Source organism: Priestia iocasae (assembly GCF_016909075.1).
Classification (GTDB): Bacteria; Bacillota; Bacilli; order Bacillales; family Bacillaceae_H; genus Priestia; species Priestia iocasae.
On the sequence record NZ_JAFBFC010000008.1, the window covers coordinates 1 to 57,671 of the forward strand.

Below are 57,671 nucleotides of genomic sequence, written 5' to 3' on the forward strand. Positions count from 1 at the left end.
GAACGTAGTGATCCGATGTTGCCTTATCGTAAGGAGGAGCAGGAAGTTTGCTAGTCGCTGGCCCCTGTAGCTAGACATACCAGAAAAGCGTAAGGGGCCTGATTAGCGACGAACAAACTGGACGGCTCCGCATGAGATAAAGAAAACACGGAGAACGTAGTGATCCGATGTTGCCTTATCGTAAGGAGGAGCAGGAAGTTTGCTAGTCGCTGGCCCCTGTAGCTAGACATACCAGAAAAGCGTAAGGCGCGTGGTCAGCGACGGACAAACTGGACGGAAGAAGATACGCACCTTACACGTTGTTTTTTGGCTAAAGAATCAAACTTTTCTCATATAGATTTGATTTGTAGATTAAAAAGGGAATTGATTTAACCACTGTCCTCCATCCATTGTGATGCACTCGCCATTGATATAGGATGCTTCTTTTGAAAATAAAAAGGCAGCTAGAGCAGCAATTTCTTCAGGTGTACCAAGTCTCTGTAATGGAACTGAATGAAGTGTACGCTCCTTTGCTTTTTCAGACTCAAATAACTTTTCCGCTCCGCCTGTACGCTCAATTGGTCCTGGGGCAATGGCGTTTACGCGAATTCCATATTTTCGTCCCCACTCTACAGCAAGTGTTCGTGTCATCGTTAGTACACCGGATTTTGCACAAGCAGAATGAATAACACCCGCTCCTGCATTCCATGCATACGTTGCAACAATGTTTGTAATAGCCCCTTTTATATGGTGTTCCATCCAATACTTACCTACTTCTTGGCTACAATAAAATGTCCCATTTAACACAATATCAATCACACTATTCCATCCATTTGTTGATAGCTTCTCTGCTGGACAAATGAAATTTCCTGCCGCATTATTCACAAGGAAATCAATACGCTTAAAAGCCTTATCTGTCTCTGCAACCATTCTTGCTACATCTTCTGGGTTACGCACATCCATCGTAACAGGTAATACTTGTCCTTCAAAAGTTTCAATTTCAGCTTTTGTTTCTAGTAATCTCTCTTCATTTCTACCTGTAATGACAACGTAAGCGCCATCATCAGCAAATCGCTTTGCCATATATTTCCCCATCCCACTTGAACCACCTGTAACAATAACTACTTTTTCTTTCATTCTCTCATACCCCTTTGAATTTTTTTGACTATTACAACTATTATTTTACCTCTTTTTCTCTAATCTTCAAATTGTTATCGGTAAAAAAACAATGATATAATAAAAAAAGATTCACAAAATAAATAATAGGTTGGTTTTTACAATGGAAAAGACGTACACTAGGCGATCTTTTTTGAAGCGTTTTTTATCACTTTCTTTTGGTAGTATTTTAGCAGCAAGCGGTGGCTATGCGTACGCAAAGTACGTTGAACCAAAGCGATTGGATATCGTTCGTAAAACAATTAGCGCATCAAATCTCCCTGCAAGCTTTGATGGGATAAACGTTTTACAATTTAGCGACACACATCTTGGCTTGTCTTATCACTTACCTCAACTACAAAATCTAGTTGAAAAAATGAATGCACTACGTCCTGACATCGTTTTATTCACAGGTGATTTAATTGATATTCCAAATGAATATCCTTACACAAATAAAGTAGCCCCTATTTTAAAGCAAATACAAGCACCTCTCGGAAAATATTCCATATATGGAAATCACGATCACGGCGGATATGGTACGGAATTGTATAAGGAAATTATGCACCAAGCAGATTTCAAACTCCTAACGAATGAAGTCCATAAAATTGAACTGGTCGATCAAACGTTTATTCATATTTGTGGTTTAGATGACGTCATGCTTGGTAAACCCGAATACTCTAAAACGCTCAATCAATTACAGCATAATGTGTTTTCAATTGCGATGGTTCATGAACCAGATGTAGCTGTTAAAGTAGCAAACTATGAAGTGGATTTACAACTTTCTGGACATAGTCATGGAGGACAAATACAAATTCCTTTTTACGGCCCACTCATTACACCACCATTCGGAACCGTCTACTCAGAGGGATCTTATGAAGTGGGACAATCAAACATGCAACTTTATGTAAATCGTGGACTTGGCACTACTCGCCTACCGTTTCGCTTTTTAGCCACCCCAGAAGTAACAATATTCACATTAAGAAAAGCATAACAACAAAAAAGGCTTTCTCAAATCATGCGATTTGAGAAAGCCTGTACACTCTCTATTATTTGTTTAATCAGGCTTCCTAAACAAATGATAGAGCTTTTTTATTGTTGAAAGAATTTCTCCACTTCGTGAGCAGGAAGTGGCCGACTAAAATAGTATCCTTGCGCTTTTTCACAATTAATTTCTTTTAAAAATTGAGCCTGCTCTTGTTCTTCTACTCCTTCGGCAATAACAGTTAAATTCAACTTTTGCGCAAGGTGAATAATCGTTGTCGTAATGGCTTCGTCTGTTGGATTTGTTAATAACTCCGCAATAAACGACTGATCAATTTTTAAGCAATCAAGTGGAAATCGCTTCAAATAACTTAGCGAGGAATAACCTGTTCCGAAGTCATCCACCGAGATTTGAACACCAATCTCTTTTAATCTTTTTAACACGCTAATGGTCTCTCTTGCATCTTTCAACGCACCTTCTGTAATTTCAATTTCTAAACAATGTGGAGGAATATTAAATTTCTTTAATATTCCTTCAATCGTTTCAACTAAGGTTGATTGTTGAAATTGCTTCGTTGACAAATTGACAGCAACCGTTTTATACCCATAACCCTTTTCATACCATTCTTTTATTTGGCGACAAACTTCTTCAAAAACCCACGTACCAATTGGTAAAATAAGACCTGTATCTTCAGCAAGTGGTATAAACTCGTTTGGTGCAACAAAGCCTAACGTTGGACTATTCCAGCGCAGTAACGCTTCAAAGCTGTTAATGGTCTCATCGCACAAATCTACTTGCGGCTGATAAAATACAACAAATTCATTTTGATTAATCGCTTTTCTTAAGCCTGTCTCAATAAGCATCATATACGGCGTTGATTGCAGCATGCTGTGGTGATAAAACTGATAATGAGCTCTTCCTTGCTCCTTCACACGATATAGCGCAATATCTGCACACTTTACAAGCATTGCTCGCTCCTGACCATCATTAGGGAACATACTAATTCCCATGCTAGGTGTTACATAATATTCTTGATTTAAGTTAAGTGAAAATGGAACAGAAAATAAGGAGAGAATTTGTTTTGCAAGCCTTTCAGCTTGTTCAATCGTTGTATCTTCAATTAAAACAACAAATTCATCGCCACCTTGCCTAAATACAGATACGTAATCATTTGATAATGAATCTAATCTTCTTGCTACACTCTTTAATAATTGATCTCCTGCATCGTGACCTAATGTATCATTTAAAAATTTAAATCGATCTAAATCCATATAGATGAGCGCTAACTGTTCATGACGCTTAGATGCATTGGTGATGGCTTCTGTAAGCCTTTCATTCAATGAATTTCGATTAGGAAGTTTCGTTAAGTAATCATAAAAGGCCATCTTCTTCATTAATCTCTCATTCTCTAACTGCTCTGTGATATCACGAACAATCACATATACACCGGTAATATGATCATGAACCACAATAGGTACCGTCTTTACTTGTGTCCAAATAATATATCCTTTTTTATGAATCATTTTGCACGTGAGTGTTTTCCTCTCACTACCTTTAATTGTTTTACTTAACACTTCTTTAAAGTAATGAACCTCACCTTCTTGTAAAAGAGATAAAACTGAACGCCCCACTACCTCTTTCTCTTTATACCCAAATGTCTCAAAAGCAGCTGGATTGGCATGTAATAGATTGCCTTTTAGGTCTAGTACAAATACAGCATCTAAATTGTGATCAACTAGTGACTTATACCTTTGTTGACTTTCAATTAATCGATTTTTCTCATCTACAACAGTTGTAACATCTCTTGTAATACATACAATAAACCTACATACTCCCTCTTCATCGATGATAGGTGTTAACACTGATTCTCCATTAATTTTTTGACCATCTTTTAAAATGACCTCGTCTTGAAAAATAACTTTTCGCTTTTTCGTTTGCGCTAGCGCATAGTAGAACTGTAAATGAGTAGCGATATGAGAAGGCAAAACATCTTGAAGAGTTTTCCCTTTATATTCTTCTTCTAAGCTGGCATGTGTTTTACCAGCTTCATTCACAAAGAAATAGCGAAGCACACCCTCTTCATCTATTTTCATAATATAAACAAGGTCATGTGTATGCTTCAATATAATCTGCACAATCATTTCTTCAAGTTTATTAATATCATTTAATATACGACTGTTCTCGTTGTACATAATTCCCAACCTATTAGTAGTTTTTTTTTTCTTAATAGTAGCACATTTACACATATCAATGTAGAGAAAATACCCATTCAATAAAAAGCCAGGCTCACAACTATAAGAATTTCCATACACTATCTAGACAAAGTCTTAGGAGGTTAAACGATGTATCATTACCCTTATCAAGCATATCGTAATGTTCCTTACGGGGATCAACGTTTTTTTGGATTTCCTTTCGTAGCAGGGTTAGCCGGTGGGCTATTAGGAGGACTTGCGGTTGGTGGCTTCGGCGGTGGTTTTGGTAGACCAGGATGCTGTCCTCCATTCCCAGCACCTTATCCATATCCACTTCCAACTCCTTATCCATATCCTTACCCTTTACCTACACCTGTTGGCGGTGGCGGATATCCAGGTGCATTTGGTTCTCAAGCATCCACACCTGGTTATCCTTATCAATCGTACACGCCAAGATAAAAAAACAGCCGGAAATGACCCGGCTGTTTTTTTATTCTTCGTCATCCATGATATGATAAGCCATCTCATATAATAGCCTTTGACTATCAATAACGGGATCATTTTCATTTCTTTTCACATAATGGTAACTTCCGTCTGAATGCTGTTCTCGTGCCTTTACATTATCCGACAACATAATTGTTAGCCACTTTTGCACGCGCTTTTTTAATCGACCATCAAAAATCGGGAATAAGATTTCTACTCGCTTAATCATATTTCTTGTCATCATATCGGCTGATGAAAAGAATATTTTTTCTTCTCCATTATGATGAAAATAGTAAATTCGACTATGCTCTAAAAATCGTCCTACAATACTAGTAACGTTAATATTTTCACTAATCCCTTTAATTCCTGGACGTAAACAACAAATTCCACGGACAATTAAATCAATTTTCACACCTGCATTAGATGCTTCGTATAGTTTCATAATAATCGGTTTATCAGTCAGGGAATTCATTTTTGCGATAATGCGACCGTTCCCATGCTTTTTATGAAACTCGATTTCTTGATCAATAAGACGAATATAATTTGCACGAATATCAAACGGTGCAACAGATAAGTGATGATATTGAGGTTTTTCTGTATATCCACTTAAATAATTGAAGAAGTTCGTCGCATCAATTCCAATTTTTCGATTTGCTGTTATTAAGCCTGTATCTGTATATAACTTTGCTGTTGCATCGTTATAATTTCCTGTTCCTAAGTGAACAAATCGTTCAATTCTACCTTGTTTACGACGAACAACAAGCGTGATTTTGCTATGAGTTTTTAAATACGTCATTCCATAAATAACATGACAGCCTGCTTTTTCAAGCTCCTTCGCCCATTGAACGTTGTTTTCCTCATCAAAACGAGCTTTTAACTCTACCAGTACCGTCACTTGCTTTCCATTTTCAGCTGCGCGTTGCAGTGCTTTGATAACAGGGGAATCACCACTTACACGATAGAGTGTTTGCTTAATCGCTAATACATCTGGGTCATCTGCAGCATCGGAAACAAAATCAATCACTGGCTCAAATGACTCATATGGGTGATGCAATAAAATATCTTGCTCAAGTGCTTTTTCGAAAATGTCCTCATCTGAAGCAATATCTTTTGGAGGTTGAGGAATAAATACTTCCTCTACTAAATGTTCATGCGTTAGCTTCACTTCTTTATAAAACGAAAATAAAAATGTAAAGTCAAGAGGTCCTTCTACCATGTAGACATCTTTATCATGAATCTCTAACTCCTCTTTTAAATAGGCTAGCACATTATTATCAAAGTTCTTTCCTCTTACTTCTAATCGAACAGCAGCTCCCCATTTGCGTTTCTTTAGCTCTTTTTCAATTTCCCGCAATAAGTCTCTTGCACCTTCTTCATGAATGGTCATATCTGCATTTCGCGTAATGCGAAACTGAGTAACAGACTTTACTTGATACCCTGTAAATACTTTATGAATAAAATAAGCAATTACATCTTCAAGTAACACAAAGTGTCGTTTCTCATCTTGATTTGGCAATTCAACAAAACGGTCTAAAACTGCTGGAACTTGAACAAGAGCTAACTTACCATTGAGTTGCATAATGCTACCTTCTTGTTCTGTTTTTTCCTCTAATATAATGGCTAAGTTTAAGCTTTTGTTTAAAAGCATCGGAAACGGTCGGTATGCATCAACAGCCATTGGAGTTAATACCGGAAAGATTTGTTCGTCAAAATAAGTTTCTAAAAAGGAAAGTTGATTATCTTGTACATCATTCATGGGTACAATTTTAATTCCTTCTTTTTCAATTGCAGAAATTAATTGCTCATTAAATACCTCATATTGTCGATGCACTAATTGATGATTCTTTTTTGAAATGGCAGAAAGTTGTTGTTTAGGGGTTAATCCAGCTTTATTTTCTGGTTTATTAAAATTCGCTTTTACTTGATCTTTTAGTCCCGCTACGCGAACCATAAAAAATTCATCTAAGTTCGAGCTAAAAATAGCAAGAAATTTAAACCTTTCAAGTAACGCATTCCGTTTATCAAATGCTTCTTCTAATACACGTTGATTAAAAGCTAACCAACTTAATTCGCGGTTATTATAATACACCGGATCTGCTAATATCTTTCTTTCTATTATGTTCCCTGTTGTATTAACCATTGTAACTTGTCCCACCTTCAATAAAATATCTGTTTGAAGTTTTTTCTTCTTTCAAGTTATCACTATTATATTAAAATTTCGTAAATTTTAGGTTGTTTTTTAGTTAAATTAGGAATTTCTTCCTCTCTTTCCGTTATAATTATCTATTGCAACAATTTTCATTATCTTTATAAAAAAGCAATATAGGAGTGGTTGACTCCTATATTGCTTTTTTAATTTGACGGGAACTTTAGAGAGTAAGGCTAAACTGAAGATCTACAGGTACTTTCAACACTTTCTCTAAATGCTTTTTTTGCTTTTCTGCCTGATATTCCTCTGCACGGTAATCACTATTACACATAATGCTCATGCACAATTCTCCATCTCTTACCGTTATTTTTAAATGATCTACAACATCGCGTTTTGTTGCATTCAAACTATGAGTAAATTTTAAGATTGCACCTAGCATTAATAGCTTTTTATACTCTTCTTTGTGGAACCAACCTTTAAAGGGTTCAATATATTGCTTAAAAGCTGATTTTCCCTTATAAGAAGCCACAAGCGCTAGTTTTAACCGTTCTTTATGATTGAGTCCATCAATGGTTCGATTAGCCAATAAATAAAACGTATGCTGACTACTAGACTCCGAGTCAATATATTCACCAAGGTGAAATACTTTAGCAGCTCGTTCTAATAACTTCACATCTTCTTCATGTAGACACGTTGAGTAGTGCTCACGTATTTGTTGAAATACAATCTGAGAAAGCTTATGTATTTGCTTTACATGTTCACTATTAATCTCAAAATCCTCCATCAATTCACGTAAGCTTTTTTCTAGCACATCTGACCGTAAAGTTTCTGGATGTCGCTTAATAATCTCCCCGAAAAAGACACCTTCTCTTAATCCTTTTCTGCTTAAAATAAATTGTTTGGAATCTGTTACTTGGCAAAGTGTATTAAACACTTGAATAGCAGGAACAATGGTATCCGCTCGATCCTTTGATAAGCCTTCTAGCTTTTGAATCTCTTGATAAGTCAACGCTTCCACCTTTTCTTGTACATAACAGATATCCTCATAGGACATTTCATATTGATGCACACCAGCGAGTGGATATTGTGTAAAGCTTTGATGGAGTTGAACCATATTACGAGCACTACCACCAATTGCTACAATCGGAACATTAATATGTTTCAACCAAGGAAGAGACTGAAATTGCGAAAGAATGAATGCTTTAATTTGTTCTCTTTCTTTAAGAGTTGGAATATTATCTTTAACAAATTGTAGTTTTAACGATAGTGCACCAAAAGGAAAGCTATGATACTCTACTAGCTCTCTATTGCGAAAATACGTCACTTCAGTGCTACCTCCACCAATATCGATTGTAATACCTTCTTGAATAGAAGTAGAGTGAATGACCGCTAAGAATCCATAATAAGCTTCTTCGTATTCGGAGAACACATTCATCGTAAAATCTGTTTCTTTTGCAACTATATCCATAATGGTTTGCTTATTTTTTGCCTGACGAATAGTAGCAGTAGCCATACAATTCACTTTTTCGAGCGTGTGATGTCTTGTGATGACTTGAAAGCTCTTCAATGTATTGACTAGCACTTCAATACCTTCATCCGTTAACATGTTATGGTGATCAAGGTAATTACGCAGTCTAGCTACTACTTTTACATTTTCAATTTGGCGAATGCTTTTCTCGTTTTTCAATTCATAAATCACGAGTCTCATTGTATTTGATCCAATATCAATCATGCCATATTTTTGTTTCAATCTACTTCAAACACCCTTTTCGTTTACAAGCTTTTTAACACTATTTTATACATTTTGAATAAAAAAACAATACAATTATTCTGCTTTTTAAGTACACTCATTGCAAGGATAACAAACATGAAGCATGCTAAACGCAAATGAAGCTACTTTATGATGATATTAAAAAGGAGGTCCATTAAATGAAGCATTTTGTAAAACCCGGCGAATCCTTAGCATCTATTGCAATTGATTATCGAATACCACTTTCCACTCTTTTAGCCGCGAATCCATTGCCAAATCCAAATGTCATTTCTCCAGGTCAAGTGATTGTGATTCCTAATCTTCCCGACAAAGAATCAATCCCTTACAGCATCCATGTATTTTTAACAGAGCGTCAATTAGAGCTACGAGACAAAGGAGATGTCGTGAAAACATACCCCATTGCTGTTGGGAAGATGCTAAGTGCTACTCCCATTGGAAACTTCGTTATCGTGAATCGAGAACCAAATCCAGGTGGCCCATTTGGTACAATGTGGCTAAGTTTATCAAAAATTTCTTATGGCATTCATGGCACAAATAATCCAAGCTCAATTGGCAAGGCTGTCTCTAAAGGCTGCATTCGTATGTATAACAAAGATGTGAATGAATTAGCTTCTATTGTTCCAAACGGAACTGGGGTTTATATTCGACCTTCACGCCTTCTTTCTTAACCTTTGCCCGCTTGGAAGCTCGGATATAAAGTCATACCGCCATCTGCATAAAGCGTAATACCTGTTACATACTTTGATTCATTTGAAGCTAGCCAAGCTGCTACTGAAGCAATTTCTTCCGCTTCGGCGATGTATCCCATTGGAATTAATTTTTCAACACCTGCTTTCACTCCTGGATCAGAAAACTTTTCTGCATTAATAGGGGTATTAATGGCACCAGGACCAATGGCATTAACTCGTATACCTTTAGGTGCATACTCTAACGCAAGCGTTTCGGTCATCATCTTTATTCCCCCTTTGCTTGATGCATAGTGAACAAAATGTGGCCAGGGAATAATGTCATGAACACTTGACATATTGATAATAGATCCTTTTACTCCGTGTTTGAGCATGTAAGAAATGGCTTCACGACAGCATAAAAAGGTTCCCGATAAATTAACAGAGATCACTTTATTCCATTCATCTAAAGACATTTCATGAGACGACACTTCACTTTGAATACCTGCATTGTTTACCATCACATCTAATGTACCAAAGGAGGTATGAGCTGCTTCAACAAGACGCTTTACATCTTCTTCCTTTGAGATATCAGCTTGAATAGCAATCGCTTCTCCACCATGTTCTTGAATTTTCTTCACAACTTTTGATGCATCTTCTTGCTTTGAGCGATAGTTAACGACTACTTTCATTTTTTCTTGACCAAAGCGAACCGCTACCGATTCACCTATTCCACTTGCTGACCCTGTTACAATAGCAACTTTTTCTTTTAAATGTTCATACATGTCATTCACTCCTTTATTTCTTTGTAAATCCTAATAAAACTCCACCTGCAATGATTAATAAACAGCCAATAATGACAAATACAATTTGACGTTTGGATTTCTTTTCACCTAATAAAAAAATACCGCCTAGGGTTGAAATAATAATACCCATCTGTGAAAAAGAAAAACTTGTAGCGACTCCTACTCTTGGGACCGCTAATAAAAGTCCAATATTTCCTGTAGCCCATACAAATCCTGTAATTGTATTGCGAATTGCATATTTGTCGAATGGTTTATGACGGATAGTTAAAATAATAGCTCCTACAATCATGCCAACTGATTGAGGTAAAATAGCCGTCCAGCCATCTATTTCAAACCAACGAATAATGACAACATACGCAACATAACCAACTGTCGAAACAAGTAAGATAATCATACCCTTTGTGAAGCTTTTCTTTCCTTCTTCACCTTTTTCATCTTTATCTTTTAACGATGTAAAAAGAACACCAATAATGATACAAATTAAAGCAGCAATCCCTATCATTAACTGTGTTCTTGTGGACCATTCTCCAAATACAAACACCCCAAACAATGAGGTGCCAAGCAATTGCATGCCAGTCGAGATAGGTAATGCTTTTGATACTCCAAGTTGATCAGCTGCTGAGAACTGATTTTTTTGCCCTAATGTCCAAAAAACCCCCGATATAAAGCTCACAATGACTGCTTTTGTTGATAGCTCTGGTTGGACAATAAAATAAGCTCCAATTGAAAACAGCAAAGCTCCAATCGTTAGACCTAATGTTTGACTATAGGGAGAGCCACCTAGTTTTGCACTGACTAGAAGAATGCTTCCCCACATTACCGCAGGAATAAGGGCAATTAAAATATCTGTCATGTTTTTTACACCTTCTTACTTTGTAAATAGCGTTTCATGTATTATCTGTATAACCTGTTATTTTTAAACAAAACTAAAAATGTTTATTTTTCTTATAGGAAACACGGATTCTTTGTGAATTTGCTCCTTCATTTGCAAATTTTAAAAGACGAGCTATAATAAGGACAATAGCGATAATTTAGATAAAAGGAGTGACGTTATGTCTGACGTAAACGGTCGTGAACCGATTGCACCGTCTTTACCAGAGATTGCACAAGCCATCTTCACTGTAAACCGACATGCTAAATCTGCTCCTGATCCAAAGGAATTGTATAATCTAAAAAAAGTTGCACTCGAACAGTTAATTTTAGAGGGAAAAGCAAAAAAAGAAGGGCTTCATTTTTCATCTAACCCTGGTAATAGTAGACAGAGATCTGACGTACTTGTAAAAGTTGATAATTACTACTTCCATATGCCACCAAAAAAAGAAGACTTCAAGCTATTACCACACCTCGGTCACTTAAATCATTCTTATCGAAATCCCAAAACACACATGTCTTTATCACAAGCAAAACGAGTGTTAACTAAGTATATAGGGCATTTGCTCGTACTACCGCCACAACAGCCTATGAATAAACCAAAACAAAGACAAGCACCTGTGTTTAAGCCTCTTGGCAAAAGCTATTTCTAGATTATAAAGTTCTTTTAAGAAGCAGAGAGACAAAAAAACGGCGGAAAAAGCGTTACGCTTTTTCCGCCGTTTTTTTATACATGCTTTTTCTTACGTTTGATTTAAAGTACAAGTCGATCAATTAAATCAACAAGCTCAACAATTTCTGGCTTGCTTACTTGAGCATTCGCCCCTACCAATTTTCCTTTATGACGTAAATCCTCTGTAATCAGAGAGGAGAAAATAATGACTGGTAATATAGTTAGACGTGCATCATCTTTAATTTTCTTTGTTAGATAATGGCCGTCCATTTGTGGCATTTCAATATCTGTGATCACTAACTGTACTTCATCTTCAATTGCTTTACCTGCATCTACAATGCTTTCTAGATAAGCCCAGGCTTCTTGGCCGTTTTCAAAGAAATCAGTGAAAATGTATCCTGCTTGTTCAAGCGTGTCACTAATCATCTGACGAAGGAGTGGTGAATCTTCAGCAATAACAAGACGTTTATTGGAGCGATCACGTTGACCAAGCTTTTTAATTTTACTCATGTTAATGCCTGATTCAGGATTCACATCTGTAAGAAGCTTTTCAAAGTCTAGGAGAAGAAGCATTTCACCTTCCATTTTAATGACGCCTGTTATTTGCGTTTCAAGACCTTGATAAATATCAGATGGCTTCTCAATGTCTTTCCAAGAAAAACGATGAATTTGTGTCACTGTATGTACATGAAATACAATTTTTTGCTTATTAAATTCCGTTACAATAAATTTATCCTTTTCTGGATTCTCTGAGGGAGCTAGCTTTAATGCTTTTTCAACATTAACAATAGGTAAAACTTCTCCTCTAAGTTCAATAATTCCTTCTACATAATGGTGTGAATTTGGTACAGGAGTAATGGGTACTGGATTAATAATTTCACGTACTTTTATTACATTAATTCCAAAACGAATCGGTCCAATTCCAAATTCAACAATTTCCAGTTCATTCGTCCCACTTTCGAGTAAAATACCTTTATCGTTAAACATCCATTTTCGCCCTTCCATGTTAAAGTCTTCTAATCTACTTCTATTATATAGCGCTATAACAATTTGGCAAATCAAATTGTATATTGATGTTTTCATAGGTTATTGATTCTCTAGATATATTTAACTACGATTTGTCACTTCATAAGAAGCTCTCAGGTGAATGACTAAGCCGATAACAGCCAAGACAAGTAACGAACCTAAAGCCATCCGACTTGCTATACTGCCAAGATTGGCGAAAAGCAATGTAATCGTTCCGTATAATAAAGGACCTATGATGGCAGAGACTTTGCCTGAAAAAGCAAATAACCCAAAAAATTGACCTCTTCGTTCCGGCGGTGTTAGTTCGATAATAAGCGTTCTAGTTGTGACCCACATGGCTCCTAAAGCAACGCCAAACAAACTGCCACTTATCCAAAACATCCAACTAGAGATTGCCCCTACAGCCATAACTAATGCCATAATTAGAATGATTGCTACGAGTGTTATCGCACGCTTTGCTCCAATCTTTTTCGTAATATAACCAAAAATAAAGGAGCCAATAATACTTGTCACAGTCGAAACTAGATATAACAAGATAAACATACTTGTTGTAAATCCAACAACCACCTTTGCGTAAATAGCCATCATTGCAATGGTTGTTGCAATTGCATCATTTATAAAAAAATACACAATCATAAACGTAAAAATTGGCTTATACAACTTCATTTCACGAAATGTTTGATAAATCTCTAAATATCCACTTACAAAAGACGGCTTCTTTGTATTGAGCTGTGGTTGCTGCTTTTTTTCTTTCACAAATAAGAAAAGTGGTAAAGAAAAAACAAAGAACATGATGCCTGTTGGAATAAAAGCATGATGAAAGTTTGGTTCCTTAATAAATGGATAAATCGTTAAACCAACTAATGTTCCTACATACCCAACCGCTACTCCAAATCCTGAAATAAGCGGCAAATGCTCTCTTGTCCCTAAATCACTCATCATGCTATCGTAAAAAATTAAGCTAGAATGGTAGAAGAATTTTGCAACTACAAACAAAGAAATGATAATGATTAATGTAATAGGAAGGCCTGCTATCGTTTGTTCACTAGACATGAAGCTAAACAACCCCATTGCAATTGTGCAGCCTACTGTAATCATTGTAAAGATAAATAAAGGCTTCTTCCTCTGTGAACTTTTGTCAATCATCACACCAAATAGAGGTGAGAAAATGACTAGAAAGAAGCTAGCTAACGCATTAGCATACGAAATAAAGGTGCTGGCTATTTGCTCCATCCTCGCGTTGTTTCCAATCGCTTCCTGCAAGTAAAAGGGAAAGAAAATCGTTGTAATATTAGATGAAAAGATTGTATTGGCAAAATCATATAATGCCCATGACAAGATGGGTAAAGATAAATAAATAGAAAATACATGATCAAATCTACGTTTAGATGGTTTTGACACTCTAGGCTCTATATTCATATTACTCCTCCTTATTGAATCAACAATTCCATCTGCACCCTTTTTTTCCCTGCTCTTTTACAAATTATTAATATGACTTTTATAAATCATTACCATTACCTCGGTTTCAGTAGAGTGCTATAATCAAGATGGGATAAAAGTTACAAAAGAAGAGAGAAAATGGAGTGGGGAAAATGAAGCGTACAATACAAAAAGAACAAACGAAACAAAAGCTTCAACAAGTAGCAATTCGCCTTTTTCAACAACAAGGATATCAAAAAACAACCGTATCCCAAATTACAGATGAAGCCGGGGTAGCAAAAGGAACGTTTTTTAATTACTTTAAGTCAAAAGAAGAAGTTCTACATACATTAGGAGAAAAACAATTATTACTTTTTGAACAGCACACAAAAGAGTTATTACAATCTGAACAACCTATTACTTCTTCTATTCATCAATTATTTCAACTGCTAGTTAGATCCTATGAAGAAGCAAATCCTCAACTCGTTCGATCTCTTTTTCATATTTCTATTACAAATGAAACTTTTCATCGCTCTGAAGTTTTACAAATTGAACAAATGAAACATTCTGTTATTTTACTCATCGATGAGGGAAAAAGACGAGGTGAATTCAAAGAAAACATTTCATCAGAGGAAGTAGGTTCATCAGCCATTTTGCATTTTTACGGAATTCTTTTATATTGGTGCACAAATCCTCATCAACTAGACATTTCATTACAGCAAAAAATCAGTCACTCTCTTTCTATTTTATTAAGTGGCATTCAACATTCGTAACAAAAACCTTCTTGTTTTAAAAACAATTGTTCGGCTTTGAAAATTCTTTTAACACCTTGTGATTAACTTACATATATATGGGTATATACCTAGTAAGTTGAAAACGTGCTATTTAAAAACAGGGAGGTATTAAAATGAATTATCATGGAAGACGTGCAAATGAATATTACAAAGAAAAACAATCGATTGTAAGGCCAACACGCTTTGAGGAAGAAGCTAGTGCTTTTTTGAATCATATTAGTTACTCTTTTAATAAAAAACATTTACTGTCCCTGATTGACCAATCACTAGATCGTAAAGATAAAAATTCATTCATTCAATTAACAACAGAATATAACAATTTGGTTCAATTACAACAAAAATAAAAGCGATGGGAGCTCCCATCGTTTTTATTTTTGTTCCATGATGTTACCGCAGCAATGTGTTAAAATAAATTGAATCGTAGAGAAAGGATGAAACAAATGGAGCATCTCATTAATGATCGTGTTAAGAACATTCAAATTTCGGGTATCCGCACATTTTTTAATATGGTTTCACAATATGAAGACGTACTTTCACTAACAATTGGACAACCGGACTTTTTAACACCTGATTCAGTAAAAACAGCTGCTAAACAGGCTATTGATCAAAATAAAACGTCTTATACTCATAACGCAGGAATTTTAGAATTACGACAAGCCGCTTCACAATTTGTACGCACAAACTACAATCAACAGTATGACCCTGAAACAGAAGTGATCGTGACCATTGGAGCTAGTCAAGCCATTGACATTGCGATGCGTACTATTTTAGAGGAAGGGTCTGAAGTGATTTTGCCTGGCCCTGTTTATCCTGGTTATGAACCGCTTATCCGACTAGCTGGTGCTATTCCAGTTCATGTTGATACAACAAACACAGGATTTCGCCTAACAGCAGATTTAATTAACCAACACATAACAGAAAAAACAAGATGTATCATTTTACCTTATCCATCTAATCCAACAGGGGTTACATTATCCAAAACAGAGCTAGAGGATATTGCGACCTTATTGCATGATAAAGACATTTTTGTTTTATCAGACGAAATTTATAGCGAACTCGTTTTTGATGGAAAACATGAATCAATTGCGACAATCCCATCTATGCGAGATAAAACGATTGTTGTAAATGGGGTATCTAAGTCTCATTCGATGACTGGATGGCGTATTGGGCTGTTATTTGCTCCTGCATACATAAGTAAACATATGTTAAAAGTCCATCAATACAATGTAAGCTGCGCTTCTTCAATTTCACAAATAGCTGCACTTGAAGCATTAACAACAGCTAAAGACGAATCCATCCTAATGAAACAAGAATATGAAAAAAGAAGAAACTATGTTTACGAGCGATTAGTAGCAATGGGATTTGAAGTAGAAAAGCCTTCTGGTGCGTTCTATCTATTTCCTTCAATTCAAAAATTCCACAAAAGCTCTTTTGACTTTGCATTAAGTCTTGTAAAAGATGCTGGCGTGGCACTTGTTCCAGGAAATGCTTTCTCTACCTTAGGTGAAGGATATGTACGTCTTTCCTATGCCTACTCAATGGATACACTTACAGAAGCATTAAACCGCCTTGAACACCATCTAAATAAAAACTAAAAAGAATGGCTGGACTAAAAACTCACCTTTAGTTCAGCCATTCTTCTTTATAAACCGCCTTTGTATTTCCCATCGTTTTTAGAGGCTTTTTCTTCTTTTGCTTTATCTTTATGCTTTTGATTCGCTTGTGCGCTACCAAATTCGTGGCTAAATTCAGCATTTAGCTTTGCAGCATCGAAGCCTTTTTTATTTTTTTGATCAGCATCATTCTTTTTTGTGCGCTTTGCCATTTTTCAACACTCCTTTAATCAAGCCTATTACTAGTGTAAACGGAATGTTGAAAGATATAGCTGTTAGTACCTTCTACTCTATCCTTATTTATACAGCTTGTATAAAGCTTGTGTCCCACTATTTTCTTCACCTTGCTCAGCAAGCTCTTCATACAATTTTTTAGCTAACGCTAATCCATGTGCATGTATCCCTAATGCTTTTGCTTCTTCTACCGCGATGCTCATATCTTTAATAAAGTGTTTAATATAAAAACCAGGCTCAAAATTCTGCGCAATCATACGAGGGGCTAAATTATCTAAAGACCAACTACCGGCTGCCCCTGTAGAAATTGATAATAATACTGTTTGTGGGTCTAATCCAGCTTTCTCAGCATAAACCATCGCCTCACTTACTCCCATCATCGTGGAGGCAATCGTAATCTGATTACACATTTTTGTATGTTGCCCTGCTCCCGCTTTTCCTTGAAGAATAATGTTTGTTCCGAGCTTTTCAAAGAGTGGCTTACACGCTTCAAATACTTGTTCCTCTCCACCAACCATAATGGTTAGCTTAGCATCTCTTGCCCCAATATCTCCACCAGAAACAGGTGCATCCAACACATGAATGTTTTTCTTTTTTCCCTCTTCATAAATTCGAATCGCTAAAGATGGTTCAGAAGTGGTCATATCGATTAAATAACTACCTTGCTTTGCGTACTGCAATAAGCCTTCTTCACCTAAATACGTTTCTTCTACATCTTTAGGATAACCAACCATCGTGAATACAACATCACACTCTTTTGCAAGATCGGCTATACTTTCTTTCCATATCGCTCCACTCTCAAGTAAACGTTGTGCCTTTTCTTTTGTTCTTGTATAGATATATAAAGGAAATCCTGCATGTAAAAGATGGGAAGCCATGCTTTTTCCCATTACACCGATGCCAACAAAGCCAACCTTCGTTTCTTTTTTCATCTTCTTTCTCCCCTTTTCATGTACATCTATCATCATCTTACACAATTAGAACAAGGGAAAAAAGAACAATCTTTTACGGAAATTTATTTAAACAGAATAACGTGTGATGGGGATTGAAAAACAAGAGGATGTTTAGAGAAGAAAGTGATTGTGATTGTGTTCATATTCTTCAAACTGTTCATCAGTTTTTAACAAATAAGACAGTCCTTCTATAATACCTATTACTTGTGGGATTCCTGTCCAACAGAAAAGAAGATAACAAATTCCTGCAAAGATTCGTTTAATATAAAACTTATGCATACCGAAACCACCTAAAAAAATGGCTAGGATTGCAGCTTTGACTCTTCTCGTCACCCACCTCACCCCCCTTACGTATTTGCTCTTTTTTACACTATATGAATAAGAAAGGAGAAAATGTACGGTTATTGTAGGCAAGGGTAGGAATAGAAAACAGCAAGTACTCAAAGACTTTCAGTGTAGATGACTTGCTCACACTTTTCCTGGGAAAGCGAGCAACCTTGAACAAGAAATAACCAATTACCACTATGGATGACATAAAAACAAAGATAAATTATAAAAACGTGGTTTCATGCAAGAAATGTTGAAAACTGCACATGCTAAGCTATATTGTTTGACAAGAAAGAACCACTACTGTAGAATTCTCCTTACTTACAAATAGTAAGCAACTGACTTTAATTACCATTATACATACTACGAATGACGGAGGTTTTATTTATGAGCAAAGATTTTTTTGAAGTTGTAAATGAGCGTACATCAGTGCGTGACTATGACTCATCTGTTAAATTAAGTAAAGAAGAAGTAACAGACCTTTTAGAAACAACAATTAAGTCTCCATCAGCATGGAACTTACAACAATGGCATTTTATGGCTTTCACAAGCGATGAAGTAAAAGAACGCTTATTACCGATTGCCTATAATCAAAAACAAGTTGTTGAAGCCGGGGCTGTTGTTGCGATTCTAGGTGACTTAGAAGCCCATAAAAACATAGATGATGTATACAATCCTCTTGTAGAAGCGGGATATATGAAAGCAGAAGTAAAAGATATTTTAGCAGGCCAAATTGAAGGAGCATACAGTAACCCTGTATACGCTCGAGATGCAGCTTTTACGAACTCTTCTCTTGCTGCGATGACATTAATGCTTGCAGCCAAAGCGAAAGGCTATGATACATGTTCAATGGGTGGATTTAATGTTCAACAGTTCATTGAAGAGTTTAAAGTAGATGATCGCTATATTCCTGTGATGCTTATCTCAATTGGTAAAGCAGCTAAGCCTGCTCATAATAGTGCTCGTTTTCCAGTAGAGCGTGTTACAACATGGCTATAAAAAGAAGCTGAGACAAAAGGGTAAAGAATACTCCTGTTTGACTCAGCCCGTAAAATCCCTTGCCCGAAAAGTCCAGAAACATTAATGGATAGAACGGCAAGGGATTTTGCATATAAATCTTCTCTTCTTCGTTTTACTCACTTATGTCCCAGCTTTTTTAAATAGATTTAACCATACCACCATCGATTAGGAACGATTGACCCGTCATATATGTATTTCCGCTAGACAATAAGAACGTTACGACTTTTGCAAACTCTTCTGGCTCTCCATATCTGCCTAATGGAATTTTTGTCTTCACTTGCTTCTCAATTTCTTCTTTGGCAATCCCTTGCTTCTCGGCATTCAATTGATCAAGTTTAGCCGTACGATCTGTTGCGATTCTTCCTGGTGCTACTGTGTTAATTAGAACATTATACTCCGCTAATTCCTGTGCTAACGTTTTGGTTAAGCCGACAATACCTGTTCGAAATGTATTAGATAACAAAAGTCCAGGAATTGGCTCCTTTATAGATGAAGAAGCAATATTAACGATTTTGCCTCCTTCTTTCTTCATATGAGGAAGAACTTCGCGAATCGTACGAATGTAACTTAGTAAATTAAGCTCAAAAGCTTGTTGCCAATCTTCATCGCTTAATGTAAGAAATCCTCCTGCTTTTGGTCCTCCAGCGTTATTGACTAAAATATCAATCGTTCCAAACGAATCCACTGTCGCTTGAACAAGATTTTCAATGGATTCTTTGCTTGTTACATCGACAACGTGATAAAGGACTTTGCTGTCTGACTCTGCTGACATTTCATCTGCAACCTTTGCTAATTTTTCTTCAGAGCGACTAGCAATCATCACATTTGCACCTTCTTGGACGAGTTGTTTAGCAATCGCTTTCCCTAACCCTTGACTAGATGCTAAAACTAACGCATTTTTACCTTTTAACTGTAAGTCCATCACATATCCCCCTTTATGTTTATGACATTATGTTACAGTAATTATTCAAATTACTCAATTAATTCACACTTTACTACGTTTTTTATAAGCGAGGGATACACACATCTCTTCATATAATAAAAAAACCGCTATACTCAACGAGAATAGCGGTCTTGATTATTCAACTAAGGTCCATTCTAATTCTTTTTTATTTAAAACGAGAGACGCCTGTAACTTGCTTTGCTTTTTATATTCATGGCGATCATTGTAGAATTCATCCATGTCTATCCCTTTACCAATTGTATAGATAGGAATTTGAATATCCTTACGTGTTTGGACCATTCCTTCAAAATCTAGAAGTAGCCCATCACTCATTAAGGTTAATAATGTATTAGCTAACACAAGTGGTATTGGAGGATAGTCTACTTTTTTACGTCTTAGAGAAAACCTCTTTTGCTTTAATAACGTAATCTTCAAAGGAACTAAACGGCTAATCATATGCTTAACGTCGTACACATCTCGGTAATACGTTTTATTACTAAAGCCATCATCATGAGCTAAGTAAGCAAATTGATTGCTCAGCTTATTACTAAAAGATGCAACTAAAGGCTTTTTATAATGTCCTAAGTATAGAAGCGCTGCAAGTTCTGTTGGCTCAAGTAAATCGAGTGAAGACAGGTCGTCAAAATCCACCCAGCAAAAGTCTCCGTAATCATAAACATTATCTTCTGCAAGAGACCAAATTTGTTGACCTTCCACATAATCTAATTGTGTAGAAAAATGATAATCACTCTCTTCAAATTTATGCTTCAGCAATAACATATTAGAAATAGGTCTAGGAAGTGAATGAACAAACTCCTTAAACTCAATTCCATATGCAACATAATACCGTTCACTCAAATGATTATGTATGTACACAACATCTTTAATCTCATCTGCTTTACTCAACCGTTCTAACCACCTTATATCATCATTCTACATCTCGCATACAAGTGTGTATTCAATTTATATATTATATATCTAATACAAGTTGAAATCTACATAAATTCTGTTAGAAAATTTTATATCATCATTTCATCATCGATCGATTCGTAAATGTTTCTTATGCATGAAGAATACGTTATGATAAGAAGAGAAAATGCCGAATTGTATTTAAAAATGAAAGGTGAATTACATGGATGTACGTCATTTACACTATTTTAGCGAAGTAGCCAAGAATGGTAGCTTTACAAGAGCCTCTGAAGAATTACATATCTCTCAGCCTTCATTAAGTAAAATGGTTAAAGCACTAGAAAGTGAATTAGGTGTTATGCTCATTGACCGCTCTGGCAAACGACTTCAACTAACAGATGCGGGGAAAATTGTTTACCAACAAGCAGACAGCATTTTATCATCTTTACGTGATTTATCAAATTCACTTTATGATTTAATGCATTTACAAAAGGGAACGATAAAAATTGGTCTCCCTCCTCTTATTGGCACACTCTTTTTCCCTCGAATTATTAAGTCGTTTCATGATCGTTATCCTGAGATTCAGCTTGAATTAATTGAGTACGGTGCAAAAAAAATGCAAAAGATTTTAGAAACTGGAGAAATAGATATTGGTATAGCTTTACTGCCTGTTGATAAACAGAAGTTTTCCACCATTCCCTTTGTGAAAGAACGATTACAGCTTGTGGTTCATCACTCACATCCTTTTGCACGTAAAAACGGAATGTCATTACAGGAATTAAAAGATGAATCCTTTATTTTATTTCATGAGGATTTTACGATGCACGAGCTCATTTACAATGAGTGCATTAAATGTGGATTCACCCCAAAGATTGCATACACCAGCTCTCAGTGGGACTTGATTGGAGAGATGGTAGCAGCTAACTTAGGTATTACGCTTTTTCCATACTCCATTTGCCAAAAGTTAAACAAAAATCACATTTCCATTATTGAATTAGAAACCGAAATTCCATGGGACCTAGCCTTGATTGTCAAAAAGGACCGCTACATCTCGTTTGCTACCCAAGCATTCATTGATCATATGAAGTCAATAACCGACCTTAAAAATGGCTGATTGACGGCCTACTATTTAAGCCTCGTGCATTCTTCTTTAAAGTTAGGGATGGTCACATGCTTAGGTCGAGGGAACGCGTTAAAACACGCCGTCTTTCACATGTTCTAAATCAATCTATATTGGGTATAACTTATGTGCATGGTAACTATAACTAATAGATATTTTACGGATAATCAATTATCCAGTACACTTTAGTTGTAGCATTCATTTTCTCAATTTGTATCCCCATTTGCATAATTTAAAAAGTTTCTCTTTTCCCAATGATTGAGTCGCCGAACGTTAGGCGACTCTTTTGTTTTATACACTGTTTTTAAAAAGAAACAGTCGGTTGATAAGAGCGGAAGATGCGTAGGTCTGTTTGGATTAGGCATCAACCACTATTTATGTAAATAAAAAGAAGCTCAGGAGAACCTGAGCTTCTTTTTTACGCTAAATTGAATGTTGATTTAACAAATTCAATAACTTCTTCAGTTGAAGACATTGAAAGAATTGTTTCAATGTGTGGCTCAATTTCTGCTTTTGAAAGCTGACGGATTTGTGAGCGAGCTTTTAGAATTGATGTTGCACTCATTGAGAACTCATCTAATCCTAGGGCTAATAAGATTGGAATCGCAATCTCATCTCCAGCCATCTCACCGCACATACCTACCCATTTACCTTCTTTGTGAGCTGCTAAGATAACCATATGAATTAAGCGAAGAATCGCCGGGTTATACGGTTGGTATAAGTATGATACACGTTCGTTCATGCGATCTGCTGCTAGCGTGTATTGAATTAAATCATTTGTTCCAATGGAGAAGAAATCCACTTCCTTCGCAAATAAATCTGCCATTACTGCAGATGAAGGAATTTCAACCATCATACCAACTTCGATGTTATCTGACACACTTACTCCTTCAGCTTGAAGCTTTTCTTTTTCTTCTAAAAGAATGGCTTTTGCTTGACGGAATTCATCTAATGTTGCAATCATTGGGAACATAACTTTTAAGTTACCATATACACTTGCACGTAGTAACGCACGAAGTTGTGTGCGGAACATATCTTGCATTTCAAGACATAAACGAATAGCACGGAAACCTAAGAATGGGTTCATTTCTTTTGGTAGATTTAAATATGGAAGTTCTTTATCTCCACCAATATCAAGTGTACGAACCACAACAGGCTTGCCTTCCATACGCTCTAATACTGTTTTATAAGATGTAAATTGCTCTTCTTCTGTTGGAAGATCTTCACGACCCATGTATAAGAATTCCGTACGGTAAAGACCAACAGCTTCACCACCGTTTTCTAATACACCTTTTACATCTTCTGGTGTTCCAATATTTGCTGCTAACTCTACATGATGGTTATCAGCAGATACTGTTTTTTCATTAACAAGCTTCGCCCACTCTGCTTTTTGTGCTTCATAAGCTGCTGCTTTGTCTTCATATTGCTTCACAACTTCTTCACTTGGATTAACAAGCACTTTGCCATCTAATCCATCAATAATTACTAATGCACCATTCTCAATGTCATGCATGACAGTTTTTGTACCCACAACTGCTGGAATTTCCATTGAACGAGCCATAATTGCTGAGTGAGAAGTACGTCCACCAATATCCGTGGTAAAACCTTTTACATATTGACGGTTAAGCTGTGCTGTATCAGAAGGTGTTAAATCTTCTGCGATAATGACAACCTCTTCTGAAATCATGCTTGGATTTGAAATGTTTACACCTAGAAGATGAGCTAACACACGTTTTGTTACATCGCGAATATCAGCAGCACGTTCTTTCATGTATTCATTATCCATTGATTCAAACATTGAAATGAACATAGAAGCTACTTCATCTAATGCAACCTCTGCATTGACATTTTCAGTTTGAATCTTTTCTTTAATTGGGTTGATAAGTTCTGGATCACTTAGAACTAGTAAGTGAGCTGAGAAGATCTCCGCCTTATCTTGACCAAGTTCTTTTAACGCATGTTCTTTAATTTTTTCAAGTTCTGATGTAGATGTCGCAAGGGCTTTTTCTAAGCGTGCAATCTCACTGTCAATGTCTGTAACAGTTTTCTTTTCTACTTTTAATTCCGGATTTTCAAGACGAAATGCTTTAGCAATAGCAATGCCGCTAGAAGCGGCAATGCCTAGGATTTCTTGTGTCATTATTCCCCTAATCCTTCTTTTTTGATTGTTTCTTCGATTGCTGCAATTGCATCTGCTTCGTCAGAACCTTCAGCTGTTACTTTAATAGTAGCATCTTTCGGAATCCCTAGAGACATAACACCCATGATTGACTTTAAGTTTACAGTTTTACCGTTAAACTCTAAGTTTACATCTGAATCAAATTTGCTAGCCGCTTGTACTAATGTAGTTGCTGGACGTGCATGAATTCCTGAGTCTGCTGTTACTGTAAATGTTTTTTCTGCCATGATAATCAATCTCCTTTTGCCTATTTAGAAATAGTAATAATCTGTTCTTCTTTTAAGTTAACCGTTCCTTGTTTTAGAATGTTAACTTTTTCATCTGCTTGTAGGTTTGTGAAAATAATTGGCGTGATAACTGAAGGTGCGTTTTCTTTCACAAAGTCTAAATCAACTTCTAGTAAAGGTTGACCTTGTTTTACCTCATCACCTTGTGAAACTAGAGCTTTAAATCCTTCACCTTTTAAGTTAACTGTGTCAATTCCAAAGTGAATTAATACTTCACGACCTGTATTAGATTCAATTCCTAAAGCATGTTTCGTCGGGAATAAGTTTACTATTTTTCCGTCTACTGGTGCAACTACTGTGCCTTTTGATGGAATAATTGCAAAGCCATCACCCATTAATTTTTGTGAAAACACTTGGTCTGGCACTTCTGATAACGGAACGATTTCCCCTTCAATTGGAGAAATAATCTCTGCTCCGTTTTCACTTGTAGCAGCTGGTGTAATCACTTCGTTTTTAACTGGTTTTGGTTGTTCTTTTGAAACAACTGGTGTTTTACCATCCATAATGTCTTTAATCTGACCTTTTAACGTGTCTGATTTTGGACCAAAGATAGCTTGAATATTGTTACCTACTTCAAGAACACCTGAAGCTCCTAATTTTTTAAGGCGGTTCTTATCTACGTTCTTTACATCATCTACTGATACACGAAGACGAGTAATACAAGCATCTAAATGTGTGATGTTCTCTTTTCCACCTAATGCTGCTAATACATTGCTTGGTAATTCTCCAGCTTCCACTTTACCTTCTTCTTCGTCTTCTTGCTTCTCTTCACGACCTGGCGTACCTAAGTTAAACTTACGAATCGCAAATCGGAAACCGAAGTAATAGATGACTGCAAGAACTAAACCGACCGGAATAACAAGCCACCAATCAGTACGGTTTGGTAAGATTCCGAATAACACGTAATCAATAACCCCACCAGAGAATGTCATTCCAATTTTCACATTCAATAATTGCATAATCATAAATGATAGTCCAGCAAAAACTGCATGGATTGCGAATAAAACAGGTGCTACGAATAAGAATGAGAACTCAAGAGGTTCTGTAATCCCTGTTAAGAAAGATGTTAATGCAGCTGATCCCATAATACCTGCTACATATTTTTTGTTTTCAGGACGTGCTTCATGATAAATAGCTAATGCTGCTGCTGGTAGACCAAACATCATGAATGGGAATTTACCTGTCATAAATGTACCTGCTGTAAACTCAGCTCCATCTCGTAACTGAGCCATAAAGATACGTTGATCTCCACGGAACACTTCACCTGCTTGGTTTACATATGAACCAAATTCAAACCAGAACGGTGAGTAGAAAATATGATGAAGACCAAATGGAATTAACGAACGTTCAATTAAACCGAATACAAATGCTGCAACTGTTGGGTTTGCATCTAGCATTGTTTGAGAAAATGCGTTTAAGCCATTTTGTACTGGTGGCCATACAAACACCATGATTAAACCTAAGATTAATGTTGAAACAGCTGTAATAATTGGAACAAAACGCTTTCCAGCAAAGAAACCTAAGTATTGAGGTAATTCAATTGTATAGAAGCGATTATACATAGATGCAGCAATAACACCGACGATAATCCCTCCGAATACCCCTGTTTGTAGAGTTGGAATTCCAAGTACCATTGCTAGGGTTGGATCTTGTCCAATTAGGCTAGGATTTTCTAGCATTTCTGGTGTTAATACACCTGTTCCCTCTAAAATTGTACTCATTGTTACATTCATAATTAAATAACCAACAATGGCTGCAATACCTGCTACACCATCACCGCCAGCGAGTCCAACTGCTACACCAACTGCGAAGAGTAACGGTAAGTTTGCAAATACAATGTCACCAGATTGAGCCATAACATTTGCGACTAATTGAAACCACTCTGCTTCAAGAGCAGGAATACGAGCTAATAAGTCTGGATTTTGAAACGCAGTACCAAAAGCTAGTAATAAACCTGCTGCTGGTAGAATGGCAACTGGTAACATAAGCGCTTTACCTACTTTTTGTAATACACCAAAAAGTTTTTTAAACATTGCGCCTACCTCCTTTTCTATATTTGTTAGTGTGCAACAAGCAACATAATTGATACGCTTACATTCATTACCTTTTTATAAAAGGTAATTGTTTAAAGAAAACAAAAAAGGCATGATGAAAAAGAAACGAAAAAGGGTATACTAATCCCTTGTATAAAATCCGTTTCATTTCTCACTCATGCCTGATCGAATCAGTAACACGTACCGAAATGGTTTATAATTCAGTTTTGCTGACTAGACGCTGCAAATGCATCGTTAAATAGACAGCTTCTGCTTCATATACAGGTAAGTGTAACGCTTGTTGCATAACTTTTACCACTTTCCAAGCAACATTGTAGCACACAGGGTATTCTTCTTTCAACAGTAAAGCTAATTTTTTTGGTTCTTCAATTTCTTCACCTGTTTTTACACGGTCGATTGCAAAGTGAAGATGCCGTATTAACCGCATATAATTAACAGACTCTTTGTCCAATGTCACTTTAAATGAATCTTGAATCACTTGAATAATGGTTTGGATAAGAGTTGAGTGCTCATTTACTTCAGAAATATTTTTTTGCGTAATGGCGCTATGAATATGCAACGCAATAAAGCCTATTTCCCCTTCTGGAAGCTCAACACCCATTTCTTTTTTAATCATCCTAATCACTTCTGTTGCAATGACATATTCTTTTGGATAAAGAGCTTTCGTTTCAATTAAAAAAGGATTTCTAAAATCAAGCCCTTGTTGAAAACGCTTAATAGCAAACGCAATATGATCAGTTAACGCAATATGAATATGTTCATTTAGTGAGGTTTGGACATGCTTTTGAATATAAGAAATAATATCATTCATCAATTCTACAAATGACTCATCAATTTGTGTAAGTAGTTGCTTATACTGCTCTTGTTCTTGTTCATTTTTTAACAAAAACATCTTTTCAACATCAGCTGAATCGATACAATCATCTTTTTTCTTATTAAACCCAATGCCTTTACCAATGAGAACGACTTCATTATAAATTGGATGTGTTGCAATCAGTACATTATTATTCAATACCTTTTTTATAAAAAAGGACTCCTTCACGAATCCTCCACTCCCCTGTTTACTTTCGAATATTCGTCTTTCCATATTACAAAATAATTTGATTTATCGTCAATTCATTTTTAAAAATTCCTTTTATTGTTCAATTAAATAAGAGCGTTACACATCTTTGTAATACTTTTGAAAGCTTATCTCCTTTAACGGATTTGTCCCATAGCAGCTTTTAATGATAAAACGATGTAAAACAGCTGTGATTAGTAGCACAAAAATATCTAGCAATACAATGACAAAGAATGAATTCCAAGGTGCTAAGGATAAAACGCCTACTTGAATTAACATCCAATCGAATATTCTTATTAAAACAATCACACTACCTATCCATAGAATGGATGCTTGCTTCAGGATAAGACACACATAAATAGCTGTTAACAGAAAAACATACAGCGTATTTAAATTAATATGATCCCTTGTACTGTTTTGAAAGAAATCCAATTGTAGCCAATGAGTTTGAAACGTAGCCACAATGACAAACATAATCGTTGCATTAATACTAATCATTGAAAAATAAAGCGTCAATGTATGAATGAACATACTAAATCGTTCATGTAACCATTCGTACCATATTTTTGATATTAAAAACCCAATTGTCATAAAAACCCCCGTGTAAGGAGTTTTCCACCAATTGTGTGTATACACATCCCAACTTAAAAATAACTCTTCAATTCCCATGAACATGATAGAGATGATAACAATGTAAGGTAACCTTAATTGATAAGCCGCAATTACCACGGCCATAATGGGAAATGCAAAGGCTTGAGATGTTACTGACCCTAAAATATTATCGAAATAATCCTCTTTCATCAAATCAGGGTTGTAACGATAACTATTAAATAAAATTAAAATAATGTATTCCAAAAAATAAGCTAGTCCTGTCATAAAAAGAAATAATATAAACAATGTAGAATCTCGCTTTAGCCATAGTACGATACCAAATATCATCATACTTATAATGACCAATACTAGAAAAGGAACATAATGAGGCATGTCATTCTTCCTCTCGTAAATGCAAATGATACTACATAGGTTTAGATGTTTAATTGAAATTATGCACCTGTGCATAAAGAAGTGGTGAACAAGCCACGTTGTTCACCACTTCTTTTATCTTTATCTAATCTTCTTATTCAATTCCTCGTAGTAAGTTAGCCATTTCAATTGCCGCTGCAGCTGCTTCCCAGCCTTTATTTCCAGCTTTTGTTCCCGCACGCTCAATGGCTTGCTCAATCGTTTCAGTCGTTAATACACCGAAAATAATTGGAATTCCCGATTGCAAACTTTGTGACGCCACTCCTTTTGACACTTCGCTACATACATAGTCAAAGTGAGGCGTTGCTCCACGGATGACCGTTCCAAGCGTAATAACCGCATCATATTTCTTTGAATCTGCTAGCTTTTTAGCTACTAATGGAATTTCAAATGCACCTGGTACCCAAGCGATATCAACATTCTCTTCTTCTACACCGTGACGCTTTAACGCATCTTGTGCGCCACCTAATAACTTACTTGTAATAAATTCATTAAAACGACCTACAACAATCGCAACTTTCAACCCTGTTCCTACTAAATTCCCTTCAAATACATGACCCATTTTTAACTTCCTCCTCAACAATGTTTCTTTTTAAGTGATAGTCTAATCTAGCTTTAGCGCTCTACTAACAAGCATCAACGCTTGTATAACGCTTCGTTTAATTAATGTTTAGAGTGGGCCAAATTTAATAAATGACCCAATTTTTCTACTTTTGTATTTAAATATTTCTCATTGTCTTTTACCGCGGGCATTTGAATAGGCACACGCTCAACAACTTCTAGGTCATACCCTTTTAAGCCTGTAATTTTACGTGGGTTATTTGTTAATAGTTTCATTTTACGCACACCTAAATCTTTTAGCATTTGTGCGCCGATACCATATTCACGTAAATCTGCCCCAAATCCAAGCTTTTCATTTGCTTCAACCGTGTCGTATCCTTCTTCTTGTAGCTTGTATGCACGTAGTTTATTTAACAAGCCAATCCCACGGCCTTCTTGACGCATATAAAGTAAAATTCCTTTACCTGCATCTTCAATTTGCGCAAGTGCTGCATGAAGCTGCGGGCCACAATCACAACGAAAAGAGCCAAAAACATCACCTGTTAAGCATTCTGAATGTACACGTACTAACACAGGTTCATTAGGCGAAACATCACCCTTTACAATAGCAATGTGCTCTTTTTCATCCACTTTATTTGTATAACCGACTACTTTAAATTCACCAAATGACGTTGGTAAGTTAATTTCTACTTCACGCTTTATTAACTGCTCATGCTTACGACGATATGCAATGAGATCTTTAATTGTAATCATTTTTAAGTCGAATTTTTCTGCAACATGAACTAAATCCGGCACACGTGCCATCGTTCCATCTTCTTTCATGATTTCACAAATAACACCTGCAGGTTGACTTCCTGCTAAAACAGCTAAATCAATTGCTGCTTCTGTATGACCTGCTCGCTGCAATACGCCACCTTTTTTACCAACTAACGGAAAAACGTGACCTGGTCGACGAAAATCTGCTGCAACTGCATAATCATCTAATAATGCTTTAATAGTAGTAGAACGCTCATATGCGCTAATTCCTGTTGTTGTTGATTTATGATCAATGCTTACAGTAAACGCTGTTCCATGCATATCTGTATTGGTTGTTACCATTGGTTTTAACTCTAGTTTTTCTGCTAACTCTTCTATAATTGGCGTGCAAATAAGACCTCGTCCATGAGTTGCCATAAAATTAATGACTTCTGGTGTAGCACGATCTGCTAATGCTACAAAATCCCCTTCATTTTCTCGATCCTCATCATCACATACAATGACAACTTTACCGTTTTTCAATTCTTCAATTGCTTCTTCAATTGTATGAAACATATCGTTCACCTCATCATTCATCTGTATATCCATGCCTTTGTAAGAGGTCATACATGTTCCCTTTACTTGATGGCACTTCTTTTTTGGTCATCATTTCTTTTATATATTTTGCAAGCATGTCGCATTCAATATTGACAGAATCACCACGTTGTTTGTAGCCAATCACGGTATGTGCGACAGTATGAGGGATAAGGGAAATCGTAAAGCTGTTAGCAGTTAAGCCAAAGATAGTTAAGCTTGTACCATCAACTGAAACAGAGCCTTTTAGCATCATAAATTCTCTTAACTCTGAGCTCACTTCAATTTCGTAATAAACGGCGTTTCCTTTTGGCGTTTTGCGGATAATGGTTCCTACCCCATCAATATGCCCACTTACGAAATGTCCGCCGAATCGACCATTTGCCGCCATCGCTCTCTCAAGGTTTACCTTTGAACCCGCTGTCAGTTCTTTGAGCGTCGTGGCTTTAATCGTTTCAGGCATTACATCCACAGTGAATTCATGCTTCGAGAAAGATGTAACAGTTAAGCAAACCCCATTAACTGCAATGCTATCTCCTAAATGCACATCTTCTAACACCTTATCTGCACGAATAGAAATAACAATTGCATCGCTTCCTTTTTGAATACGTTTCACGTCACCTATTTCTTCAATAATCCCTGTAAACATTCGTTTCACCTTCTTTTGGAACGGCTACAATTTTAAGATCTTGACCTAGCTGTTGAACCAATGTAATTTCCAAATCAACGACTTCACTCATAGAAGCAATCCCTTCGCCCCCAAATGACGTTGGCGCTTTGCTTCCACCAATCAACTTTGGAGCAATATATGTGATCATTTGATTAAACAACTTTTCTTTTAAGAATGTACCGTGAACAGTAGATCCTCCTTCAACAAATAAAGAAGTAATTCCGTTCTCACCTAAAATGCGTAGAACATCTTTTAATAAAAGTTGTTCTGTTGGTAGTTTGATGACTCGGACAAACTCATTTGTAATTGCTTCGATCTTTTTACTTTGTGCAGCTTGTCCTACTATAATCCATGTTGGTGCTTGTTGATCATGAAGAATAGTGGCTTGTTCATCAATGTTTAAATGTGTATCTAAAATGACTCGAACAGGATTTTTACCTCCACCGGGCAGTCTCGTTGTTAAACTTGGGTTATCAATGTTCACTGTGTTGATGCCGACTAAAATTGCATCATGTTGATGACGCAATTGATGAACGTCTAACCGCGCTTGTTCACCTGTAATCCATTTACTTTCTCCTGTGTATGTGGCTGTTTTCCCATCTAAGCTCGTTGCTGTTTTTAGTGTGACAAATGGAAGCTTTGTTTGAATGAAATGAAAGAACGGGTCATTTAAAGCCGTCGCTTCTTTTTCTAATACACCTACTTCAATTTCAATTCCAGCTTCCTTCATTATCGCAATGCCTTTTCCAGCTACTAATGGATTTGGATCGGTGGATGCAATGACGACTCGTTTCATTTTCTTTTCCACCACTAAGTTCGCACAAGGTGGTGTTTTCCCGTAGTGCGCGCAAGGCTCAAGCGTCACATACAACGTTGCACCGTTTGCTTGTTCTCCGGCCATTGCTAATGCATGTACTTCAGCATGAGCTTGTCCTGCCTTTAAGTGTGCACCCATTCCAACAACGGCTCCATCTTTCACCACAACGGCTCCTACAACTGGATTGGGACTTGTTTGTCCTTGTGTAGCTTTTGCTAATTCAATTGCTAACTTCATAAAGTGCTCATCGTTCAATGTATCTCCTCCCAACCAGCTAGAAACATAAAAACCCCTAGTATAAAACCTAGGGGTTGGTTGAGTTGAATCAGTGTTAATCGTATACGTTTAGGCATACTCAAATAAACAGTCGTTACCTTATTTAAAAACAGCGGCTTTATGTTATTTGTGTAACACAAATACACCTTTTGCTGTTCGTAAAAAGAAATAACAAAAACTGTGTCCTGATCCTTCTCCCATCCAGACTATACTGTCGGCTCTAGATTTTAACTAGATCCACCGCTTGTTCAATGAACAAACGGGTCACGGGCTTAAAGATATGATATCTTATCACCGCCGGTTGGGACTTTCACCCGACCCCGAAGGATAAACTATTCTATTGTTCATTCTTACAATAAAGTGAACAGTCTTATTTTGTCAACACATTAACTCTATAAGCGTTCCTCTAAGATTATTATACCAAATTCACTTAAAATTGTCATAATCTTTTATTTATTTTACTTTTTTTATACATAACATGGCAATAAACGCTAACCCCATATAACCAAACAGCGGGTAAAGAACTTCAAGTAATTTTCCATATCCAATCTGACCCACCGTAAAGCACAACAGCAAAATAATCATAAATGCTTTATGCTCCGAAATGCGCAACACACTCTTCACCTGTCTAGCCATCCCAAAAACATTTCCAATTAAAGTAGTAAAGATTTCCCCAAAAATCACTAGCAAAAACAACCAGTTAACCCATACTGCAACATCTTTAATCACTTCGCTCATTGGAATCTCAAGCTGAAATGTATAAGGAACATTTGAGAGTGCCAAATGGGTAGCAATCATCATAAACGTAAGACCGATTCCACCTAACAGAGCCCCACGTTTAATAACGGTTTCGTCTTTTATTTCACTACCAAGTGGAACAAGAACGGCTTGAGACATCGCTAAGTTGAATGCAATATATAAAAACGGACTTAGTGCCCAACTATAATCTGTTGTAACAAGATGAATAGAAGAAACATGTAAGAATGGAATGTGTTGAAGATAAGGAAAAATAATAATGACAGAAAACGTCAACATCATTGGAACAACGAGAGAGTTCACAATCATTATCCCTTCAATGCCCTTCATGATTGAAATGTAGGCTAACAGCATTGTAAGCACCATGCCAAGTTGTGGCCACAACCCTAATTGTTCATGCGCAATGGCTCCTGTACTTGCTAACATAACGGATGTAATACCAAATAGAATAATCATTGTAAAGACGTTCACTACTTTTCCAACCATTGACCCAAACAAATAGTTATTAAGCTCTTGATACGAGTCAGCTTTAATCTCATTAGCCATTAACATCATCTTAGAACCAAGCCATATAAAGAAAAATCCACTTATTAAAATGCCAACTAAACCGACGCTCCCATATTTCGTAAAAAATTGCACAATTTCTTTCCCAGTAGCAAATCCAGCTCCAACGACCGTTCCTATATAGGTCGCAGCAACTTGTAGTGTAAGTTTCCACTTTTTCATGTAACCACCCTTTTCTAGCGCGATAATACACTATATGTGGTTGTTCAAAAAAAAAGACGAGCCTTTTAGATAGCTTTTATTTTCTATTACCGCTTACGTTCATATCACTCGCTTAATTCTCTGTTCCTCTGCTATAATAAGCAAGAAATACACATATACATATGAGGTGACTTTTATGCAAACCGTTAAGTTAACAGATGATTTACAGTTTTCACGTATCATCCACGGATTATGGCGCTTATCTGATTGGGGACTCACCAATGAGCAAACGCTTGCATTAACAGAGCAATGCTTAGAACTTGGTATTACTACATTTGATCATGCTGATATTTATGGAGATTACACATGTGAAGAGCGATTCGGAGAAGCATTAGCATTAAAACCTTCTTTACGTGACTCTATGCAAATTGTGACGAAAACAGGTATTAAATTAAAGTCTAGTAAATTCCCTGATCGTAAAATCAATTTTTACGATACAAGTAAAGAACATATTGTAAAAAGCGCAGAACAATCATTACGCAACTTACGTACAGACTATGTAGATGTACTTCTTATCCATCGTCCAGATCCATTTATGAATCCAGAAGAAGTAGCTGAAGCATTTATTCAATTAAAAGAACAAGGAAAAGTTCGTCATTTTGGTGTTTCAAATTTTAAGCGTTCACAATTTGATATGCTACAGGCACATTTACCATTTTCACTTGTTACAAACCAAATTGAAGTTTCACCAACTTATTTAGATCATTTTGATTTAGGAACCATCGAACAATGTCAGCAACATAAAATTGCGCCAATGGCGTGGTCACCACTAGGTGGCGGTAGCATCTTTACAGCTGACGATGAGCGCTCGGTTCGCGTTCGAGCTAAACTTGAAGAAGTCGGAGCTGAGCTTGGTGCAGCATCACTTGATCAAGTAGCATATGCTTGGTTACTTGCCCACCCTGCAATGATTATGCCAATTGTTGGTTCAGGTAAGATTGAACGCATTCAATCTGCAGTCGATGCATTAGATTTGAACATGAACCGCATGCAATGGTTCCAAATTCTTGAAAGCTCAAAAGGTCGTCCTGTTGATTAATAAAAAAAGAGAGATATCCTTGGATATCTCTCTTTTTCTGTTATTTACTTAAGTGATACATTACTTTTGCTGCTTGTGCACGGCTTGATTCATGTTTAGGATTAAATGTTGTACCTTGACCTGTCATAAATTTCAATTCATACGCTGCATTCACATATTCTTTTGCCCAATCTTGAACATAGTGTTGATCTTGATAAGGGGCAGATTGTTTCGCTTTGTACTCTGCACCTGTTTTGTAGTTGTAAGCACGCACAATCATGGCTGCCATTTGCTCACGAGTAATAGGTGCAAACGGTGCAAATGTTTCATTTGTTCTTCCCGTTGTAATTCCCGCTTCGTGTGCAGCTGCTACATCAGCTTGTAAGTAACTTGGGACATCCTTAAATGTAACAGGATTTTTCGCTGTTAATTCTAAAGAGCGAACAAGTAGTGACGCGAATTGACCACGGGTAATCTTTCCTTCTGGATTAAACAGCTCGTCTGTTTGACCTTTAATAATTCCAGACTCTTGTAAAGAATAGATATAATCAAATGCCCAATGATTTGCTGGTACATCTTTAAATGGCTTTTTCTCTACTTGCTTAGGTGCTAAATTCAATGAATATTTGGCAAATCCTGTTGGTAGTGTTTCAATATATTGAATATACTTATTGTTCTCTACGTACTTTTGTGCATTTGATGAGGATTCAAATGTAACGTTTACATCCTCTTTAATTGGTGCTAGCTTCCAATTTTGATCCGCTGTTGGATTGATTGTTTTTGTTTCTGTAATATAGTCAATAATTGTTTGTCTATTCTCATCTGGTGCTGCTAGAATTGTATTTTTACCTTTAGGATTCACAAGGGTGCTTGTTCCTGCACGGTAGTTGTTTGTGACAACCACAAACTCTTGGTCCTCTTTTAATGCTTTTCCTTCAAATTGAATGTTCTTCACACGATTTGCGTTCTCATTAATAACAGCAGCATAACGATCATATTTTGCTGGCTCTGTTACATCAATTTCATACGTAAGTCCATCAATAATATCAAAGTTATACGTCGGAAAATTACTGTTTACAAGCGGCTGCTCTTCTGTTTTCTTCGGATCGATTTGGTTAAATTGGCCAGCTGACCATTCTAACCATTCTTTAATCTCTTTACCTGTTAATTTTAGCGCATAAACAGTGTTTGGATATAAATATAAGTCTGCTACGTTTTTAATTGCGATCGTTCCTGATGGAATATCTGTATAATAACTTGACCCATTGCGTCCACCTGCTTTAAATGGCGCAGCTGACGACAAAATTGGTAAACTTTCATAATCCGTACCCTTTAATGCTTTCTCTACATACCATTTTTGAGCTTGGTTTACGATTTGAACAGAAGAATCGTCTTGTACTAAAGCAAAGTAGCTATTAATTGGAGCAGTCGTTGTTCCAACAGGACTGTTCACATATTTAATTGTGCCTTCATGTCGCTCTTTCACAGCATCTTCAATCTCTTTATTCGATTCGACTAAAGGTTTACCATCCGTACCAACGATTGGCTTGATTGTTCCTGCAGACTCTTTTACCGTCCACTTACCTTCTACCTTTTCAATTGTTAAGTCGATTTGAGCTAAGTGATCTCCCCAAGCACCTGGCATTGTCACAGGTACACCGTTAATCGTACCTGTTGTATTATTAATCTTTTTCTCTGTGCTATCAGGGAAGTCTTGCTTCGCACCATTAATTGCTGGGAATTTGTTATGTTGATGCCCGGTAATAATAGCGTCAATGTCCTCTACTTCTGTTAAATAGTAAGCCGCATTTTCCATTCCTTTTGTATATCCTGAATAGTCAATACCTGAATGGGATAACACAACAATGACATCCGCACCTTCTTCTTTCATTTTCGGTACGATTTCTTTTGCTGATTCAACAATATCTTTTACAACTACTTCACCTTGTAAATGAGAGCTATCCCAATTTAAAATCTGAGGAGGGACAAACCCTGTAACCCCTACTTTAATTTTGTGCTCTTCACCATCTTCATCTTTTACAGTACGTTCTAATATTTCGTAAGGGTCAAAATAAAATGTATCGTTCGTTGGATCATTATCTTTATCATCGTGGAACACGTTTGCACTTACATAAGGGAATTGAGCATCTTTTGAACTTTGCTCAAGAAAATCTAATCCATAGTTGAATTCATGGTTACCTGGTGTTGCAGCGTCATATTTCAATAGATTCATAACATCAAAAACAGGATGGACTTCGCCTTTTTTTAGCGGTTCAACTCTTGCTATGTAGTCACCAAGTGGATTTCCTTGAATGATATCTCCATTATCAAAAAGCAATGTATTGGACTGTTCTTCACGAGCTTGTTTAATAAGTGACGCTGTTTTAGATAAACCGAAATTCTCTACTTGTTTGTCTTGATAATAATCATAGTTCACTAGGTTCGTATGAATATCACTTGTGCCCAGAATTCTTAATTTAACGATGTCTTCATTGAAATTTGCATAAGAAACCGTCGGCCCTACTTGCGGAATGATGAATCCAAGTGCAAGTGCAGCGCTCGCTAACGTTCTTTTTTTAAACTTTTTCACTCAAATGTCCCCCTAAAAGTAGAAATAGCTCACTCAAACACCCATTATTTTACTGGAACATTCGACAAAAAGATACATCTCCTATGTAAATTTACAAAAAAATTACTCTTCTTCTATTATTCTGATTAAGTTCACTATTTTTACAACCAGTTCCCGCTTTGAATTCAGCCATTTTGTTCCATACTAGGCGGCTCTGTTGTCATCACGCATGCCGTGAAGTCTTACTTCTTCCCCTTCAATTCACTTCTTTACTAATCGTTTACTTTTCACACAATCATAAACAACATTCTTAGATAAAATCCCCTTCAAATAAATTGAATTTTTCAAAAAAAATATAGATAATCTATTGTATAATTTATAAAAATCAGATAAATTAGAACGTACATATTCTTTTTCGTACTTACGTACATAAGTTTATAAGCAAACAATCTTATCCAGAGAGGTGGAGGGACTGGCCCTTTGAAACCTCAGCAACCAGTCATAAAGACATGGTGCTAAATCCAGCGAAGCAATCAATATTGCTTGGAAGATAAGGAGAGAGCATTCATTCAAGCCTTCTTCTATAAGAAGGCTTTTTATTTTATATCAAGCTAAAGGAGGCTTTTTGAGGTGGGATTACTAGAAGATTTACAATCAAAAATTTTAATCGGTGATGGTGCAACAGGGACTCTGTTATATACACATGGAATCGATAGTTGCTTTGAAGAACTCAATCTCACAAAAAGCGAAGAGATTTATGGTATTCATCAAGCATACTTACAAGCTGGTGCAAATGTGATTCAAACAAACACCTATGCCGCAAATTACCAAAAGCTTGCTCGACACGGATTAGAAGACTCTGTTAAAGACATTAATGTAGCAGGTGTGAAGATAGCAAAGCAAGCGGTGCGTGACAATGGATACGTAGTCGGAACAATTGGAGGCACACGATCTTTTCAAAAAAGTTCCATGAGTATTGAAGAAATTAAGCGAAGCTTTCGTGAACAACTCTTTTGGCTCTTACATGAAGATGTAGATGGACTATTACTTGAAACCTATTATGATTTTGAAGAGCTAAAAACCGTTTTAGAGATTGCTCGTAAAGAAACCGATAAGCCCATTATTTCACACGTTTCTCTTCATGAAATTGGCGTATTACAAGACGGTACTCACATTAGCGATGCCTTATCACAGCTTGAAACGCTAGGGGCAAATGTTATTGGATTAAACTGCCGACTTGGCCCTTATCATATGATTCAATCATTAGAAGAGGTTCCATTACCAAAGCAAGCGTATCTATCCGCTTATCCAAATGCCAGCTTGCCCTCTTATGTAGATGGCAAGTTAGTCTACGAAACAAACAGTGATTATTTCTCAGAAAGTGCTCGTTCATTCCGTAATCAAGGTGTTCGTCTCATTGGAGGGTGTTGTGGCACAACTCCATCTCACATCTCGGCTATCGCTTCTGCTTTAAAAGACGAAGAACCTATTACGTTTAAAACAGTGAAAGAGCGCCCTATTGTTGTCGTTGAAGAACAAGATATCGAAACTCAGCCTCACTTGCATGACATTGTAAAGGAGCGAAAGTCAATCATTGTGGAATTAGATCCACCTAAAAAGCTAGGTGTCACTAAGTTTTTAGAAGGAGCAAAAGCATTAGAAAACGCTGGCGTGGATGCTGTTACACTTGCAGATAATTCTCTTGCTTCACCTCGGGTTAGTAATCTAGCAATGGCCACGCTCATGCAACAACATACAACGGCAAGGCCGCTTATTCATATTACCTGTCGAGATCGAAACCTAATTGGTCTTCAGTCTCATTTAATGGGCCTTCATACATTAGGAATGAATCAAGTATTAGCGATTACCGGGGATCCATCAAAAATTGGAGACTTTCCAGGAGCAACGTCTGTCTATGATTTATCATCTTTTGATTTAATCAGCCTAATTTCTCAATTTAACGAAGGACTCTCTTACTCTGGAAAACCACTCGGTCAAAAAACGAACTTTTCAATCGCAGCTGCTTTTAATCCAAATGTCAGACATCTAGATAAGGCCGTACAACGTCTTGAAAAGAAGATAACATGTGGGGCTCATTATTTTATTACACAACCGCTCTATTGCGAAAAGCAAATCCGTGATGTATACGAAGCAACAAAACATTTAGACACTCCTATTTATATCGGCATCATGCCACTAACAGGAGCACGAAATGCTCGATTTATTCATCATGAAGTTCCAGGTATTAAATTATCAGATCAAATTTTAACAAGAATGGACGCAACAGGTAGCGATCGACTAGAGGGACAAATAGAAGGAATAGCTATTGCAAAAGACTTAATTGATACTGCTTACGAATTATTTGATGGCATTTACTTAATCACACCATTTATGCGTTATGAAATGACGGTTGAATTAACACGCTATATTCAGCAAAAGCAACTTGTCACAACAGAAAGGAAGATTTAAATGAACACATCTATCCAACAGCAACTTCAGCAAAAAATTCTTGTTATTGATGGTGCAATGGGCACAATGATTCAAGATGCCAATCTAACAGCAGCAGACTTTGGCGGAGAAGAATATGAAGGTTGTAATGAATATTTATCATTAACAGCTCCTCACGTTATCCAATCCATTCACGAAGCTTATCTACAGGCAGGTGCTGATATTATTGAAACGAATACATTTGGTGCCACATCAACTGTTCTTGATGAATACGAGCTCGGTCACTTAGCATATGAGCTCAATATAGAGTCTGCGAAACTTGCCAGAAAAGCTTGTGAAAAGTTCTCAACGTCAGAATGGCCACGTTTTATAGCTGGCTCCATCGGTCCAACAACAAAAACGCTCTCAGTCACTGGCGGTATTTCGTTTCAAGAACTAGTAGACTCCTATGAAGAACAAACAAAAGGGTTACTAGATGGTGGCGTTGATTTGCTTCTCGTTGAAACGTGCCAAGATATGCTAAATGTAAAAGCAGCCTTTCTAGGAATATCAAATGCTTTTTCAACAACTAACAAAGAAGTACCTATTATGATTTCTGGTACAATCGAGCCAATGGGTACAACACTAGCTGGTCAAGATATTGAAGCATTCTATTTATCTCTTGAACATATGAAACCTTTATCTGTTGGGTTAAATTGTGCAACTGGTCCAGAATTTATGACTGATCATATTCGTTCGTTATCAAACTTAGCAACAACAGCCGTCAGTTGTTATCCAAATGCAGGTCTACCAGATGAAGATGGCTTATATCATGAATCACCTGAACTATTAGCGATGAAAATTAAAAACTTTGCTGACAAAGGTTGGCTAAACATTGTTGGAGGTTGTTGTGGAACGACACCTGCTCATATTGAAGCTCTTGCTGAAGCGGTAAAAGACGTACAGCCACGCGCTCTTTCAATTCCACCTCATCCTCACGCTGTTTCAGGAATTGAAGCACTTATTTACGATGACTCCATGCGCCCTCTCTTTGTTGGAGAGCGTACAAACGTCATTGGATCTCGTAAATTTAAAAGACTGATTGCGGAAGGAAAGTTTGAAGAAGCATCAGAGGTTGCTCGTGCTCAAGTAAAAAACGGCGCTCATGTTATTGATATTTGTTTAGCTGATCCGGACCGTGAAGAGTTAGAAGATATGGAGAATTTCATCTCAGAAGTCGTAAAGAAAGTGAAAGTCCCTCTTGTTATTGATTCAACAGATGAAGCCGTTATTGAAAAAGCATTAATTTATTGCCAAGGAAAAGCTATTATTAACTCCATTAACTTAGAAGATGGAGAAGAACGATTCGATGCAATCGTTCCTTTAATTAAAAAGTACGGAGCAGCTATTGTCGTTGGTACGATTGATGAAGAAGGAATGGCTGTTACAGCTGAGCGTAAAGTTGAAATTGCAAAACGATCTCATGATTTGTTAGTGAAAAAGCATGGGCTGAACCCAACGGATATTATTTTTGATCCACTTGTATTCCCTGTTGGAACAGGAGATGAACAATACATCGGTTCTGCTGAGCAAACGATTAAAGGAATTGAATTAATTAAAAAAGAACTACCTCAGTGCTTAACGATGCTCGGCATTAGTAACGTTTCATTTGGGTTGCCTCCAGTAGGTCGCGAAGTGTTAAATGCTGTTTATTTGTACCATTGTACACACGCGGGTCTTGACTATGCGATTGTGAACACCGAAAAGGTAGAGCGCTTCGCTTCGATTCCTGAAGCAGAAATCAAACTTGCCAATCAACTTCTTTTCCATACAAATGACGAAACGTTGAGCACATTCACAAACTTTTATCGTGAAAAGAAAAAAGAAGTAAAAGTTGAAAGTTTAAACCTCTCACTAGAAGAAAGACTTGCACTCTACGTTGTAGAAGGAACAAAAGAAGGATTAACGACGGATTTACAAGAAGCATTAAGTAAATATGACGATCCGTTAGCTATTATTAACGGTCCACTCATGGATGGCATGACAGAGGTAGGTCGCCTTTTCAATGATAATCAGTTGATTGTTGCAGAAGTACTTCAAAGTGCTGAAGTCATGAAAGCAGCAGTTGCTTTCTTAGAGCCACATATGGAAAAAGGAGAAGAAGACAACGGAAAAGGAAAAGTCGTATTAGCGACGGTGAAAGGTGACGTTCATGATATCGGAAAGAACTTAGTTGATATCATCTTAAGCAATAACGGATTTAAAGTCGTGGATCTTGGGATTAAAGTTAATCCACAACAATTAATTGAAGCAATCAAAACGGAAAAACCAGATATTGTAGGCTTATCGGGTCTACTTGTAAAGTCTGCTCAACAGATGGTATTAACTGCGCAAGATTTAAAGCAAGCAAACATTTCTGTTCCGATTTTAGTGGGAGGTGCCGCTCTATCACGTCGATTTACAGATTTCCGAATTGCGCCTGAATATAATGGGGCAGTTGTATACGCGAAAGATGCGATGGATGGATTAGCACTTGCAAATAAGTTGCAGAACAAAGGAGAAAGCGTACAGTTTATTCAACAATTAAAAGAAAGTCAAACACAAAAAGCAACGTTACAAGAAGCTCGTCCTGAATCAAGAAAAACAGCTGTCACTGTGTTAGAACGTTCGAATGTGTCAACGGATGCGCCCGTATTTGTTCCAGCTGACACAAAGCGTCACGTGATGAAACAGTATCATTTATCTCAAGTCATTCCATATATCAACTGGCAAATGCTCTTAGGTCATCACCTAGGTATTAAAGGGAAAGTGAATAAATTGCTCGCTGAAAAGGATGAGAGAACCGTTCACTTAAAAGAAATTGTTGATGAACTTTTAGCAGAAGCGCAAAAGCAACAGACCATTCAGCCTGCCGCTATTTATCAATTCTTCCCTGCTCAGTCAGATGGGGATGATTTACTTATTTATGACCCAAATGATCATAAAACAGTACTTGAACGATTCTCATTTCCACGACAAAGGAAAGCACCATTTCTTTGTTTATCTGACTACGCAAAGCCTGTTCATTCAAATGAAATGGATTATGTTTGCTTCTTTTCTGTTACAGCAGGCACAGGAATTCGCGATCAAGCGAAGCAATACAAAGAAAACGGTCATTTCTTAAAAAGTCACGCCTTACAAGCATTAGCACTTGAATTAGCAGAAGGATTAGCAGAGCGAATTCACCAGCAAATTCGTGATCAATGGGGCTTCCCTGATTCACCTGATTTCACAATGGCTGAACGCTTCTCTGCCAAGTATCAAGGACAACGTTTCTCTTTTGGTTATCCTGCTTGTCCAGAACTTGAAGATCAAGAAAAGCTTTTTCGCTTAATCGAACCCGAGCACATTGGCATCCACTTAACAGATGGATTCATGATGGAACCAGAAGCTTCAGTTACAGCCCTTGTATTCGCTCATCCGGAAGCGAAATATTTCAACGTTTTATAGACGAAAAAAGTGGAGGATCTTCCTTCACTTTTTTTTCGTCTATACTAGTATTATGAAGACACGAATTGGAACTCGAAATACAATCCCTTCTTCTGTATCACGGATTACAATATTTCCTGTATATGTTCCTCCAACTTTTAAAAGAGGCAAGAACTGTGAAGTGACAGTAATTGATTCCGTCATTCTAGATGAAATTGCAACGTTTGCAGGTACGTTTACGATATAACTTATCCCCACCAGTGATAACGCTGGCCTCGTTTGATCTTCAACTTCTAATTCCAAAGTACGTAATCTGCTCGTTTTATTCGTAATTGTAAATACATCATTAACAGGACGATATGCATCTAGAACACTTGATAAGTTTCCTAAATCAATTTGCAAGGTCTCGTTCATTCCAGTTGATATATTCTTCAATCGATCATTAGGTTGTTTTGTATCTGTGCTATTGAGTACATAAAAGAAATAAGCACTTGAACCAATTGAAAAAGTAGCTTCTGTTTGCTGTCTGGCTGAGAATAAAGCATAAACGAAAAGGCTAGTCGTAGCCATCATTCCAAAGAGATAGAATACAAGTACTACTGGGACTACATATTTACTCTTTTTTTTTTCGGTGAGTGTATAAGAAAATCATTAAAAGACCACCGACTATTGCAATCCAATATTGTTGGAGAAGAAATGCTCCATAGCCTACTAGCGGTATATGAGTGACATATACGCCTTCAATGTCATCTAACTTGATTGTCAGCTGATCTTCAGCTTGATTCGCATCCCCTTTTGTAACAAAAGAAAAAGACCCCTCTTCATTAAGATCAGTTCGCTGCACACGATGCATGACATTTTGACGAACTTGCTCATGTTGAAATAAAATAATTTCACCAATTAGCTGCTCTTCCTTCATTCCACTAAGTGGCTTTGTAAGAGCGACTGAACCTTTACTCATCGTAGGGCGCATACTATCAGTCACTACAATGTGATACTTCCACCCCATCAAAAGTGTGACTGTAAACAAAATAAGTAGACAAATAGATACTAACAAACTAATAAATGGAAGATGCTTCACCGTTTTATCATCTCCTCTATTAACGATTTGCTCCTGTTAATTGTACAGCATCAAAATTAAAGGTCACCGTTTCTGTTAGATTTTGAAATGTATTATCTGCTGATTGTGGCAAAGTGACAGTCAGCGTCAGTACTTCTGTTTGTGCACTATTCAATTGAATCGGAGAGAATCCACCATTTAAGCCGGATATTGGACCATTATAGAGAATGGTAGTGCCTTGCTTTACTTCTAGCTGCAAGCCATTGGTTACATCTGTCCAAAGTAATGAGCTAACACTTGGTGTATTGGTAATATCATATAAAAATGAAACTGTACCACTATTTTCAACAGTTACCGTTCTCTCAATGACATCACCTGGTACAATGTCACTTACATTAAAGATAGGTTTTGGGGTTACTTCAATGGATAATGTTGCAGTTGAAAAAATATTATTATTGACTACAACTTCATCTGTAAACAAAGCTGTCGTTTTTCCAAAAAACATCATAGGCATAAGAGCGATGCATATCGCCCACCATATCAGTGGAATTTTACCCTTCTTTTTCAACCTATTTGCTCCTTTACACACTATAATAATTAGTTTATGAACGTACCTTTTCAAATGGAACACTCTTTATAAAAGCTTAAAAAAATCCACATTCACCTTATTTTTTAAATGTAATGCATTAGTCACATACTCCAATGAAAGTCTTGTTTTTATCATCCTATAAAACGATTGATTACCTACCATCACTTCCACGAATAGAGAAAACTCAACAACTGATAACTTAGACCTCTCAAAGCCGTCCTGTCCTATTTCTTAAATTGATATATATTTTTTTATTTTTTCTAAAAAAATAGGTTGTCAACTCACCTGACATTTGTTAGGATAAGAACATTAAATTTTCTAAAAATTCTAGTAAATGAGGAGGCTCTCCAACATGATTACCTTTTTCGCTTCAATCGCTCTATTAATCTGTGGTTATATTTTTTATGCAAAGGTGGTGGAGCGAATTTTCGGTATCGATGCATCACGAAAAACGCCTGCCTATGAAAAAACAGATGGTTTGGATTATGTTCCAATGAAATGGTGGAAAGGTTCACTTATTCAATTATTAAATATAGCTGGTTTAGGACCGATTTTCGGTGCTGTGATGGGTGCACTATATGGTCCAGTTGCATTTATCTGGATTGTAGTTGGCTCTATTTTCGCTGGAGCAGTACATGATTATTTTGCTGGTATGATGTCTTTACGACACGGAGGCGCACAATATCCAAGTTTAGTAGGTCGGTATCTAGGGAAGTATGCAAAATCAATTATTAACATTGTTTCTCTAATTCTTATGATTTTAGTTGCTGCAGCATTTACGGCTGGACCTGCTCAGTTAATCTCAAGTGTAACATCAGTACCATTTGTAACAGCACTTATTATTATTTTTGCTTATTTTATTTTAGCTACTATATTACCTGTTAACCAAGTGATTGGTAAAATTTATCCTTTATTTGGAGCCATTTTAATCTTTATGGCTGTCGCAATTGCATTCGGACTTGTCTTCTTTGTCGACAAGCCAATTCCAAATTTAACATTCCAGAATTTACATCCTGGTGAATTGCCAATTTGGCCATTATTGATGGTTACAATCTCATGTGGTGCTATTTCTGGCTTTCACTGTACACAAAGTCCAATTGTAGCTCGTACATTGCAAAATGAGCGCGATGGGAGAAAAGTATTTTATGGTGCTATGATTGGAGAAGGTATTATTGCACTTATTTGGGCAGCGGCTGGTATGACATTCTTTGGTAGTACAGGCGGACTACAAGAAGCATTAGCTGCTGGTGGACCTGCTGGAGTTGTAAATGAAATCTCAACATCTTTACTTGGTACGTTAGGTGGAATTCTGGCTATTTTAGGTGTTATCATTCTTCCAATTACAACAGGCGATACAGCACTTCGTTCTTCACGAATGATCTTTGCAGAATTGATTAGTAAAAAAGCCAATCAAAACAATTGGAAAGCTGCGTTACTCTTTACCATTCCTGTTGCAGTTCCTGCTTTTTATTTATCAACAATTGATTATTCGTTCTTATGGCGCTATGTAGGCTGGACCAATCAGCTAGTTGCAACGGTTATGCTTTGGACAGCTACTGTCTACTTATTAGAACATGCTAAAAATCATTGGATTTGTGGAATTCCCGCTTTATTTATGACAGGTGTCATCAGTACGTACATCTTCTACGCACCTGAAGGATTTAAGTTAAGCTATACGATTTCACTAACAATTGGAATAGCTTTAACTATGCTAGTAGCCGTTTGGTACATGAAGCAAATTCATACCTATCGACAACAAAAACAAAAGGTGAATACGCAAGCAGCATAAAGAAAAGGAGGATCTCCTCCTTTTCTTTATGCTCGTTTTCGTAATACATCAAAATTGCAAGGCATTTAGCCTTTCCTTATAATAGTTATCATAACATCGTTAGAAAGGAGTTATGACAGATTGATTAAACTATTTGTTAGTGACTTAGATGGTACATTATTGAATGAAAGCAAAGCAGTGGAGCAGCATAACATTGATGCACTCAAGCAGTTGCGTGAGCAAAGCATTGATATTTGTTTAGCCTCTGGACGAATGGACAATGAAATTTTAAAGATTGCTAATGATGTAGAGGATTCATTCCATCGCATTAGTCAAAACGGTGCTTATGTCATGACAAACGAGAATCACTCTCTACATGAGAAAGTATTTGAACATGAAGTTGCTTCAAAACTATATTCTTTAACAAGACTTCCTGATAAACTGACCATTGTTTGCTCAAATCATACAAATTTTGTAGAAGAAAAAACAGAAATCGTTGAACAAATTGAAAAGCTCATGTTTTTCCCTATTGAAGTAGAAGCAGCTATGCAAACCGAAATTGGTGTATCTCTTGCTCCTTCTAAAATTACAGTTTTAGGCGAGGATGCTGGCTTACTTACATTGCAAAGGGAGTTAGCAGAGGCCTTCCCAAATGAAATTGATACATATATCTCAGCTCCTAAGTGCCTCGATATTATGCCTAAATCCATTAGTAAGGGAAATGCGATTCAATTATTAATTGAACATTTACAGATAAAACCTAAAGAGGTCGCTTGCATCGGTGACTCTTTTAACGATATTCCAATGTTTAAACTTACCCCTAATAGCTTTGCAATGTCAACTGCTCCAGAAGCGGTTAAAAAAGAAGCTGCACACGTTGTAGACTCTGTGAGTGAAGCCATTCAAATTGTCTTAAAACAAAATGAACCAAGCCACGTATCCTAAAGGATGCTCTGGCTTGGTTCACGAACGTCTATAGTGGATCTCCATCATTACTTTCTTCTTCCTCTTCATTAAATGACTTCCTATTATTAACAATAACCTTTATTAATAGCAAAACAACTGCAAAAAAGATAAACAAAAAAACGATAGAAAAGATTAATAAGACCATCCATTCGAACATATTGTCTTAACCACTTCCCTTCTAAATTCGTATATTCAAAAGGTGTTTATGGAAAGCAGAATCATCTCTCATTTACGAATACAAAGGCTCATTTTTCTTTACTTTTTCCATCTGGTTATACGCCATTTTCATTTTACATACTGTCGCTTTTAAAGAAGTGGATGAATCGGCGTCTTCGAGCAACTGAATATTCACTAAATCAATGACAGAACGAGCAAGTAACTCTACATTGTTTTTCAACTCTAATTCACTAAATTCTGCAGAATCTTGTAGGCGTAAGCGAATAATTTCATTAGCTAACTCTCTAACACGCAGTAATTGTTCACGTTCACTCATTATTCATCCCCCTCTTGGTTTTCCTATTAGTATGAAAAAAAAGCATGTAATATGATAGTTTCTTCTTACTTATTTCGAGATGAGCATGAGTTTTTCCTGTTTCTTTTACATATTTCATTACTAATTCACTACTGTTTTAAATTTCGCCACACAATACAATTGGAATGTGCTTAAACGTAAAATGTTTATAAAGTCAGCTCATATACAAAAGAGGCATGATCATATTTAGATCATGCCTCTTTTGTAATATTAACCTATATAATGTAAAACGAAATTTAAAAAGAATAAAAACGCTATTCCATACATAAACACTGACACTTCTCGCATCTTGCCTAATGCCATCTTAAGAATTGGATAAGCAATAAAACCAAATGCAATACCATCAGCGATACTGTATGTGAGCGGAATCAATACAATGATTAAGAATGCTGGAAATCCTTCTGACAAGTCTTGTAAGTTGATGTTTTTAATGTTTTGAATCATTAATCCACCAATGACAATTAAAATCGGCGCAATCGCACTATTTGGAACCATTTTGATAAATGGAATAAAGAGCAACGAGCTTAAAAATAAAACACCCGTCACAAGCGATGTGAGACCTGTACGACCTCCTGAAGCAATGCCTGCTGCACTTTCAACAGATGAAACGGTTGGACTTGTGCCAAACAATCCACATGTAATCGCTGATACAGCATTTGCTTGAAACGCACGAGAAAACTTTTTGCTTTGGTTAATCATGCCTAATTGTCCATGAATCAAGCCAATATTTTCGAAAACAATAACCATCGTTAATGAAAACACAGCTGCCCAAAACGTAATTTTTCCTAATGCCCCAAATGAGAAAGCTCCTAAACCTGTAAAAAAGTTCGTGACCCCACTAGCTTGCTCTGATGCACCCGTTGAAGGTAATACACCAAATAGCATTGCAATAATTGTACCGGCTACCATACTTATCAAGAAATTTCCGCGCACGTTTCGAATAAACAACACAATTGTGATCACTAATGTAATGAGTGTACTCAAAACAAACGGACTAGCTAAATTTCCTAATGCTACAAAGGTTGTTTCACTCGGAACCACTAGGCCACCTTTTTGTAAACCAATAAAGGTTAAAAACAAGCCTACACCTACCGTAATAGCTTCTTTCAATGAATGCGGAATGGCTTCTACTAATTTTACTGAGAAGCGCGAAAAGGCAAGTAGTGCAAATAACACACCAGAAATTAGCACAGCCGCTAACCCTTCTTGCCACGATAATCCCATAGATTGAACCATCGTATACGTAAACAACGCATTTATTCCCATTCCGGGCACCAAAATGAGTGGCGCATTTGCCCAAAACGCCATTAACAAACAGCCAATAACTGACGTGGCAACTGTCGCAAAAATACCTGCTTCAATTGGAATCCCTGCATCAGCTAAAATTGCTGAGTTAATTGCAATAATGTAGACAATTGAAAGAAACGAAACAACTCCTGCTACACCTTCTTTGCTAACCGTGGTGTCATGTTGTTTTAACTGAAATGTTTTTTCAAGTAACGCTTTCAAAACTTATTCCTTCTTTTCAACATATCCCTCACCCACCCAGTGATATCTAAAAATAGAATCACCGGACCATATTATAGCAAAATAAAAAATTGTTGCAAGAGGAAATATTTATTTTGCTACTTTTATTTTTGGCGACTTTATCTTCTGTTATTACACCACTATTATCCACTCTCCTGCTAAAAATGAAAAAGCCTAGATCTTCATTATTAAGGAATTAAGAACCCTAGCGAAATAATGACGCCTGTCACAAATAGAAGAATGACACAATACCCCATAATATCTTTCGCTTTTAATCCAGCAATAGCAAGCGCAGGTAATGCCCAGAATGGTTGAATCAAATTCGTCCACGCATCTCCCCAAGCTACTGCCATAGCAGCCTTTGATACCGGTACGCCTAAGTTTTGAGCTGCTTCTAATACAATCGGTGCTTGTACAGCCCATTGACCGCCACCCGACGGAACAAAGAAATTTACAAGTCCTGCGCTCCAAAATACAAATACCGGAAATGTTGTGCTATTTGAAATAGATACAAACCCTTCTGAAATCACGTTCGCAAGCCCTGAAGAAACCATCACTCCCATTAAACCAGCATAAAATGGGAATTGAATAATAATACCACTTGCTCCCTTCACTGCATTTGTCACCGCTTCCAAAAAACGCCTCGGTGTGCCATGTAGTAAGATACCTAAAAATAAGAACAAGAAGTTCACAATGTCTAAATTAAGCTTAAATCCGTTGTTTACAAAGTAATAAGCCAAAAATGCCACACCTATAGCACCGATGAGAAAAGATAGCACACGGCTATTTTCCAACTTGTCAGAAGGCGTTGGTTCAGTTGCTTCAATACTTGCAGCCTGCAAATCATGTCCATCTTCTAATAACGCTCTATCAATGACAATGGTTTGCTCTTTTGAAGGCATCATTAGTCGATTAATGAATGGAATGGTAATAAAAAGAGCTGCGACAATAACTAAGTTATATGTAGAAAAAATGGTCTCGCTTGTTGGAATAATACCAATTAATCCTTCTGAAAAGTGACCCGGTGTTGCGATAGTTAATGGAACAGAGCCAGAGAGACCACCATGCCAAATAACGAAGCCACTGTAAGCACTCGCAATTAATAAGCGATAGTCTATACCATCTACTTTGCGAGCTAATTCTTTCGCAAACAAAGCTCCTATAACAAGACCAAATCCCCAGTTGATAAAGCTTGCTAACAAAGACACAACTGTCACTAACAAAATAGCTTGTCCAGGAGCAGATGGTAAGGAAGCTAATTTCCCAAGAATTGATTTAAAAAATGGACTACTCGCAAGAACATGTCCCGTTACCAACACAAGAACCATTTGCATAGAAAAAGCAAGTAGTCCCCAAAAGCCTTCACCCCAATATTGAACAATGTTCATCGGTGTACTATCGGTTAGTACAAGGGCGAATCCAAAAACCGTAAGCGTTAACAAAATAACAAATAAAAATGGATCTGGTAAATACCTTTGCATAATTCGGTTTGACAGTGAAATAATGTACTTCATCTTTTCCCCCTTTTGTTTGTTGTCAGACAACTAACGACGTAAATTACCTCTTCAAAAGTTGAATTTTCCAACTTAACTAAACAATTCGACAATTACATCTAAAGTCCTTCTTCGCACGCGTAATCTGTCAAAATAAATCGTCTCTCTTACGACAAAACACCTTCATTCAACAACCCTTACCTATCGATCCAATCCTATGATTAGATTTTAAAGACAAGGGTTGCTTCAGAAGGAGTCAACTGGATGCTCTTTGACTCTTTTCTAAGAATAAGGATATGGGTATGGTGGATATGGGTAAGGATAAGGATATGGGTATGGGTATGGCGGATAATATGGAACGTAGTTTGGAGACGCTAACGAACTTCCTACTGCTCCTCCTACTAGTCCTCCTACAAATGGACCTCCCCAACCTGGACGTGGACGCCAACCTGGTCGTGGGCGCCAACCGATAGGACGTCTTGTATCAAACGCTTGCATATGGTCAGCCTCCTTTTTTTATCTTCAAATTGTACGAAAGCCTAATACACTACTACATATGCTTTAAAAGTCAGGAATGTGTGGGCATTTGTCCATTAAAACAAAATTTTCTTGATATCTATCCTCTTATGTTTAAGACAAAGCGTAAGCGGGAACGGTTTTATAACGATTCGCTTCTGAGGAGGAATGAACATGAATGGTTGGGTTATTCTTGTCTTCATCGCCCTTATTTTATTAGTAATTGGACTGTTGGTTGATCGTTTAAATAAACGTCGTCAACAAAAAATGAACCCTCATACTACTTATCCAATTGGAAAGGTCATGGAGCGTGAGACAAAGATCGAAAAAGCCAAGCAAAAAGCACATGAACTCGACATTAAATAACAAAAAGAGAAAGACATTCTCTTGTCAAATGAGAGCCTACCTTTGTTAGGCTCTTTTTATCTGTGTTAAATTTTTCTTCTCTATACATATAAAATCTAATTTAACACATGCTATAAAAAGTCTTTTCTTCCTTTTTTTCACTACCTACTTACAAGGAGGATTTCCTATGCTTAGTATTGTTGTTGGCCTTGTTCTACTAATGATTCTTGCTTATCTAGGTTGGTCAATTATTTGGATTGCTCCTCTTGTATCAGCTGTTGTGGCGTTACTCAGTGGTTTAGATTTATTGCCTGCTTACACTGAAACATACATGACAGGCTTTGTTGACTTTGCGAAAAAGTGGTTTCCAGTCTTTTTACTAGGAGCGATTTTTGGAAAGTTAATGGAGGATACCGGAGCAGCTCAATCTGTTGCTTTTCGAATTACAAAAATTCTTGGGAAGAAGCGAGCAATTTTAGGTGTTTTAATTGCGGCAGCTGTTTTGACATATGGTGGGGTTAGCTTATTCGTCGTTGTATTTGCTATTTATCCACTAGCCATCGCATTGTTCCGTGAAGCAGATATTTCACGCAAATTATTACCTGGGACATTTGCGTTAGGTGCATTTACATTTACAATGACCGCTTTACCCGGTACACCTCAAATTCAAAACTTAATTCCTATCCCATATTTTAAAACATCACCTGTCGCAGCACCGATTATGGGGATTGTAGCGGGAATAATCATGGCAGTTGGCGGCTATTTGTATTTAAAATGGCGAGAAGGTCGATTAACCAAAGCAGGCGATACATACGATGAGCCTAAAGGTGGACAAGAAGTAAAAGAAGTAAACGAAGCGGAGCTCCCAAACTGGATTCTTTCTTTTTTACCTCTTGTTATCGTGGTCATTACCTTAAACGTGTTGAAATGGGACATCATTCCATCCCTAATTGTTGGTTCTCTTGCGATCATGTTATTTAACATCAAAAAATACAAGTCATTTATTAAAGCTGTAAATGGTGGTGCCTCTGGATCTGTTATGGCCTTAATTAACACGAGTGCTGCTGTTGGGTTTGGTTCTGTAGTAACAGCTGCACCCGGCTTTGAAACCTTAACAGACTTACTTCTTGGCATAAAAGGAAATCCACTAATTTCAGAAGCTGTCGCTGTTCAAGTGTTAGCCATGATTACAGGATCAGCCTCTGGTGGAATGGGAATTGCACTTGAAGCACTTGGAGATCAATATTATCAGCTAGCACAGTCAACAGGTATGGATCCATCAGGCTTTCACCGCATCGCTTCATTAGCGTCAGGGGCTTCTATCTTACCGCATAATGGAGCGTTATTAACTCTTTTTGCTGTAACTGGATTAACACATAAAGATTCTTACAAAGACATTGCTGTTGTTGCTCTTTTAATTCCAACAATTGCTGTTGTGGTGGCAATTATTTTAGCTAGTCTTGGTATTATGTAACCAACTACATCTATTTATTAAAGGAGGATTTTATATGGTACAAGATAAAGTCGTGTTTATTACAGGAGCTGCACAAGGAATTGGATACGAAGTCGGAGAACGCTTTGCACAAAACGGTGCAAAGGTAGCATTATCTGATATTAACGATGAAGGTGTTCAAAAAGCAGCAAAGCAGCTCGTTGATAAAGGGTATGATGTGATTGGTGTTAAATGTGATGTGACAAATGAAGAAGAAGTGAAGGCGGCATTAGATCATACACACTCTCATTTCGGCTCAGTCGATATTTTAATTAACAACGCCGGCATGCAGCATGTAGCACCGATTGAAGAATTTCCAACTGAAAAATTCGAGCTACTTCTAAAAATTATGCTAACAGCTCCATTTCTAGCAACGAAGCACGTATTTCCGCTAATGAAGGAAAAAGGGTTCGGTCGCATTATTAACATGTCTTCTATCAACGGACTCATTGGCTTTGCTGGAAAAGCGGCTTACAATAGTGCCAAACATGGCGTCATCGGTTTGACGAAAGTCTCGGCTTTAGAAGGTGCTGCAGAAGGAATTACCGTAAACGCTCTTTGCCCAGGCTATGTTGATACACCACTCGTTCGAAATCAGTTACAAGACTTAGCTACAACAAGAAACATTCCATTAGAAAAAGTGTTGGAACAAGTTATTTACCCACTCGTTCCTCAACAGCGCCTTTTATCTGTAGACGAAATTGCTGATTATGCGCTCTTTTTAGCAAGTGACAAAGCAAAAGGTGTGACAGGCCAAGCCGTTGTAATGGATGGTGGATATACAGCTCAATAAACATAAGCGATGATAAGCGTTACATTTTGATTGTCATTCTCTTTCATGCAAAATGGACCGTCAACCAAAACTCTTCTCTTACTGAGTTTTGATGATGGTCCATTTCTTATTCCCCTTACGTTACAACGATTATTTTCTATCTGTACCCTTTTTGACCGAAATCTTTCTCCCTCTATATAATCCCCTTTTATAGAAAGTCATGTATATTCATATCAATGACAGAACAACAAACGTCTCCCCAAACGTTGTTGTATATGTAACGAAAACTGAAATCGCTTACATTAAAGGCTAAAAAAATAAAATCGTTGTAACAATTTGTCTCTAACTCTATTAAACCCTATTTTCACTCAAACTTCAATATAAAAATAAATAATAGAAATATTGTATAGTTTTTAAAATTATCTTAACATTATCTATTGACAATCTGATTACTAGGAATTATTATTCAATTATCTTAAAAATGAATATTTTACTTATCGAGAGTGACTGAGGGACCAGGCCCTATGATGTCCAGCAACCTCCCCTTGTGGAACGGTGCTACTTCCTGCAGAATGATTTAATTCTGAAAGATAAGTCGTTGATAGATAGCGATGCCTCTTTTAGAAAAGAGGCTTTTCTTTTTTTATCAGCATTCATCTATTTAGTGTTAAAGGAGTGAGACAATGATTGAAGTAAAGTCACTACATAAAGAATACAAGACAAAGAAAGGAACAATTACAGGTGTTGACCATGTATCCGTCACAATTGAAAAAGGAGAAATTTTTGGTATTGTCGGTTATAGCGGTGCTGGTAAAAGCTCATTAATCCGCTGCTTAAACTTACTGGAAAAGCCTACATCTGGAGAAATTATCATTGACGGAGTTGATTTAACAAAGCTATCGGAGAAGAGATTAAGAGAAGCTAGACAGAAAATCGGCATGATTTTTCAGCACTTTTATCTTGTTAGTTCCAAAACTGTGTTTGAAAATATTGCATTTGCCTTAAAAGCTGCAAAACTATCAAAACCGGAAATTGAAGAGCGTGTACTTGAACTTTTACATATGGTTGGCTTATCGGATAAAAAGGACGTGTATCCTTCTCAATTAAGTGGCGGACAAAAGCAACGAGTTGGTATCGCCCGTGCGTTAGCAAATAACCCAAGCGTACTATTATGCGATGAAGCAACCTCTGCTTTAGATCCAACGACAACAAAATCGATTTTACAGTTATTAAAAAAGATCAATCGTGAACTTGGATTGACCATTGTTTTAATTACGCATGAAATGGAAGTGGTAAAAGATATTTGTCATCGTGTCGCCGTCATGCAAGATGGAAAGATCATCGAAGAAGGCCCTGTATATGACATTTTTGCAAACCCTCAAGCTGAGCTAACGAAACAGTTTATCTCGAGCGTGCTTGACTTTGAAGTACCGGAACATTTGCTAACAGAAACAAAAGGTAAAATCGTCAAAATTCAATTTCAAGGATCTGTTGCTGGTGAATCGGTTGTATCAGACGCGCTGCAAGCTTTTAAGGTAAAAGGAAACATTCTACATGGAAAGATTGAATACATTCAGAGTGTACCATTAGGCATTTTTATTATGGAACTTATCGGACAACCTGATGAGGTTGAAAAAACAATTCGTTATCTTCATGAGCGCACAAATGAGCTGGAGGTGATGTCTTATGTCTCTTGATGCGATTATGACGTTGTTACCAGATTTAAATAAAGCATTTATTGAAACCATCTACATGGTCGGTATTTCACTCTCTATTTCACTAGTTGTAGGTTTACCTATTGGTATTCTACTTTTTGTAACAGATCGTGACTTGTTTTTAGAGAGCCGAGTAGTAAAAGAAGGACTCGGATTCTTTGTGAACATTGTGAGGTCCATTCCTTATATTATTCTCTTAGTAGCTTTACTTCCGCTCACCCAACTGATTACAGGCACCACCATTGGCCCTACAGCGGCTTCTGTGTCGTTATCAGTTGCTGCTATTCCTTTTTTCGCACGTATTGTGGAAACCTCGTTACGTGAAGTTGATAAAGGTGTGATTGAAGCTTCAATCGCTGTTGGTGCATCTCCTTGGATGATTATAAAAGATGTGTTACTACCAGAAGCAAAACCAGGAATTGTCCAAGGTGTTACCATTACAACGATTAGCTTAATTGGTTATTCTGCAATGGCTGGTATCGTTGGTGGTGGTGGAGTTGGTGATTTAGCCATTCGCTTTGGCTATTATCGCTATGATAATACCATTATGATTACAACCGTTATTGTACTTATTTGTTTAGTTCAAATTATTCAATTTGCAGGAGATAAGCTTGCTCGTGTTGTTGATAAACGATAGTTGCGCCTTTGCGCTTTACTACTTAAACGCTTTTACTAATTAAATTTTTGGAGGAATCTAAATATGAAAAAATGGTTATTCGCACTTATTTTACTTTTAAGCCTTTCTGCCTTAACAGCGTGTGGAAGCAGTGAAGAAAGTTCTTCTACGGAAAAGAAAGAAATTAAAATTGGAGCAACAACGGGTCCTTACAGTGACATGGTATCAAAAGCCATTAAACCAGGATTAGAGGAAAAAGGATACAAAGTGGAGGTTGTAGAATTTAGCGACTACATTCAACCAAACAAATCATTAGCGAACGGTTCAATTGATGCAAACCTATTTCAGCATAAAGTGTACATGGAATCTTTTGCAAAAGAAAACAAATTAGAATTATCAGAAGTGATTATCGTTCCAACTGCTCCAATGGGCATTTATTCAAACAAATATAAGTCACTTGATGAAATAAAAGACGGTACTGCCATCGCTGTTCCAAATGATCCAACAAATATGGCACGTGCGTTAAAAATGCTTGAAGAAGCAAAATTAATTACATTAAGTGAAGAAGCAAATCCATTAACGGTTTCTGAAAAAGATGTAGTAGAAAACCCTAAGAACATTGCCTTTAAACCAATTGAAGCAGCTCAACTACCTCGCGCTGTAGAAAGTGTTGATTTATCTGCTGTTCCGGGTAACTTTGCTTTAGCTGCAAAAATGGATTTACTTGATGCTCTACAATTAGAAAATATGCCAGATGACTACCGCAATCGTGTTGTAGTCAACACAAAAGATATCGATGCAACATTTGCAAAAGACTTGAAAGAAATTGTGGAATCTGATGGTTTTGAAAAGGTAATCGACAGTGAATTCGAAGGATTTGGAAAGCCTGAATGGATGAATTAATACATGGATAAAAGCAACGTTGCGGCGTTGCTTTT

The 57,671-nt window shown here is 36.9% G+C and carries 51 protein-coding genes and 3 riboswitches; of the genes, 20 read left to right on the forward strand and 31 right to left on the reverse strand.

What is annotated here, in order from left to right; all coding sequences use genetic code 11:
• Window positions 1-351 precede the first annotated feature (351 nt).
• Window positions 352-1,116: a 2,4-dienoyl-CoA reductase gene (gene fadH, locus JOC83_RS17425; protein ID WP_205188677.1), complete on the reverse strand. Its 765-nt coding sequence runs from the start codon at window positions 1,114-1,116 to the stop codon at window positions 352-354.
• A gap of 142 nt (window positions 1,117-1,258) precedes the next feature.
• Here fadH and JOC83_RS17430 point away from each other — a divergent pair, with 142 nt between their 5' ends.
• Window positions 1,259-2,125, forward strand: coding sequence for a metallophosphoesterase (locus JOC83_RS17430; protein ID WP_205188678.1), 867 nt, complete (start codon window positions 1,259-1,261; stop codon window positions 2,123-2,125).
• A gap of 98 nt (window positions 2,126-2,223) precedes the next feature.
• Here JOC83_RS17430 and JOC83_RS17435 read toward each other — a convergent pair whose 3' ends face one another.
• The gene (locus tag JOC83_RS17435; RefSeq protein ID WP_239583615.1) at window positions 2,224-4,308 is read right to left on the reverse strand and encodes a sensor domain-containing protein; all 2,085 of its coding nucleotides are present in this window, start codon (window positions 4,306-4,308) and stop codon (window positions 2,224-2,226) included.
• Between the two features lie 150 nt (window positions 4,309-4,458).
• Between JOC83_RS17435 and JOC83_RS17440 the strand changes: the two genes are divergently transcribed.
• Entirely contained in the window at window positions 4,459-4,767 is a 309-nt protein-coding gene (locus tag JOC83_RS17440; protein ID WP_205188679.1) for a hypothetical protein, read from the forward strand.
• A 31-nt stretch (window positions 4,768-4,798) separates the two neighbouring features.
• Here the strand turns inward: JOC83_RS17440 and JOC83_RS17445 are convergent, their stop codons facing one another.
• Window positions 4,799-6,931 (reverse strand): RNA degradosome polyphosphate kinase, encoded by a 2,133-nt coding sequence (locus JOC83_RS17445; RefSeq protein ID WP_205188680.1) that lies wholly within the window; start codon window positions 6,929-6,931, stop codon window positions 4,799-4,801.
• A 229-nt stretch (window positions 6,932-7,160) separates the two neighbouring features.
• Window positions 7,161-8,672 carry a Ppx/GppA family phosphatase gene (locus JOC83_RS17450; protein ID WP_205188794.1) on the reverse strand — a complete coding sequence of 504 codons (1,512 nt, stop codon included), beginning with the start codon at window positions 8,670-8,672 and terminating at the stop codon, window positions 7,161-7,163.
• A 197-nt stretch (window positions 8,673-8,869) separates the two neighbouring features.
• Between JOC83_RS17450 and JOC83_RS17455 the strand changes: the two genes are divergently transcribed.
• Window positions 8,870-9,379 (forward strand): L,D-transpeptidase family protein, encoded by a 510-nt coding sequence (locus JOC83_RS17455; RefSeq protein WP_205188681.1) that lies wholly within the window; start codon window positions 8,870-8,872, stop codon window positions 9,377-9,379.
• On the opposite strand, the gene JOC83_RS17460 is transcribed toward JOC83_RS17455, so the two are convergent.
• Window positions 9,376-10,161 (reverse strand): glucose-1-dehydrogenase, encoded by a 786-nt coding sequence (locus JOC83_RS17460; RefSeq protein ID WP_205188682.1) that lies wholly within the window; start codon window positions 10,159-10,161, stop codon window positions 9,376-9,378. The two genes, JOC83_RS17455 and JOC83_RS17460, sit on opposite strands and share 4 nt — an antisense overlap.
• A 13-nt stretch (window positions 10,162-10,174) precedes the next feature.
• Window positions 10,175-11,035: a GRP family sugar transporter gene (locus JOC83_RS17465; RefSeq protein ID WP_205188683.1), complete on the reverse strand. Its 861-nt coding sequence runs from the start codon at window positions 11,033-11,035 to the stop codon at window positions 10,175-10,177.
• A 199-nt stretch (window positions 11,036-11,234) separates the two neighbouring features.
• Here JOC83_RS17465 and JOC83_RS17470 point away from each other — a divergent pair, with 199 nt between their 5' ends.
• On the forward strand, window positions 11,235-11,705 hold the full coding sequence (locus tag JOC83_RS17470) for a YkyB family protein (protein WP_205188684.1): 471 nt from the start codon (window positions 11,235-11,237) through the stop codon (window positions 11,703-11,705).
• A gap of 101 nt (window positions 11,706-11,806) precedes the next feature.
• On the opposite strand, the gene JOC83_RS17475 is transcribed toward JOC83_RS17470, so the two are convergent.
• The gene (locus JOC83_RS17475; protein WP_205188795.1) at window positions 11,807-12,712 is read right to left on the reverse strand and encodes a chemotaxis protein; all 906 of its coding nucleotides are present in this window, start codon (window positions 12,710-12,712) and stop codon (window positions 11,807-11,809) included.
• Between the two features lie 120 nt (window positions 12,713-12,832).
• Window positions 12,833-14,170: an MFS transporter gene (locus JOC83_RS17480; protein WP_205188685.1), complete on the reverse strand. Its 1,338-nt coding sequence runs from the start codon at window positions 14,168-14,170 to the stop codon at window positions 12,833-12,835.
• A gap of 173 nt (window positions 14,171-14,343) precedes the next feature.
• On the opposite strand from JOC83_RS17480, the gene JOC83_RS17485 reads away from it, so the two are divergent.
• From JOC83_RS17485 to JOC83_RS17495, 3 genes are all read left to right on the forward strand, one after another.
• Window positions 14,344-14,943, forward strand: a complete 600-nt coding sequence (locus tag JOC83_RS17485) for a TetR/AcrR family transcriptional regulator (protein ID WP_205188686.1) — start codon at window positions 14,344-14,346, stop codon at window positions 14,941-14,943.
• A gap of 134 nt (window positions 14,944-15,077) precedes the next feature.
• Window positions 15,078-15,308, forward strand: a complete 231-nt coding sequence (locus JOC83_RS17490) for an IDEAL domain-containing protein (RefSeq protein ID WP_205188687.1) — start codon at window positions 15,078-15,080, stop codon at window positions 15,306-15,308.
• A 96-nt stretch (window positions 15,309-15,404) separates the two neighbouring features.
• Window positions 15,405-16,559, forward strand: a complete 1,155-nt coding sequence (locus tag JOC83_RS17495; RefSeq protein WP_205188688.1) for an aminotransferase A — start codon at window positions 15,405-15,407, stop codon at window positions 16,557-16,559.
• Between the two features lie 47 nt (window positions 16,560-16,606).
• Here JOC83_RS17495 and JOC83_RS17500 read toward each other — a convergent pair whose 3' ends face one another.
• The 3 genes from JOC83_RS17500 to JOC83_RS20225 all read right to left on the reverse strand — a co-directional run bounded on the left by JOC83_RS17500 (window position 16,607) and on the right by JOC83_RS20225 (window position 18,097).
• Window positions 16,607-16,789 (reverse strand): hypothetical protein, encoded by a 183-nt coding sequence (locus JOC83_RS17500; RefSeq protein WP_205188689.1) that lies wholly within the window; start codon window positions 16,787-16,789, stop codon window positions 16,607-16,609.
• Between the two features lie 84 nt (window positions 16,790-16,873).
• Window positions 16,874-17,743 carry an NAD(P)-dependent oxidoreductase gene (locus JOC83_RS17505; protein ID WP_205188690.1) on the reverse strand — a complete coding sequence of 290 codons (870 nt, stop codon included), beginning with the start codon at window positions 17,741-17,743 and terminating at the stop codon, window positions 16,874-16,876.
• Between the two features lie 132 nt (window positions 17,744-17,875).
• Window positions 17,876-18,097: a TM2 domain-containing protein gene (locus JOC83_RS20225; RefSeq protein WP_205188691.1), complete on the reverse strand. Its 222-nt coding sequence runs from the start codon at window positions 18,095-18,097 to the stop codon at window positions 17,876-17,878.
• Between the two features lie 381 nt (window positions 18,098-18,478).
• Here JOC83_RS20225 and JOC83_RS17515 point away from each other — a divergent pair, with 381 nt between their 5' ends.
• Complete coding sequence (locus JOC83_RS17515) at window positions 18,479-19,090, forward strand: nitroreductase family protein (RefSeq protein WP_205188692.1); 612 nt, start codon at window positions 18,479-18,481, stop codon at window positions 19,088-19,090.
• Window positions 19,091-19,247: 157 nt separating this feature from the next.
• Here JOC83_RS17515 and JOC83_RS17520 read toward each other — a convergent pair whose 3' ends face one another.
• Together JOC83_RS17520 and JOC83_RS17525 are read right to left on the reverse strand one after the other, a co-directional pair.
• Entirely contained in the window at window positions 19,248-20,033 is a 786-nt protein-coding gene (locus tag JOC83_RS17520) for an SDR family oxidoreductase (RefSeq protein ID WP_205188693.1), read from the reverse strand.
• 156 nt (window positions 20,034-20,189) lie between these two features.
• Window positions 20,190-20,960: a peptide ABC transporter permease gene (locus JOC83_RS17525; protein WP_205188694.1), complete on the reverse strand. Its 771-nt coding sequence runs from the start codon at window positions 20,958-20,960 to the stop codon at window positions 20,190-20,192.
• Window positions 20,961-21,186: 226 nt separating this feature from the next.
• Here JOC83_RS17525 and JOC83_RS17530 point away from each other — a divergent pair, with 226 nt between their 5' ends.
• On the forward strand, window positions 21,187-22,077 hold the full coding sequence (locus JOC83_RS17530; protein WP_205188695.1) for a LysR family transcriptional regulator: 891 nt from the start codon (window positions 21,187-21,189) through the stop codon (window positions 22,075-22,077).
• 424 nt (window positions 22,078-22,501) lie between these two features.
• Here JOC83_RS17530 and ptsP read toward each other — a convergent pair whose 3' ends face one another.
• The 10 genes from ptsP to JOC83_RS17580 form a co-directional block, all read right to left on the reverse strand.
• A complete protein-coding gene (ptsP, locus tag JOC83_RS17535) occupies window positions 22,502-24,223 on the reverse strand; it encodes a phosphoenolpyruvate--protein phosphotransferase (RefSeq protein ID WP_205188696.1) in 1,722 nt (573 codons plus the stop codon).
• Window positions 24,223-24,489, reverse strand: a complete 267-nt coding sequence (locus tag JOC83_RS17540; RefSeq protein ID WP_110111707.1) for a phosphocarrier protein HPr — start codon at window positions 24,487-24,489, stop codon at window positions 24,223-24,225. Before JOC83_RS17540 ends, ptsP begins: the two co-directional genes overlap by 1 nt.
• A 20-nt stretch (window positions 24,490-24,509) precedes the next feature.
• Window positions 24,510-26,582, reverse strand: coding sequence for a glucose-specific PTS transporter subunit IIBC (ptsG, locus tag JOC83_RS17545; protein ID WP_205188697.1), 2,073 nt, complete (start codon window positions 26,580-26,582; stop codon window positions 24,510-24,512).
• Window positions 26,583-26,796: 214 nt separating this feature from the next.
• Window positions 26,797-27,645: a glucose PTS transporter transcription antiterminator GlcT gene (glcT, locus tag JOC83_RS17550; RefSeq protein WP_205188698.1), complete on the reverse strand. Its 849-nt coding sequence runs from the start codon at window positions 27,643-27,645 to the stop codon at window positions 26,797-26,799.
• A 117-nt stretch (window positions 27,646-27,762) separates the two neighbouring features.
• Window positions 27,763-28,647, reverse strand: coding sequence for a hypothetical protein (locus JOC83_RS17555; RefSeq protein WP_205188699.1), 885 nt, complete (start codon window positions 28,645-28,647; stop codon window positions 27,763-27,765).
• Between the two features lie 133 nt (window positions 28,648-28,780).
• Entirely contained in the window at window positions 28,781-29,248 is a 468-nt protein-coding gene (gene ribH, locus JOC83_RS17560; RefSeq protein ID WP_205188700.1) for a 6,7-dimethyl-8-ribityllumazine synthase, read from the reverse strand.
• A gap of 101 nt (window positions 29,249-29,349) precedes the next feature.
• Complete coding sequence (locus tag JOC83_RS17565; protein ID WP_205188701.1) at window positions 29,350-30,558, reverse strand: bifunctional 3,4-dihydroxy-2-butanone-4-phosphate synthase/GTP cyclohydrolase II; 1,209 nt, start codon at window positions 30,556-30,558, stop codon at window positions 29,350-29,352.
• Between the two features lie 13 nt (window positions 30,559-30,571).
• Window positions 30,572-31,225 carry a riboflavin synthase gene (ribE, locus tag JOC83_RS17570; RefSeq protein ID WP_205188702.1) on the reverse strand — a complete coding sequence of 218 codons (654 nt, stop codon included), beginning with the start codon at window positions 31,223-31,225 and terminating at the stop codon, window positions 30,572-30,574.
• Window positions 31,206-32,318 (reverse strand): bifunctional diaminohydroxyphosphoribosylaminopyrimidine deaminase/5-amino-6-(5-phosphoribosylamino)uracil reductase RibD, encoded by a 1,113-nt coding sequence (gene ribD, locus JOC83_RS17575; protein WP_205188703.1) that lies wholly within the window; start codon window positions 32,316-32,318, stop codon window positions 31,206-31,208. Before ribD ends, ribE begins: the two co-directional genes overlap by 20 nt.
• A gap of 206 nt (window positions 32,319-32,524) precedes the next feature.
• Window positions 32,525-32,671, reverse strand: a riboswitch (FMN riboswitch).
• 121 nt (window positions 32,672-32,792) lie between these two features.
• Entirely contained in the window at window positions 32,793-33,821 is a 1,029-nt protein-coding gene (locus JOC83_RS17580) for a YkvI family membrane protein (protein WP_205188704.1), read from the reverse strand.
• A 175-nt stretch (window positions 33,822-33,996) separates the two neighbouring features.
• Between JOC83_RS17580 and JOC83_RS17585 the strand changes: the two genes are divergently transcribed.
• Window positions 33,997-34,899 carry an aldo/keto reductase gene (locus JOC83_RS17585; RefSeq protein WP_205188705.1) on the forward strand — a complete coding sequence of 301 codons (903 nt, stop codon included), beginning with the start codon at window positions 33,997-33,999 and terminating at the stop codon, window positions 34,897-34,899.
• Window positions 34,900-34,939: 40 nt separating this feature from the next.
• Here JOC83_RS17585 and JOC83_RS17590 read toward each other — a convergent pair whose 3' ends face one another.
• Window positions 34,940-37,468, reverse strand: a complete 2,529-nt coding sequence (locus JOC83_RS17590; RefSeq protein ID WP_205188706.1) for a bifunctional 2',3'-cyclic-nucleotide 2'-phosphodiesterase/3'-nucleotidase — start codon at window positions 37,466-37,468, stop codon at window positions 34,940-34,942.
• A 427-nt stretch (window positions 37,469-37,895) separates the two neighbouring features.
• Window positions 37,896-38,004: riboswitch (SAM riboswitch) on the forward strand.
• Between the two features lie 73 nt (window positions 38,005-38,077).
• On the opposite strand from JOC83_RS17590, the gene JOC83_RS17595 reads away from it, so the two are divergent.
• Window positions 38,078-39,916 carry a bifunctional homocysteine S-methyltransferase/methylenetetrahydrofolate reductase gene (locus tag JOC83_RS17595; protein WP_205188707.1) on the forward strand — a complete coding sequence of 613 codons (1,839 nt, stop codon included), beginning with the start codon at window positions 38,078-38,080 and terminating at the stop codon, window positions 39,914-39,916.
• Window positions 39,917-43,363, forward strand: a complete 3,447-nt coding sequence (gene metH / locus JOC83_RS17600) for a methionine synthase (protein WP_205188708.1) — start codon at window positions 39,917-39,919, stop codon at window positions 43,361-43,363.
• A gap of 39 nt (window positions 43,364-43,402) precedes the next feature.
• Here metH and JOC83_RS17605 read toward each other — a convergent pair whose 3' ends face one another.
• From JOC83_RS17605 to JOC83_RS17615, 3 genes are read right to left on the reverse strand one after another with little or no spacing between them, the layout of a single operon-like run.
• Window positions 43,403-43,912 carry a hypothetical protein gene (locus tag JOC83_RS17605; RefSeq protein ID WP_205188709.1) on the reverse strand — a complete coding sequence of 170 codons (510 nt, stop codon included), beginning with the start codon at window positions 43,910-43,912 and terminating at the stop codon, window positions 43,403-43,405.
• Between the two features lie 43 nt (window positions 43,913-43,955).
• Complete coding sequence (locus tag JOC83_RS17610; protein ID WP_205188710.1) at window positions 43,956-44,423, reverse strand: signal peptidase I; 468 nt, start codon at window positions 44,421-44,423, stop codon at window positions 43,956-43,958.
• A gap of 19 nt (window positions 44,424-44,442) precedes the next feature.
• Entirely contained in the window at window positions 44,443-44,970 is a 528-nt protein-coding gene (locus tag JOC83_RS17615; protein ID WP_205188711.1) for a TasA family protein, read from the reverse strand.
• Window positions 44,971-45,343: 373 nt separating this feature from the next.
• On the opposite strand from JOC83_RS17615, the gene JOC83_RS17620 reads away from it, so the two are divergent.
• Both JOC83_RS17620 and JOC83_RS17625 read left to right on the forward strand, forming a co-directional pair.
• A complete protein-coding gene (locus tag JOC83_RS17620; RefSeq protein WP_205188712.1) occupies window positions 45,344-46,780 on the forward strand; it encodes a carbon starvation CstA family protein in 1,437 nt (478 codons plus the stop codon).
• Between the two features lie 120 nt (window positions 46,781-46,900).
• Window positions 46,901-47,704, forward strand: a complete 804-nt coding sequence (locus JOC83_RS17625; RefSeq protein ID WP_205188713.1) for a Cof-type HAD-IIB family hydrolase — start codon at window positions 46,901-46,903, stop codon at window positions 47,702-47,704.
• A gap of 250 nt (window positions 47,705-47,954) precedes the next feature.
• Here the strand turns inward: JOC83_RS17625 and JOC83_RS17630 are convergent, their stop codons facing one another.
• From JOC83_RS17630 to JOC83_RS17645, 4 genes are all read right to left on the reverse strand, one after another.
• The gene (locus JOC83_RS17630; RefSeq protein ID WP_205188714.1) at window positions 47,955-48,218 is read right to left on the reverse strand and encodes a hypothetical protein; all 264 of its coding nucleotides are present in this window, start codon (window positions 48,216-48,218) and stop codon (window positions 47,955-47,957) included.
• A gap of 249 nt (window positions 48,219-48,467) precedes the next feature.
• On the reverse strand, window positions 48,468-49,766 hold the full coding sequence (locus tag JOC83_RS17635) for an NCS2 family permease (RefSeq protein ID WP_205188715.1): 1,299 nt from the start codon (window positions 49,764-49,766) through the stop codon (window positions 48,468-48,470).
• A 206-nt stretch (window positions 49,767-49,972) separates the two neighbouring features.
• On the reverse strand, window positions 49,973-51,298 hold the full coding sequence (locus tag JOC83_RS17640) for a short-chain fatty acid transporter (RefSeq protein ID WP_205188716.1): 1,326 nt from the start codon (window positions 51,296-51,298) through the stop codon (window positions 49,973-49,975).
• Window positions 51,299-51,559: 261 nt separating this feature from the next.
• Complete coding sequence (locus JOC83_RS17645) at window positions 51,560-51,775, reverse strand: hypothetical protein (protein WP_205188717.1); 216 nt, start codon at window positions 51,773-51,775, stop codon at window positions 51,560-51,562.
• Window positions 51,776-51,967: 192 nt separating this feature from the next.
• Between JOC83_RS17645 and JOC83_RS17650 the strand changes: the two genes are divergently transcribed.
• From JOC83_RS17650 to JOC83_RS17675, 6 genes are all read left to right on the forward strand, one after another.
• Complete coding sequence (locus JOC83_RS17650) at window positions 51,968-52,159, forward strand: hypothetical protein (RefSeq protein ID WP_205188718.1); 192 nt, start codon at window positions 51,968-51,970, stop codon at window positions 52,157-52,159.
• 166 nt (window positions 52,160-52,325) lie between these two features.
• Entirely contained in the window at window positions 52,326-53,612 is a 1,287-nt protein-coding gene (locus tag JOC83_RS17655; protein WP_205188719.1) for a GntP family permease, read from the forward strand.
• A 34-nt stretch (window positions 53,613-53,646) separates the two neighbouring features.
• Entirely contained in the window at window positions 53,647-54,423 is a 777-nt protein-coding gene (locus JOC83_RS17660) for a 3-hydroxybutyrate dehydrogenase (protein ID WP_205188720.1), read from the forward strand.
• A gap of 470 nt (window positions 54,424-54,893) precedes the next feature.
• Window positions 54,894-54,999, forward strand: a riboswitch (SAM riboswitch).
• An 86-nt stretch (window positions 55,000-55,085) separates the two neighbouring features.
• Window positions 55,086-56,099 (forward strand): methionine ABC transporter ATP-binding protein, encoded by a 1,014-nt coding sequence (locus JOC83_RS17665; protein WP_205188721.1) that lies wholly within the window; start codon window positions 55,086-55,088, stop codon window positions 56,097-56,099.
• Complete coding sequence (locus JOC83_RS17670; protein ID WP_205188722.1) at window positions 56,089-56,754, forward strand: methionine ABC transporter permease; 666 nt, start codon at window positions 56,089-56,091, stop codon at window positions 56,752-56,754. The genes JOC83_RS17665 and JOC83_RS17670 overlap by 11 nt, the downstream gene beginning before the upstream one ends.
• Before the next feature lie 63 nt (window positions 56,755-56,817).
• Window positions 56,818-57,636: a MetQ/NlpA family ABC transporter substrate-binding protein gene (locus JOC83_RS17675; protein ID WP_205188723.1), complete on the forward strand. Its 819-nt coding sequence runs from the start codon at window positions 56,818-56,820 to the stop codon at window positions 57,634-57,636.
• The last annotated feature ends 35 nt before the right edge of the window (window positions 57,637-57,671 follow it).

Excerpts from the sequence above, each read along its gene's own strand:
- fadH (WP_205188677.1), bottom strand. The coding sequence starts at position 1,116 with ATGAAAGAAAAAGTAGTTATTGTTACAGGTGGTTCAAGTGGGATGGGG.
- JOC83_RS17430 (WP_205188678.1), top strand. The coding sequence starts at position 1,259 with ATGGAAAAGACGTACACTAGGCGATCTTTTTTGAAGCGTTTTTTATCA.
- JOC83_RS17435 (WP_239583615.1), bottom strand. The coding sequence starts at position 4,308 with ATGTACAACGAGAACAGTCGTATATTAAATGATATTAATAAACTTGAA.
- JOC83_RS17440 (WP_205188679.1), top strand. The coding sequence starts at position 4,459 with ATGTATCATTACCCTTATCAAGCATATCGTAATGTTCCTTACGGGGAT.
- JOC83_RS17445 (WP_205188680.1), bottom strand. The coding sequence starts at position 6,931 with ATGGTTAATACAACAGGGAACATAATAGAAAGAAAGATATTAGCAGAT.
- JOC83_RS17450 (WP_205188794.1), bottom strand. The coding sequence starts at position 8,672 with ATGATTGATATTGGATCAAATACAATGAGACTCGTGATTTATGAATTG.
- JOC83_RS17455 (WP_205188681.1), top strand. The coding sequence starts at position 8,870 with ATGAAGCATTTTGTAAAACCCGGCGAATCCTTAGCATCTATTGCAATT.
- JOC83_RS17460 (WP_205188682.1), bottom strand. The coding sequence starts at position 10,161 with ATGTATGAACATTTAAAAGAAAAAGTTGCTATTGTAACAGGGTCAGCA.
- JOC83_RS17465 (WP_205188683.1), bottom strand. The coding sequence starts at position 11,035 with ATGACAGATATTTTAATTGCCCTTATTCCTGCGGTAATGTGGGGAAGC.
- JOC83_RS17470 (WP_205188684.1), top strand. The coding sequence starts at position 11,235 with ATGTCTGACGTAAACGGTCGTGAACCGATTGCACCGTCTTTACCAGAG.
- JOC83_RS17475 (WP_205188795.1), bottom strand. The coding sequence starts at position 12,712 with ATGTTTAACGATAAAGGTATTTTACTCGAAAGTGGGACGAATGAACTG.
- JOC83_RS17480 (WP_205188685.1), bottom strand. The coding sequence starts at position 14,170 with ATGAATATAGAGCCTAGAGTGTCAAAACCATCTAAACGTAGATTTGAT.
- JOC83_RS17485 (WP_205188686.1), top strand. The coding sequence starts at position 14,344 with ATGAAGCGTACAATACAAAAAGAACAAACGAAACAAAAGCTTCAACAA.
- JOC83_RS17490 (WP_205188687.1), top strand. The coding sequence starts at position 15,078 with ATGAATTATCATGGAAGACGTGCAAATGAATATTACAAAGAAAAACAA.
- JOC83_RS17495 (WP_205188688.1), top strand. The coding sequence starts at position 15,405 with ATGGAGCATCTCATTAATGATCGTGTTAAGAACATTCAAATTTCGGGT.
- JOC83_RS17500 (WP_205188689.1), bottom strand. The coding sequence starts at position 16,789 with ATGGCAAAGCGCACAAAAAAGAATGATGCTGATCAAAAAAATAAAAAA.
- JOC83_RS17505 (WP_205188690.1), bottom strand. The coding sequence starts at position 17,743 with ATGAAAAAAGAAACGAAGGTTGGCTTTGTTGGCATCGGTGTAATGGGA.
- JOC83_RS17515 (WP_205188692.1), top strand. The coding sequence starts at position 18,479 with ATGAGCAAAGATTTTTTTGAAGTTGTAAATGAGCGTACATCAGTGCGT.
- JOC83_RS17520 (WP_205188693.1), bottom strand. The coding sequence starts at position 20,033 with ATGGACTTACAGTTAAAAGGTAAAAATGCGTTAGTTTTAGCATCTAGT.
- JOC83_RS17530 (WP_205188695.1), top strand. The coding sequence starts at position 21,187 with ATGGATGTACGTCATTTACACTATTTTAGCGAAGTAGCCAAGAATGGT.
- ptsP (WP_205188696.1), bottom strand. The coding sequence starts at position 24,223 with ATGACACAAGAAATCCTAGGCATTGCCGCTTCTAGCGGCATTGCTATT.
- JOC83_RS17540 (WP_110111707.1), bottom strand. The coding sequence starts at position 24,489 with ATGGCAGAAAAAACATTTACAGTAACAGCAGACTCAGGAATTCATGCA.
- ptsG (WP_205188697.1), bottom strand. The coding sequence starts at position 26,582 with ATGTTTAAAAAACTTTTTGGTGTATTACAAAAAGTAGGTAAAGCGCTT.
- JOC83_RS17555 (WP_205188699.1), bottom strand. The coding sequence starts at position 28,647 with ATGCCTCATTATGTTCCTTTTCTAGTATTGGTCATTATAAGTATGATG.
- ribH (WP_205188700.1), bottom strand. The coding sequence starts at position 29,248 with ATGGGTCATGTATTTGAAGGGAATTTAGTAGGAACAGGGTTGAAAGTT.
- JOC83_RS17565 (WP_205188701.1), bottom strand. The coding sequence starts at position 30,558 with ATGTTTCATACAATTGAAGAAGCAATTGAAGAATTGAAAAACGGTAAA.
- ribE (WP_205188702.1), bottom strand. The coding sequence starts at position 31,225 with ATGTTTACAGGGATTATTGAAGAAATAGGTGACGTGAAACGTATTCAA.
- JOC83_RS17580 (WP_205188704.1), bottom strand. The coding sequence starts at position 33,821 with ATGAAAAAGTGGAAACTTACACTACAAGTTGCTGCGACCTATATAGGA.
- JOC83_RS17585 (WP_205188705.1), top strand. The coding sequence starts at position 33,997 with ATGCAAACCGTTAAGTTAACAGATGATTTACAGTTTTCACGTATCATC.
- metH (WP_205188708.1), top strand. The coding sequence starts at position 39,917 with ATGAACACATCTATCCAACAGCAACTTCAGCAAAAAATTCTTGTTATT.
- JOC83_RS17605 (WP_205188709.1), bottom strand. The coding sequence starts at position 43,912 with ATGGCTACGACTAGCCTTTTCGTTTATGCTTTATTCTCAGCCAGACAG.
- JOC83_RS17620 (WP_205188712.1), top strand. The coding sequence starts at position 45,344 with ATGATTACCTTTTTCGCTTCAATCGCTCTATTAATCTGTGGTTATATT.
- JOC83_RS17630 (WP_205188714.1), bottom strand. The coding sequence starts at position 48,218 with ATGAGTGAACGTGAACAATTACTGCGTGTTAGAGAGTTAGCTAATGAA.
- JOC83_RS17640 (WP_205188716.1), bottom strand. The coding sequence starts at position 51,298 with ATGAAGTACATTATTTCACTGTCAAACCGAATTATGCAAAGGTATTTA.
- JOC83_RS17645 (WP_205188717.1), bottom strand. The coding sequence starts at position 51,775 with ATGCAAGCGTTTGATACAAGACGTCCTATCGGTTGGCGCCCACGACCA.
- JOC83_RS17650 (WP_205188718.1), top strand. The coding sequence starts at position 51,968 with ATGAATGGTTGGGTTATTCTTGTCTTCATCGCCCTTATTTTATTAGTA.
- JOC83_RS17655 (WP_205188719.1), top strand. The coding sequence starts at position 52,326 with ATGCTTAGTATTGTTGTTGGCCTTGTTCTACTAATGATTCTTGCTTAT.
- JOC83_RS17660 (WP_205188720.1), top strand. The coding sequence starts at position 53,647 with ATGGTACAAGATAAAGTCGTGTTTATTACAGGAGCTGCACAAGGAATT.
- JOC83_RS17665 (WP_205188721.1), top strand. The coding sequence starts at position 55,086 with ATGATTGAAGTAAAGTCACTACATAAAGAATACAAGACAAAGAAAGGA.
- JOC83_RS17670 (WP_205188722.1), top strand. The coding sequence starts at position 56,089 with ATGTCTCTTGATGCGATTATGACGTTGTTACCAGATTTAAATAAAGCA.
- JOC83_RS17675 (WP_205188723.1), top strand. The coding sequence starts at position 56,818 with ATGAAAAAATGGTTATTCGCACTTATTTTACTTTTAAGCCTTTCTGCC.